Below are 57,671 nucleotides of genomic sequence, written 5' to 3' on the forward strand. Positions count from 1 at the left end.
ATTGTTCAGTTCTGCAAAAGCCATGCGGTGCTGTCCCATATATTTGACCGCATCGAACTCCTTTTCCCCGCTCATCAGCTTCTCCAGTGCATCTCCCACAATCGTGGCGGCATCCACCACCGTGGGGATCCCGATGGCAATTACCGGTACGCCCAGGGTCTCTTCGGTCAGGGCATTGCGGTGATTGCCCACGCCGGAGCCGGGCTGAATGCCGGTATTGGTGATCTGGATCGTACGGTTCAATCTTCTGGTGCTGCGGGCCGCCAGCGCATCCACCACGATCAGCACATCCGGTTGCGTCTCCTTCACCACACCGCTTATGATTTCTGCCGTCTCCATACCGGTCTTCGCCATTACCCCCGGCTCAATACTGCTGACCAGATTCATACGGGTACAGTTGTAGGCTGCTTTGCCGTAGGCTCTGACCACGTGTCTGGTGATCAGCAGATTGTCCACCACCTGCGGTCCCAGAGCGTCTGCCGTCACTTCCCGGTTCCCCAGCCCCACGATCAATACCGACAATTCCTCCGCTTCCCCGGGCATCATTTTCAAAAGTTCCTCTGCTAACGCCTCCGAGATCTCCCTGTGGTAATCGTCATCCGGTTCCACCATGGCCGGCGCCTCCATGGTCACATAGACACCCATGGGCTTTCCCAGTGTTTTTTCCGCATTTTTCGTATCGATGGTCACCTTGGTAATGCGGATATCCGTCTCTTCCTCATAGTGCTCGTCCACCGACACACCCCGCAGTTTGCTTTCCTCTTCATTGACACTTTCTCTTGCCTCCAGAGCCAGGTCTGTTCTGATCTGAAAAGTTTCCATTTTTTCACCCTCTGTCTGCCTTTCTTATCAATACATTTTTTACAAAAATCCGCAAAATATGTATTGACAAAAGCTCCCAGATTGTCTAAACTACAATAGTATGTTTACGTTAGTCTTCCGTGTCTGGCTAAAGTGAAACATTTCTTGTAAATTATAATTTTATTGTATACATTATGGAGGTGTACGACTTGGCTAACATTAAATCTGCAAAAAAGAGAATTTTAGTATCCCGCACAAGAGCTGACAGAAACAAAGCTATCAGATCCGGCGTTAAGACCGCTATCAAGAAGGTATACGCTGCAATCGAAACCGGTGACAAGGAAGCAGCTAAGGCTGAATTAACCGCTGCTACCAAGACCATCGAGATGGCTACTTCTAAGGGCGTTTACCACAAGAACAACGCTGCAAGAAAGGTTTCCCGTCTGAGCAAAGCTGTCAACGGAATGGCTTAATTTTTCTTGCACTGGTACAGAATTTAAGACATACAAAAGCGCCTATACCGTCATGTAGGTGCTTTTTTTGTGCCCTTTTTCAAATGTCACTTCTTGCTGCCTCATTCCAGGCAGATCCGGCTGACTGTCTTCCGCCCGTTTCATATACTTTATACACCATCTCGCTTAAAAGCTCGATGGTGTACATTTGCCAAATACCGATTCTTGTGCAAGCACAAATCTGTACCTGGCTCATCGTATACACAAAAAAGGACCTCTGCACAGTACACTATGCAGTGATCCTTTCTTATTTTATATCTTATATTCTTATGCCTTGCGTTCTTACAGCTTACTGCTGTGCTACATCCTTCATGGAGAAGCTGATTCTGCCCATCTTATCCTTACCCAGGCATACTACAGTCACTACATCGCCCAGAGTCAGAACATCTTCTACACGGTTGATTCTCTCCTTGGCGATCTTGGAGATGTGTACCATGCCTTCCTTGCCGGGTGCGAACTCGATGAATGCACCGAACTCCTTGATGCTGACTACCTTACCCTTGAAGATCTGGCCCTCTTCGAAATCGGTGGTGATGATCTTCACCATCTCCAGAGCCTTATCCATCATTTCCTTGTCAGTACCGCAGATAGATACCTTACCATCATCGGTGATATCGATCTTCACACCGGTACGGGCAATGATCTCATTGATGGTCTTACCACGCTGTCCTACTACATCACCGATTCTGTCGGGATCGATCTGAATGGAGATGATCTTGGGAGCGTACTTGCCAACCTCTGTTCTGGGAGCAGAGATAGCGGGCTTCATGCAGGTATCCATGATGAACAGTCTTGCATCACGGCATCTTGCAATAGCGCCTTCTACGATAGGTCTGGTCAGACCGTGGATCTTAATATCCATCTGGATCGCGGTAATACCTTCGGTAGTACCGGTTACCTTAAAGTCCATATCTCCGAAGAAGTCTTCCAGTCCCTGGATATCGGTCAGCAGAACGAAATCGTCATCGGTCTCGCCGGTTACCAGACCACAGGAAATACCTGCTACCATCTTCTTGATGGGTACGCCTGCTGCCATCAGGGACATGCAGGAAGCACAGGTGGATGCCATGGAGGTAGATCCGTTGGATTCAAAAGTCTCAGATACGGTACGAATTGCATAAGGGAACTCGTCCTCACTGGGCAGTACGGGGATCAGGGCTCTCTCAGCCAGAGCGCCGTGACCGATCTCACGTCTTCCGGGTCCGCGGGAAGGCTTGGTCTCACCTACGGAATAGGAAGGGAAGTTATAGTGATGCATATATCTCTTGCTTACTTCGTTCTCATCCAGGCCATCGATCTTCTGCTGCTCGGACAGAGGTGCCAGAGTACATACGTTACAGATCTGGGTCTGTCCACGGGTGAACATAGCGGAACCATGTACACGGGGGATGATGTCTACTTCTGCTGCCAGAGGACGGATCTGGGTGATTGCACGTCCATCGGGACGCTTGTGATCTTTCAGGATCATCTTACGAACGGTCTTCTTCTCATACTGGTATACTGCCTCACCTAAGATAGCCAGCCACTCTTCGTTCTCAGCGAAAGCCTCGGTCAGCTTGTCGGTGATCACACGGATATTCTCCTCACGGGTCTGCTTATCATCGGTGAATACAGCTTCTTCCATCTCAGCGGGAGATACGATCTTCTTCATCTCCTCGAACATTTCAGCGGGCACTGCACAGCTGGTGTACTCATGCTTCTTCTTGCCTACTTCTGCTACAATCTTGTCGATGAAAGCAATGATGGTCTGGTTCACTTCGTGAGCCTTATAAATTGCTTCGATCATGGTTGCTTCAGGAATCTCGTTCGCTCCTGCCTCGATCATGATCACCTTTTCTCTGGTGGAAGCAACGGTCAGGTTCAGATCACCTTTCTTCCACTGCTCCTGGCTGGGATTGATGATGAACTCGCCATCGATCATGCCTACCTGGGTCATAGCGCAGGGGCCATCGAAAGGAATATCGGAAATGCAGGTAGCGATAGCTGCACCGATCATAGCCACCAACTCCGGACGACACTCGGGATCCACGCTCATTACCATGTTGTTCAGGGTTACATCATTACGGTAATCCTTGGGGAACAGGGGACGCATGGGTCTGTCGATGACACGGCTGGTCAGAATAGCATTCTCACTTGCCTTGCCTTCTCTCTTGTTGAAACCGCCGGGGATCTTACCCACAGCGTACATCTTCTCTTCATACTCTACACTCAGAGGGAAGAAATCGATACCGTCTCTGGGCTTCTCGGAAGCGGTTGCGGTACAGAGAACAGTGGTATCACCATAGTGCATGAATGCACATCCGTTTGCCTGCTTACCTACACGGTTGATATCAACCACCAGAGGTCTGCCTGCAAGATCCATCTTGTAACTTTGATACATAAATTCCTCCTATCCATCGTACTGTGACTGTTATCTTTGGTGCCACGCTACGATATGAATTATTATTCTACGGGCTGGAGGATTACCGAAACTACTGAAAATTCCATGTTGCTCCCATGATCCGCAACATAATCTTTTCAGCGGTCTCGGGGCTCACTTCCATCCCGTGTGTTACCTTTTCAGGCGCGGTGAATTAGATTTTCACCGTGCATATGCATGTAATGAGAAACAAGAGAAGCGGAGCGCCGATGTAATCGGCAGACCCCGCTCACCAGTCAGCATTATTTTCTTAAGCCAAGCTTCTCGATTAATGCACGATATCTCTCGATATCCTTCTTCTTCAGGTACTCCAGAAGACCACGTCTCTGACCTACCATCTTCAGCATACCACGACGAGAATGATGATCCTTGGGGTTCTCCTTCAGATGCTCGGTAAGCTCCTGGATTCTTGCAGTCAGGACCGCTACCTGTACCTCAGGTGAACCGGTGTCACCGGGGGTTCTTGCATACTCGTTCATGATGGCTGTTTTCTTTTCCTTAGAAATCATTTCTTTTTCCTCCTGTTTTTTAAACGCCAGATACCAAGACTAAGGTCGGAGTGTCCGTAATCTGGGCATCGGCTAATCATACTGTTTCAATATATCATAGTTTCTATCGGTTGTAAATATATTTTTCTATTTTCTTGTGACCCGTTTCTGCACCTTTTCCTCGTACATCCGGCTGTCTGCAATTTTTACATAATCTGCAAAGGTCTGCTCGGATTCCGGATCCGTCACCACGGTACCGATACTCATGGACAGCGGGAACGGAAGCTTCTGGGCTTTCCCCTCCGCCTCCAGTGTTCTGCGGATGCGCAGCACCAGCTCTCTGGAAACCTCATCGGACTGGTAAGTCTGGATCAGCACGAATTCATCCCCGCCGGTTCTGGCCGGTACGGCATCCCGGCTGCTGCACTGCATCAGGGCTCTCGCCGCGGCACAGATGGCCATATCTCCGTACTCATGTCCAAAAGTGTCATTGATGTATTTCAGACGATCCAGATCCACGAACAGAATCAGCAGTTTGCGGTTATTCAGTCTGGAAACGCGGAAGGACTCCTCTCCCAGCTGCTGGTACCCCATGCGGTTATACATACCGGTCAGCGTATCCATGATATACAGGGAAGACAGCTTACGGTTCATATAAGCCAGCATTTCTTTTTTATGAAGGTTCTCCATGGAACGGGTCAACGCATTCATGATCTGGAACAAGTACTGTTTTTCCATCATGTATACCGCATTACGGATAGCTACATAGCCAACGGTACGCTCTCCGAAATGTAACGGCAGGAACAAAAAGTTCTGTCCCGGCTTCGGATAATCGAAGGTCGGGAAGATGCCATCCACTTCCTGTCTGTCCAGATCCAGTCTCTGGTCCCTCTCGTAGGCAAAGGTCATCTGCATCTGTCTCGGATAACCATGCAGGGAAAATCCCTCGTCCGAAGGGGTGGCATCCAGATGAATACTCTTCTCCGTTTCTTTTTTATAGGCATTGAGGTGATCATCCAGCACCAGATACATGGCATCGCATTTCAGGGACGGAATGCACTGGGGAATGCAGTACATCATTTCTTCTACGGTATTGCACTGCATCATCTCTGCCTCCATAGACAGGACTTCCTCGTCGAATTCCTCACTTTCCACGCTGTACATGATCTGATCCTTCAGATGGGTCCTGGCATCCCTGCTGCTCCCCTTGCCGCAGCCGCAGCTCTCCTGCCACAGCATCTCGGTATTGGTGAAGTTATACCGGGGGACGCTTTCTCCTGCCCAGATTTTCAGAAGGATATCCATTCCCTTGTAAGCAGCTTCCTCTCTGATATGTCCCACAGTGGTAATACTCGGCGTGTAAAATCCGGCCTTGTCGAAGTTGTCAAAACCTGTGATCCGGAAATCCTTCGGTGCCGTAAATCCCATCTGGGCCGCTGCTTCGCATACCGCTACCGCCACATTATCATTGATACAGATAATGGCATCCGGCAGCTCTTTGTGGGTGTCCCACAGATGCCTGTAGCCTTCCAGTCCGCTCTTGTAGTCAAAGGAACCGTACCAGATGTCATTCTTATCTATTTTGATCTTGTGTTCTTTGGCATAGTCAAGCATTCCCTGCAGTCGGCAGCTGCTCTCATAATTGCTGTTAGCCCCCACCAGCAGCCAGAATTTTTTGCAGTCATGCACCTCATGCATATGTGTGATCACCTGCTTCATAGCAGAATAATTGTCAATGCCCACATAATGAAAGTCTTCCAGCTCGTTGGCAATGGAGACTACCGGAAGGCGCGACTGCTTCGCCTTGTGTATTACTTCCGCCAGCACTGCCGGGGAACTGATATTATTCAGTTCCAGAAGAATACCGTCGAACTCCGACAGATCCGGAAGGTTAAAAATATTATATTCTGCCCTGTTATATCCGGCATCTCTGTTCCAGTTGCCGGTACTATTGAAAATATATAGATTTACCTCTTCGTTCGTTTCTTTTATTCTCTGTAAAATACCTGCCGGCCAGGCATAGGTAAACAACCTTCTCCAGCCGTCGGTGATCAAAGCTACTTTCCGCATATTCCTCACCCATTTTCGTCTCTGTACGAAGCCCCTTTTTTTCGTTCAGGGACCGCCGATATATACAAAAATAGTATCATAGTTCCCCGTGAAACGCAATTGTAAAAGAAAAGGCACTCGCATGTCTCCGAATGCAAAAAAGCATTGCCCCGCCCTTTTGCGAAAGCAATGCTTTTTATCAGTCGTGAATGACACGGACACATTTCACAGGTGTACGATACTTATAGCTGCTGATCTTGATACCGGTCTTCGGGCTGCTGGCGTGAATTACCTGTCCTCCACCGATATAAATAGCTACGTGATTAATATTACCCTTGCCGTTACCATAGAATACCAGATCACCGGGCTTTAGCTCGGATGCACTGATCTTGGTGCCCTCATTGGCCTGTGCTCTGGAGGAATGGCTCAGGGTAATGCCGTATTTCTTGAATACGCTGAGAACGAAACCGGAGCAGTCCGCACCCTTGGTAAGGCTGGTGCCTCCCCAGACATAAGGGTTACCTACGAACTGTTTTGCATATTCTACCAGATCTACGCGGACATCGGATACCCCCTGTCCGTAGAGAAGCTCTGTCATGGTGATGGCGGTATCCAGCTTTTCTTCCACTGTGACATAATCTTGGGATACATAAGCATCCTCGCCATCAATAGAAATCTTCACCCAGCCGTCGGAACCGGTCTCCACATACTCCATCTCTTCTCCCTGTCCCACCTGAGTCACGATCTCACTGGTGGTATTGGGCTCCTGACGTACATTCAGGCCATCGGTATTGGCAATGGCTACCGTATGAACCAGTTCCATGGCTCGGATTCTGGCTTCCGGTCCAGTCAGCAGGAATTCCTTGCTGACATAACCTTCCACTTCACCGGACTTGATATGTGCCCAGTCATCTACGGTCTCGACCACTTCACAGGCCGCATCCTTGGGAAGCTTACCTACCAGCTTACCGTCTGTGGAAGATACCGCTCTCACATTCAGATTACCGGATTCCACATTGGCCACACCGATATTGGTATAGCCCCAGGAAGCTCCCTGGGCATCCTGTGCGATCTGGATGTATTCCTCCAGTGTACGCTCCGTCTCCAGGACAGAAGCCACACCGCCGGATGCCATGAGGACACTGCTTTCTGCAGCGGAAGCGGAAAGCGGTGCCGCCAGCATACACAATGCCAGGCCGGTGGCTACGATCTTTACTTGTTTTTCTCTTGTATGTTTTATCATAAATTCTTCTTTAAAATCCTTTTACAAATATATTACAGAATTGTTACATCACAAGTCTGATTATACCTGTCTGCAGGCTTCCTGTCAACCCATGGAAAATTTTTCCACTACTGTTTCCCGCCGTCGCTCCTTCCTCCGTAAAACGAAAAAACCGGCGTATGAGTGTCTGTCTGCACCCGATACGCCGGATCTCTTGTTCCAGGAATGGAACTTGTTATTTTATCTTCTATGGCCACCGCCGCCATGGCTGACACCGCTGCTGCTCCGATGACTTCCTCCGTGACCGCCGCTGTGTCCGCCGCTGTGTCCGCTACTGCTACTGCTGGTCTCGATCCTGCGGGTCACCACGTTCTTACGCAGATACTGGTCTCTGGTATTGTTGATCTTGGGCTTTTTGCCATCAAGATACTGATTGACCGTAGTAGTATCCTTTGCTTTGCTCTGATGCAGGTTCACTGCGGCATAGATCAGTGCAACGACAAGACCTGTCAGGATCCAGGGAGAAAAGGTCATCGGCATACTTTCCTTACTTTCCTCCATGGTCCTGGTCACATAACTGATACAATTCTTATACGCTTTGTAGGGGCTTTCGTCTATGTAATCATCCACTGCGTACAGGGCCTGGTCGATCTCGTAATCGCCAAAATAATCATAGACATTTCCACAGGTAGACAGCCAGCTTCCCTTTTGTCCTTCATAGGCATTGTCCAGCAGCAGAACTCCGTTGCCGTGTACCTTGTCATAACCGAAATTGTTGTAATCATAGAAGTTATCCGCCAGATCTCTCATGGCTGTACTCCAGTCGGTACTGCCGACTTCCTTCGCATGAAATGCCTCCGCAAGACCCGGATTTTGCAAATCATACTCTACGGATTCGGAGATCGTTACGATCACGATGTCCGCCTGGATCTTTTCCTCACACTCTGCTATATATTCCCGCAGGCTCTGCTCCTCTTCGTCTGTCAGCATATCCGCATAGTCAAACACACGCTCTGTGGGATCCTGGCTGTTGCCCCGGACAGTCTTCGGTGTAAGCAGATGAACGACTGCCGCTCCGATGGTAATAACCGCCAGCACTCCGGCAATGATGAACCATACCTTAAAATATTTCAGGTACTGTCTCAGTGCTTCTTTCTTAATATCTTTTTCCATTGTCCCGTTATCCTTCCCTCATAATCTCTACACCAGACTGGCGATTGCATTCACCATGCATAGAATTGCCGCCAGTGTCACACCAAGTGTTCCCGCATAAGCCCACACCTTTGCTTTGGAAATCGGTGCAGTACCTACCAGTTTACCGGTCTGTCCGTTTACATAGAAAGGATATTCTTTGCCTTTGTAGCTATAGTCATACTTCCATACTGGCAGGAGACCATAACTTACAGAACTGTCCGTCACGTTGATGTTTTCTCCCATTTTGCGGACACTGGAATATCCAGAATAGCTGTCATGCAGCATCTTCTGTGCATCCTCCTGCATCTTGGCTTTGGCACGGCTCTCCACCAGATCGGAAGTCATATTGTAGCGTTCACTATGAAATCCAGACAGATATTCTGGCTTAAACTCCTGCAGTTCCTTGTAATCAAAGGGCTCCATCAGATCCATGACATCATCCGGCATTCCCACGGAAGCATCCACAGGAATCTTGACAAAATCAATGTCCATATCACGGACAATATCATAATATGAGGTCTCGGTATACTGTGTATTGCCGGTCGTCCAGCTGCGCACCTTGGTACCTTCACCGTGGAACGTGCAGTTGGTATTGTAATCGTAGAACCAGAACGGTACATAATCACCGTAAATACCGTTCATTCTTACTTCCGACAGAAAATCCGTCGGTGCAAAAATACATTTCTCAAATTTATCACGGATCAGCTTCTTGCAGACTTCCTTGCCCATATGGAATGGAATCAGCATATGCGGTGTGTAGGCCCCGGAAATCTGATCATCCACGATCACATAATTGTCACAATAAGGACACTGTGTAGCGGAGGTGTTTACCGTCATGGGAATCTCGCCACCACAGTTGGGACATACCTTTGTCACCTTTTTCTGCGCAGCACCCTCGGCTGCTGCCATTCTGCTGACCGGCTGTCCGGCTCCCGCTGCCTGGACCGTTCCTTCCGCAGTGCCGTTTTCCTCACCGCTTGTCTCGATCACGCCGTCCTCGCGTTCTTCGCTGTCCTCACTCTCACAGAAAGGACAGAACATCTTCTTTCTCTCCGGGCTGTAAACTACATTACCGCCGCAGTTTTTACATCTAAAGATCATTTTACCCCTCGCCTTCTGCCTTTTACGACATTTTTCTTCGTAGAACCTTTTTTATCCTACCATAGATTCCATCGTATTTCCATATCGTAAAATACACATAATCTTTTCTTATCGTTCGTTTACCATGATTGTCTCATGCTTTCATCAGGTCTGCGTAATCCTCCAGCAGGAATCGGTGATAGATCACATGGCACCCTTCATCCCGAAAACAATAACAGTAGGGATCTCCCATTTCCTCCGGGAAACGGATCATGACATCAAAGTCCTCGCCCCGCATCTCTTCCACATAAATATTCTCACTGTACCGCAAAAATAACTGTCGGATATCCTCCATCTTACAGTCATGCTGCCCGATCAGGCGGATCAGTTCATAGATGAATCCCTTCTCTGCAAAATGCTCATGGACATAAGTACTGCCTTCCTCCGGAATACAGAGGCAGAAACGGTCTCCCTTACGGCTCACAGCCAGTTTTCCAAGCTTTATTGTCATGCTCTCCGGCTGTCCTGCCAGTGTAACTTCCATCTGTTCCGCCGTATCCTGTGTACCCAGCAAGTGATTCAGTGTAGATAACGGATAATACAGGCGGATCTTCTCTCTGCGGAAGCCTAATTTTGCCTGTTCCTCCAGAACCACATCCATGAGGTTTTTTTCTAATTTTTCAAATGTCATTTTCTTTTTCCTATAATTTCCCATAATCTGTCAAAAATAAAAACTATGCAGCGGAGATTTCCTGTCCTGCATAGTTTTTATTATACAATATTCACGCATCAGAATACAATTCTATTCTACGGAAACAGACATTGCCGTTCCATTCTAATTCAGAAATTTGTCCAGCTCCGTCTCTACGATCTGCTTTTTCTTCACCTTGGGAGCACGGATCACTTTTCCCTGTACGATGACCATATCCACATTTCGAAGCACCAGTAGATCTTCTAACGGATTCTTCTCCACCACGATCATATCCGCGCATTTGCCGGGTTCCAGTGTACCGGTGATATCTCCGATACCCGCCATCTCGGCGCCGCGGCAGGTTGCGGTATAATAAAAGACCCGTAATGGAATCCACCATCACGGGTCCTGTGACTCTTTTGAAAGAATCTGTTATTTATTGTAGCAGACGATCTGTCCGAAGTCAGCCTTCAGGGAAGCGCCGCCTACCAGACCACCGTCGATGTCTGCCTGTGCAAACAGCTCGGGAGCGCTGGAAGCAGATACGGATCCGCCGTACTGGATACGGATAGCTGCTGCGGTTGCATCATCATAGATCTCAGCGATGCACTCACGGATTGCCTTACATACTTCCTGTGCCTGCTCGGTAGTAGCTACCTTGCCAGTACCGATAGCCCAGATAGGCTCGTATGCGATGACAGCCGTTGCTGCCTGTGCAGCAGTTACGTTCAGGAATGCGATCTTGATCTGCTGACGGATGAAGTCGATGGTAACACCCTGCTCTCTCTGCGTCAGAGTCTCACCACAGCAGATGATGGGAGTAATGCCATGCTCGAAAGCCTTGAGAACCTTCTTATTCACGGTCTCGTCGGTCTCTGCAAAGTACTCTCTTCTCTCGGAGTGTCCGATGATCACATACTTCACGCCTGCATCATCCAGCATTGCGGGAGAAATCTCGCCGGTGAAAGCACCCTTCTCCTCGAAATACATATTCTCCGCACCAATCATGATATTGGAACCCTTTGCTGCCTCCATAGCGGGAATGATGTCGATTGCGGGAACGCACAGAAGTACGTCTACTTCATCATTTGCTACGAGGGGCTTTAATGTATTGATCAGCTCTACTGCCTGGCTGGGAGTCATATTCATCTTCCAGTTGCCGGCAATGATCTTCTTTCTTGCCATAATCATACACCTCTTCTTTTCTTATATTGTGTTTCCCACAGGATGCATCTGTGCCTGCAGGCAGGTTCGAATACATTCCGTGGGAAAGCTTTATTATTTCTATTTATTTGTCGTCTGCTGCTGCCACGCCGGGAAGCTCTTTGCCTTCCAGGAACTCCAGGGAAGCTCCGCCACCGGTAGAGATGTGGCTCATCTTGTCAGCGAAACCAAGCTGGTTAACAGCTGCTGCAGAGTCACCACCACCGATAATGGTAGTTGCATCGGTCTCAGCCAGAGCCTTAGCTACAGCGATGGTACCTGCTGCCAGGGTAGGATTCTCGAATACGCCCATAGGTCCGTTCCATACAACGGTCTTAGCAGTCTTAACAGCCTCAGCATACAGAGCTGCGGTCTTGGGTCCGATATCGCATCCCTCTCTGTCTGCGGGCATGTTGGTAACATCATATACCTGAACCTCAACAGGAGCATCGATCGGGTTAGGGAAATCAGCGATGGTTACGGAATCAACAGGCAGTAACAGCTTCTTGCCCAGCTTCTCAGCCTTTTCCATCATTTCCTTACAGTAGTCGATCTTGGTATCATCTACCAGAGACTTACCGATTTCATATCCCTTTGCCTTTAAGAAGGTGTAAGCCATACCACCACCGATGATCAGGGTATCACACTTCTCTAACAGGTTGGAGATAACGTTCAGCTTGTCTGCAACCTTTGCACCGCCCAGAATAGCTACGAAAGGTCTTACGGGATCTTCTACAGCCTTACCTAAGAAGTTGATCTCCTTCTCCATCAGGTAACCTACTACGTTCTGACCACCCTTAGCGGTGATGAACTTGGTAACACCTGCTACGGAAGCATGTGCTCTGTGAGAAGAGCCGAATGCATCACATACATACAGATCAGCCAGGTCAGCCAGTTCTTTGCTGAATTTCTCACCGTTCTTGGTCTCTTCTGCGCCACGGAAACGGGTATTCTGAAGCAGAACAACGTCGCCTTCCTTCATGTTCTCAACAGCCTTGGTAGCTGCTTCGCCGGTTACATTGTAGTCAGCTACGAAAGTAACCTCTTTGCCCAGCTTCTCGGACAGTCTCTTGGCAACAGGTGCCAGAGATTCGCCTTCGTTGGGGCCATTCTTTACCTTACCCAGATGAGAGCAAAGAATTACCTTGCCGCCATCGCCTATCAGCTTCTTGATGGTAGGCAGAGCTGCAACGATACGGGTATCGTCAGTGATCTCACCGTTCTTTAAGGGAACGTTAAAGTCGCATCTTACCAGGACTCTCTTTCCCTTTGCGTTAATGTCATCTACAGATTTCTTATTTAATCCCATGGTATTAACCTCCAATTATTTTAGTATCTAAAAAGGGCCCGGTCCTTGTAAGACCGGACCCTGATAGGTCTTTACGCGTTAACGCCTGTCGGCTTATGCTAACTCGCTGAAGTACTTGATGGTACGAACCATCTGAGAGGTGTAGCTGTTCTCGTTATCATACCAGGATACAACCTGTACCTGAGTATTGCCATCTTCCATAGGAGCAACCATGGTCTGAGTTGCATCAAAGATGGAACCGTAGGTGCTGCCTACGATATCGGAAGATACGATCTCATCGGTGTTGTAACCGAAGGACTCGGTAGAAGCAGCCTTCATTGCTGCGTTGATCTCTTCCTTGGTTACAGCGCCCTTAACTACTGCTACCAGAATGGTGGTAGAACCGGTAGGGGTCGGAACACGCTGAGCGGAGCCGATCAGCTTGCCGTTCAGTTCGGGAATTACCAGACCGATTGCCTTAGCTGCACCGGTAGAGTTGGGAACGATGTTGCAAGCGCCTGCACGGCTTCTTCTCAGATCGCCCTTTCTCTGAGGTCCGTCAAGGATCATCTGGTCACCGGTATAAGCGTGAACAGTGGTCATGATACCGCTCATGATAGGTCTGCAATCGTTCAGAGCCTTAGCCATAGGTGCTAAGCAGTTGGTGGTGCAGGAAGCTGCGGAGATAACGGTATCTTCGGGCTTCAGGGTCTTGTGGTTAACATTGTATACGATGGTAGGAAGGTCGTTACCTGCGGGAGCAGAAATAACAACTTTACGGGCACCGGCAGTGATATGTGCGGAAGCCTTCTCCTTAGAGGTGTAGAATCCGGTACACTCCAGAACTACATCAACCTTTAATTCACCCCAGGGAAGCTTGCTTGCGTCAGCCTCTTTGTAGATGGTGATGGTCTTGCCGTTAACGGTGATGCTGTCCTCGCCAGCCTCAACGGTGCTTGCATACTTGTAAACACCCTGAGAAGAATCATACTTCAACAGATGTGCCAGCATCTTAGGGCTGGTTAAATCGTTGATTGCTACTACTTCATATCCTTCTGCATCGAACATCTGTCTGAATGCAAGACGACCAATACGGCCGAAACCATTAATTGCTACTCTTACTGCCATTTTAGTTTCCTCCTAAAATATTAATTTTATATCTTTTGACTTACTGTGATTCACAGATTGTCAAAATTTTATCAGCAAATTCATTTTACCTAATTCCTCTTTATAATTCAAGATGTAAATGCAAAATATTTGTGATTTTGTGGTAAATTTTACAGTTTGTTTAGAAATGGTATGATTTTTGCTCCGTTTTTTGCTATACTGTACCCTGTAAATGACTTACAACAGAATGATAACCAGAAAGGATAAAAAATATGTCTATCAAAGCAGATTGTCATCTTCACTCTTCTTTTTCCGGAGATGCCCAGGCTCCCATGCCGGAGATGATCGATAAAGGGATCTCTCTTGGACTGGAAACCATGTGTTTCACCGAGCATAACGATTTTGATTATCCACGCACTGAGGAAGGTCCCGGCAGTATCTTTTTGCTGAATACAGATTCTTATTTGTATGACATCCTCCGCTGCCGCGCCAAATACGAAGGGAAAATGAGGGTTCTCTTCGGTGTGGAATTAGGCTTGCAGCCGCATCTGGCCGACCAAGACGAAGATTTTACTTCCGCCTATGATTTTGATTTCGTCATTGGCTCTACCCACCTGTGCCGGGGAATGGATCCCTATTACCCCGAATATTTTGAGAAGTTTTCCTCCGAGGCGGAAGCCATCCGTGCTTATTTTGCAGAGACGCTAGAAAATCTGAAATGCCATGACGATTATGACGTCTTGGGACACTTGGATTATATCGTCCGTGTGGCGCCTTCCAAGGACAAAAATTACTCCTACGATAAATATAAGGATGCCATTGATCCGATCCTGGAACTGTTGGTTCACAGTGGCAAGGGCCTGGAATTGAATACCGGAAGCTTCCGCTATGGTCTCAGACAGCCTCATCCCTGTACCGATGTTCTCCGCCGCTATCACGAACTGGGCGGCGAGATCATTACCGTTGGCAGTGATGCCCACAAAGCACATGATGTAGGATCCTATCTGGATCTGGCCTCCGAGATTCTGCAGCTGTGCGGATTCAAATATTATACGATCTATGAAAAACGCAGCCCGGAATACCACAAGCTGTAATTTTCTTTATTCCCTATCCTCCAAGCTGAATGTGTTCCTTCATCAGCTCGCGAAGCAACGCATCCGCTGTCCATGAGACATTATACGGTGTCACAATCGCCTTCAGGGCAACCGGTGGTAAGCCGGTTGCCTTATATTCTGCCAGGAATGCATCCACCTGTTGCGAATCCATTCCGGAAAACACCAGCATTTCCATTGCAAAATCAGGACCGTTATATATTTTTCCATTCTTATGAAAACCGCTGATTTCCGCCAGTGTTCCGATCTTCTGTCCATAGTCCCTGCGGTTCACCGCCGTCACATCCACACCTATTTTCTCCGCTGCCACACGCACAGCCCGGTCTTTTTGTGTACTCACGCCAAACAATAATATTTTTGCCATTATATTTCCTCACAGTCCATCACCCGGAAGCCGTTCTTTTCCAGCAATTGTGCAAATACTCCCTGTCCGGGGATGAGTTTACCGGTAAAGCTTCCATCATAAATCTGCTTTACGCCGCAGCTGGGACTTCGTGACTGTAAGATTGCCAGATCGATGCCATTCTCTTTTGCAATCCGCAGAGCCACCTCTGCGCCTTCCCGAAACTGCCTGTCCACATTTACGCCTTTACAGTTTATGACCTCGCCGCTCACGATCTCCGACGGATCCCTCGGGGTCGGAAGTCCTCCCAGCACCTCAGGACATACCGGGATCACCTCATGCCCCTCCAGATATTTTGCCACACGCTCGCTGTAATTATTTTTCCCGTTATATTTACAGTTTTCGCCCAGCAGACAGGCACTGACCAGTATTTTCATCGTAATCTCCAGCTTTCCGTTATGATGTCTGTTACAGCAACGGCGCGATCAGCCGCATGATACACTGCCAGCCTCTCACTGCCATATTTTTCCTTCCATCCCGGTATTTATCGGTGACTTCCTCACTATCCTGTATCAGCTTATCAAAATCCGCCTCAATATCCCGGATGGCATCACAGCCGTGCATCCACACACCGTTTTCAAAATGGTGATACAGGCTTCGGTAATCCATATTGATGGTACCGACGGTCGCCGTATCCTCATCACACAGCATCTGCTTCGCATGCAAAAAGCCCGGGGTATATTCATAGACCCGCACGCCCTGGCGCACCAGTCCGGAATAATAGGATCTGGTCACACCGTATATGATTTTTTTATCCGGAATGCCGGGGGTAAATACGCGCACATCCACGCCACGTTTGGCTGCCAGCCCAAGCTCTCTCGTCATCTCATCACTGATGATCAGATAAGGAGTTGCCACATAGAGGCGTTTCTTTGCCGTCTTGATCAGGTTCAGGTAGACATTCTCACCCACCGGCTCTCCGTCCAGTGGAGAATCCGCATAGGGCTGTACATAGCCGGACGCCTTCTGCACATTTCCGTCTTCCACACCTTCCTGCGACGCCTTCAGATACTTTTCATAATCCGTGTCCGCCTGTCCCATAACATTCCACATTTCCAAGAACATCATGGTAAAATTCTGTACCGCTCTGCCGGTCAGCTTCACTCCGGTATCCTTCCAGTAACCGTAAGGATGCGTGATATTGAAATACTCGTCCGCCAGGTTATATCCACCGGTAAATCCTACTTTTCCATCGATAACCATGATCTTACGATGATCGCGGTTATTCATGAAAATATTTAAAAAAGGCACTACGTAGTTAAATACCCGGCACTGTACACCGATGGCATTCATACGGTCTATAAAGCTTTTATCCAGAAAGCCGATACAGCCCACATCGTCGTACAGAATACGGACTTCCACGCCCTCGGCAGCCTTTCTTGCCAATACATCCTTCAGCCGTGCAAAAGCCTCCGCCTCCTCTATGGCATGATATTCCAGGAATATAAAATGTTTTGCCTTCTCCAGCTCCTTAAGCTGTTCCTCGTATCCCAGATAAGCTTCCGGATAGAATTTCACAGTTGTCGTATCATACACCGGATAATTACCATACTTCCAGATATAATGGCATTGATTTGCCAGCAGAGGATCTTCCTGCTCCAGCTGCTGCAATATTGTCTCATCCTGAACATTCAGAGGAATCAGTTGTGCATCCACATCCTCAAATTTCCGGATGATTTTATGCATAGCCTCTTTATGTCCGAACAATCCGTAAATACACAGACCGAACACAGGAAATGCCAATATTACAATGATCCAGGGCATCTTAAATGCGGCATTGGTATGTTTCCCATAAATCCTGAGCGCCACTACCAGCGCAAACAGGCTGGTCAGCAGAGAGATCACTGAAGAATACTGATACAGTTTGATCATCAATATCAGTATCCAGCCGATCTGTAAGAGCACAGCCAATGCTGCAAACGCAATTCTTCCTATACTGTTTTTCACATTCCCTTTTACTTCAGAACGCATCTGCTTTTTCTTACCCATAATGTCCTCTTTTCTCTTTCGTCCTGCCAGATCATAAGTAATCTCCCCCTTACAGACTGCCTGCACTGCGCACAGACAGCCATGGGTATATTCTATGATGCCAGGGTCAAAAGGTCTAAGCCCACATGAGCTTGCTCATATGTGGGCGAAAGACCTTGGGACCCGCCCCGATATGAGCATAAAAGTGGGATGATAATCCCACGATATGCGAATATTGGGGCGGATTGTGGGAGTGCGCAGCACGGAACAATCCGTAGGCATCAAAGTCGGGGGCTTTTGCCCCCGACATCATTCTATGGGGGATTGTTTTATGGTATAACATTTTTGCAAAAATCTCAATAGGTCTATGGACTACAACTGTCCTCTTTTGTCTGCCTAACCACAGCTTCTGTCACACAGTACCACCACTGTAGACGGCGTGGTCTGGGCAGGAATGCTTCTCGTGGAAGAGGAATAGATGACCACCAGATTATGGTTCGCGGGACTCGCCTGGAAATACTGGTTGTTCACGGTACGCACATCCACTGTGCCATCCAGATTCAGCTGCAATGTCTGCTCCTCATTGACCAGGGAATTGTTATAATAGCTCACATCCACATACCGCTCGCTTCTCTCTTCAGCCACTACCACTGCCGTATACTGAGGCGGATAGATCAGGGGCATGGGCGCATCGTTGCGATACCAGAAGGTTGCCATCATTCCCACTGACAACGTAGTAAAATCCACCACATAGGTATCGGGATTGATAAAAAAGTTCACCGTATTGCCATCCGTATCCTCGATAGCGGCAAATAACAGGCATCCATCAGCTCTGCGGCCGCCCTGCCCTGCCGGCACCAGATCCACGATCGTTCCCTTCATGGAACAGAAGCTGTTTCTTCTCATAGGTCTCTGAAACGAAAATCGATAATCCATAGTCTCTCCTGTGAATTATAAAAGCTTTCTTCTATTATATGCACGCCCCCGCTGTTGATGTTACGTGTCGTGATAAAAATGCAGGACCACTATTGTAACAATAGTGATCCCGATCTTTTCCGCTATACAAATCTTTGTATCCGTAGGACGCAGAGACCTCCTCTTTGAGCGCTTTCCTACAGAATAATGGTTCCGCCGCCCAGTACATGCTCATCCTGATAAAATACCATGGCCTGTCCCGGTGTTGCGGCACGCACCGGTGCATCAAAAGTACAAAGCACTCTGCCGTCCGGCTGTCTGGTAAGGGTTCCGTACTCTCCCTTATGGTTGTAACGGATCTTCGCCAGTACTCTGACAGGCTCTGTGATATCCTCCACTGCCATATAATTCACATTTTCACATAATACTTTGTCCGTGAAAAGTTCCTGGTTGGAACCGATCACCACCTCATTGGTCTCGGGGCGGATGGCTGTAACAAACACCCTCTCTCCCATGGGAAGATCCAGTCCTCTGCGCTGCCCTAAGGTATAATGGGTAATCCCCTTATGCTGCCCCAGTATCCTGCCGTCCTCCGTGACAAAATTACCCGGTCCCGGCACTTTTTCTCCGGCTTCTCTGTCAATAAAGGAAGCATAATCATTGTCCGGCACAAAACAGATCTCCTGACTGTCCGGCTTATGTGCCACCGGAAGTCCCGCCTCCTCTGCCAGGACACGGATCTCGTCCTTGGTGTATTCTCCCACCGGCATCAGCGTATGTGAAAGCTGATCCTGGGTCAGATTATACAGCGCATAGGTCTGGTCCTTCGCCGCCGTAACGGAATTGCGGATGGCGAAACGGCCGTTTGGCAGTCTGTCGATCCTCGCATAATGTCCCGTGGCAATATAATCCGCACCGATCTCTAAGCTCCTCTGTAACAGGGATTCCCACTTCACGTAACGGTTGCAGGCGATGCAGGGATTCGGTGTACGCCCTCTTAAATACTCGTCCACAAAATAATCCATGACATGACACTTGAACTCTTTTTTAAAGTTCATGACATAATAAGGAATCTCCAGTCTCTCTGCCACTCTTCTGGCATCATCCACCGCAGACAATCCGCAGCATCCGCCATTGGCTTCCTTCACCGCTTCCTCCTCGTCCTGCCAGATCTGCATGGTGACACCGATCACATCATAGCCCTGTTCTTTTAATAACATGGCTGCCACGGAGGAATCCACGCCTCCGGACATGCCTACCACTACTTTTTTCTTCATAGATCTTAATAGTCTTCCTCTTCTTCGCCCTCACTGATGTCATTCTTGGGCTTCTGCAGTCCTTCGATGGTGATATGGTTCTTCTCTGCATAATCCCACAGTGCTGCATGAATCGCTTCCTCCGCAAGCAGTGAGCAGTGTACCTTTACGGGCGGCAGTCCGTCCAGAGCCTCCATTACAGCCTTGTTCGTTACCTGTAATGCTTCCTGAATGGTCTTACCCTTTACCAGTTCGGTAGCCATGGAGCTGGTAGCTACGGCAGCGCCGCAGCCGAAGGTCTTGAACTTTGCTTCCCGGATGATCCCGTTCTCGTCAATGTCCAGGAACATTCTCATAATATCTCCGCACTTTGCATTGCCCACGGTACCTACGCCGCTGGCATCCTCGATCTCCCCTACATTTCTGGGGTTCTGAAAGTGGTCCATTACTTTTTCACTGTACATGTATCTGTTATCCTCTTCTTTCTCACTTAGTTGTTCTTCTGGCTTTTCAGGAAATCTTCATATAAAGGAGACATATCCCGCAGTCTCTGTACGATTTTCTTCACTTCTTCCGCCACGATGTCCATCTCTTCCTTCGTGCTTTCCTCAGATAAGGTCAGACGCAAGGAGCCGTGTGCTTCCTCATGCTTTAAGCCGATAGCCAGCAGTACATGGGAAGGATCCAGAGATCCGGAAGTACATGCGGAACCGCTGGAAGCGCAGATGCCCTTCATATCCAGCATGATCAACATGGATTCTCCTTCGATGAACAGGAAGGAGAAGTTGATATTGTTCGGAAGTCTTTTCGTGCGGTGACCGTTCAGCCAGCAGTGAGGGATCTCGTTCTCCAGACGTTCGATCAGATAATCCCGCAGTTCGATCTCCTTGCGGGTCTTGGTATCCATAATACGCATAGCGCGCTCTACAGCAGCACCCAGTCCCACGATACCAGGAATGTTCTCTGTACCGGCTCTGCGGCTTCTCTCCTGTGCTCCGCCGTGTACAAAGGAACGGATCTTCACACCCTTGCGGATATATAAGAAGCCGATACCCTTGGGGCCGTTTAATTTGTGGCCGCTGGCACTGAGCATGTCGATGTGCATTTCATCCACATTGATGGGAACCTGTGCATACGCCTGTACCGCATCGGTATGGAACAATACACCGTGCTCCTTCGCAATCTCACCGATCTCGGCAATGGGTTCGATGGTTCCGATCTCGTTATTTGCAAACATTACACTGATCAGAATCGTGTCAGGGCGAATGGCTGCCTTCAGCTCGTCCAGACTGATCAGTCCGTCTCTGTCCACATTCAGATAAGTGATCTCAAAGCCTCGCTTCTCCAGATACTCACAGGTATGAAGAATGGCATGATGCTCGATCTTCGTGGTAATGATATGTTTTCCCTTGGAAGCATAGGCTTCTGCGGTAGCTTTCAGCGCCCAGTTATCGGACTCGGAACCGCCGGCAGTAAAATAGATCTCTTCCGGCTTTGCACCCAGACTGTCTGCGATGGTCTGGCGGGCATGATCCATGGCCTTCTTGCTCTCGGCACCCAGACTGTAGATGGTGCTGGCATTGCCGTAGTATTCACTGAAGTACGGAAGCATCGCATCCACGACCTCCGGTGCCGTTTTGGTAGTTGCTGCATTATCTAAATATATCATATTGCCTCATTTCCGCATATTTTCATGCTTATTTCACTGTTATTCATGATAGCATTCACCGCGCAGTTCTGTCAACAAGGTGGATGGAATATACTTTTGCAAGATCTTTTATCTGCAAAGGATCCAACGAAAAGCTATGAAGCATGCCAAACGTCATCCTCTGATCTTCGGTACTCTGATTCTGACGATCACCGGTCTTATCACCCGCATCATCGGTTTTTTCTACCGGATCTACCTGTCCAGGCTCTTCGGAGAAGAAGGAATGGGGATCTATCAGCTGCTCAGTCCCGCACTGTCTCTCTCCTTTTCCCTGACAGCTGCCGGCTACCAGACCGCCATCTCCAAATTCGTTGCCGCCAATACTGCGGGGCGGCGTTCCGATGACCTGAAAACGCTGCTGACCGGGGCAAGCATCACGCTCCCTCTGTCCCTTGGAGTCAATGCTGTCCTGTTTCTCGCCGCAGAACCCATAGGAACCTTCCTGTTAAAAGAAGCCCGTACCATATCCATGCTGCGGATTCTGTCCTTCTCTATTCCTTTTGCCGCGCTGCATGCCTGCATCAACGGCTATTTCTATGGAAAAAAGAAAGCTTCCGTTCCTGCCCTCACGCAGCTTCTGGAGCAGCTGGCCAGAGTCGGCTGTGTCTTTCTCGTCACCGGAGCCGATCTGTCTGAGGGGCGCACCCCCTCCATCAATGCGGCCGTCTTAGGTCTGACCGTCGGCGAGCTTCTGTCCATGCTGATCGCTCTGATCTGCCTGTACATACACCTGTATCCGGATGCCTCTGTTCTTTCCCTGCAAAATATCTGTCCTTCTTCCGCGGTCTACCGGGATCTGTTGGGCATGGCACTGCCCCTGACCGCCAATCGTATCGTTCTGAATATTTTGCAGAGCATCGAAGCTGTCTCCATTCCCCAGAAGCTTCTGCTCTACGGTTATGATACCACCACAGCCTTAAGTGTATACGGCGTACTCACCGGTATGGCCATGCCCATGATCTTTTTTCCCAATGCTCTCACCAGTTCCGTGGCGGTCCTTCTCCTCCCCACCATCTCCGAAAATCATGCCAAAGGAGACCGTGGAGCCGTCATAAACGCCACCCTGCGCACCGTAAAGTATTGCAGTCTCATGGGTGCCTGTTGTCTATGCGGCTTTCTGTTTCTGGGTGACTGGATGGGAACGGAACTGTTCCACAGTGAACTGGCCGGTCATTTTATCGTGACTCTGGGCTTCATCTGTCCTTTTCTGTATCTGGATACCACTCTCTCCAGCATTTTGCAGGGGCTTGGCATGGCGGGACGGATCTTTTTCTCCAACGTGGTCTGCCTTTTAATCCGGCTGTTGTTCGTATTTTTTGCCATTCCCGTGATCGGTATGCAGGGATATCTGTGGGGGATTCTGGTCAGCCAGCTGGTACTTGCCGGAATCTATTTTTTCTGTCTGTATCACTTCTTCCGAAAAAATTAAAAAATACCTCCGGTGTCATGCTTACGCCTGACAGACGGAGGTAACTATTCTGTAAATACCGTTTTGCTTCCCACAAAGTACTGGTACTGCTGTAAGATCTGGTCCTTACGCATATCGGAGATCGCCTTCTCCACATCCAAGGAATGGATATCGCTGTTCCTGCCAATGTAGCCGAAATCGTCCTGTTTGTGGAACGTAATGGAGATGTCCTCTAACGTTGCGTTGGATTTCTTCTCCTGAACCGGAGTTTTCTCCTTCGCCGCACCGGGATTCCCGGAATTTATCTGTTCCGAAGATGCTACATGGGATTCTGCCCCGGTCTCTTCCACGATCACTGTCTTCGCCGGCTGCGGCATCTGTATGCTGTAATCCTGCATTCTACCGATTCCGCTGATCCTGTTCACTCCGCCTATTCCGCCGATTCCCATGTATTCACCTCCTTGTCCTTCTTTTTTCTATATCGCACATGCCATGCGAAATTCCAGCTTTATCTGGCTGTATTTTCAGTTATAATATCGACTGTTTTTACGAAAACTTAAGTCTTCCGGAACTTAATTGTGATTCTTGTCATTCAGGACACTCTTTAATTCATCCATAAAGGTGTTCACGTCCTTGAACTCCCGATATACAGAAGCAAATCTTACATAAGCTACCGCATCCAGATCTTTCAGCTTATTCATCACAAGCTCACCGATGGTGCCGCTGGGGATCTCCCGTTCTTCCCTGTTGAAAATCTCGTTCTCCACCTCATCCACCAAAGTCGTGATCTGTTGTGCGCTGACCGGACGTTTATGGCAGGCTCTGAGCACCCCTGCCTCGATCTTGGCACGGTCATAGGCCTCTCTGTTATTATCCTTTTTAATAATGATCAGCGGAATCGTCTCGATCTTCTCGTAAGTGGTGAATCGCTTGCCGCATTCATCACACACACGGCGACGGCGAATGGAATTGTTATCTTCCGCCGGTCTCGAATCGATGACTCTGGTATTTTCATGGCTACAGAACGGACATTTCATAGGCATCCTCCTTATAAAAACCACGTGTTATTTATGTTAAGATTATAGAAGATTCAGCAGTTAATGTCAACTAAAATTATGTCCGGTCCAATCTGTCTGATGTCCTTATACGGGATGACGATATTCGGCTCACAGCGCAGAAATGAAAGCCACTGGTTGCATCCCGGCACCATGATCTTACAGATGCATCCGCTGCACTCATCGAACTCCAGATCACATACATGCCCCAGCTTTTTACAGTCTCTGACATTGATTACATCTTTGCATTTTAACTCGGAAAAAAGCATACTCTGCTCCTCCCGTTTTCTTTCTATTTATTATATGATACCGCTCCGTTTCCCGTTCGGGAAAAACTGGAAAATCTTTCTTGCCGGTATAGTCACTGACTCTCCTGTGAATACTGTAGTTATCAAAAATCAGCAACGATTCAGAAAACTTGGGAGGTCTCTATGGTACAGGGAAAAGTAGAAATCTGCGGTGTCAATACAGCAAAACTGCCTTTGCTAAAGGCAACGGACAAGGAAGCTCTCTTCGCAAAGATCCGGGAGGGAGATACCGCCGCCAGAGAGACCTACATCGAAGGCAACCTGCGTCTGGTCCTGAGCGTGATCAAACGCTTTTCCGGCAGTGCGGAAAATGTGGACGATCTGTTCCAGATCGGTTGTATCGGTCTGATCAAGGCCATCGACAATTTTGATTCCACGCTGGGTGTAAAATTTTCCACCTACGCGGTTCCAATGATTATCGGTGAGATACGCAGATTTTTACGGGATAACAATAGTATCCGTGTTTCACGGTCTCTGAAGGACACCGCCTACAAGGCAATCTACGCCCGCGATACCCTGACCAGGAAAAATCTGAAGGAGCCCACCATGGAAGAGATTGCCGCAGAAGTAGGTATCTCCAAGGAGGACATCGTCTATGCCCTGGATGCCATGCAGAATCCCATGAGCCTCTACGAACCGGTCTACACCGACGGTGGTGACACCCTCTACGTCATGGACCAGATCAGTGACAAAAAAAATAAGGAAGAGACGTGGGTGGAACATCTCTCCCTCAGTGAAGCCATGAAACGTCTGAACGACAGAGAGCGTCATATCATCTCTCTGCGCTTTTTCGAAGGAAAGACCCAGACCGAGGTCGCCGACATGATCGGCATCTCCCAGGCCCAGGTCTCCCGTCTCGAAAAAAATGCATTGAAAGCTATGCGAGGCTATCTTACCGCATAGACCTTGATCCTCGTATTCTCTGTAACGTATGATACACCAGCCAAAACATCCAGTATCCGATGATTCCTCCCAGCACGTTGGTCAGGATATCATCGATCTGAAAATAACCTCTGCCGGTAATGAGCTGGAAAGTCTCCACTCCCAGGCTGGTCACAAAAGCCACAAAGATGTTCCTGAAAAATCCCCTAAGCCAGGGAAATGCCCAGGGGCATGCAAAGCCATACGGGATGAAAAGCAGCACGTTTTCCACCACGAAGGCGTTATTTCTCGTATTGATCCCCCAGGTGGAGAAAAGCTCCAGATCCATGGCACGGTTCCGGCTGCCATCCTCTCTGGAGAAAAAAGTGATCACCAGTATGATCATGAGGTACAAAGAAAACACCATGAGACCTGCCATCGGAAAGGCTTCTTTTCCCTTCCGCTCCCTCCTGGCATTCATTGCATTCAGGATCAGTCCCATGACGGCACCGGCCATCACACCATAGGGCAGATATTGTATGGCACCGTTCAGATCCCTTATTATATATTTCCAAATCATTCTTTCTTCATCCTATATCTGTCTCTTAAAATTCCCGTTTCACATCTGATAAGTGTCCCAGTGAGAAGGGGCCTCATCCCATAGCTTCTTATTCTCAAATAATCTGTCGTTCATCCAGCCAACCGCGTCCACCACACCGTCCTCGTCAAAGGAGAACATGGCCCTCTGCTTCTTCTCCTCCGGTGTCTTTAAAAAGTTAAAGGGCTCCGGCCAGACCGTCACGAGAAGCTTTTTGCCACCTTCCGGATCCTCAGTCTGCTCCAGACGGTAACGCATCCCCTGGTGGCATCCGGTGAATTCCGTCTTTTTTAAATATTCCATTGATAATATATCATCACGCTGTATCATGTATTTGTCCTTTTTGGTTACTTCCGATTCCGTTACCTGAAAACTATCCTGTCTGTATTATATGGTTCACGAACTGCTCTGTTGCCACGCAGCTCCCACAATTCTGCACATGTTATATAGTATCATGTATCCGTCCCGAATGCAAAGTCAAATATGCAGGCTGATCTCCTTTTTCAGCTGCCGCATGATCTTTTTCTCCAGTCGGGAAATATAGGATTGTGAGATTCCCAACAGATTGGCCACTTCCTTCTGGGTCATCTCCTGTCCGTCCACTGTCCCCAGTCCGAATCGAAGTCTGACGATGGTCTTCTCCCGCTTGGACAATTTGCTCACGGCATTCATGAGAAGCTTCCGCTCCACCTCATTCTCTATACCGCGATAGATCACATCCTCATCCGTCCCCAGAATATCCGACAACAGCAGCTCGTTGCCGTCCCAGTCTACATTCAACGGCTCGTCAATCGAGACTTCCATTTTCGTCTTGTTATTCCGGCGCAGATACATCAGTATCTCATTTTCAATGCACCGGGAAGCATAGGTTGCCAGTTTGATATTCTTCTCCGGATTGAAGGTGTTGATAGACTTGATCAGTCCGATGGTGCCAATGGAGATCAGATCCTCCACCCCTACACCGGTGTTATCGAATTTTTTGGCTATGTAGACCACCAGACGCAGGTTATGTTCGATCAGGATGGCTTTCGCCTCATCCTCGTATTCCGTCCCCAGATCACCGATCACCTGATTCTCCTGCTCACTGGGCAGGGGCGGCGGCAGTACCTCCGCGCCACCGATATAGTGGACATCTCCTTTCCGGTGCAGCAGATAAGGCTCCCTGCGCATCATTTTAAACTGCATTTTTCCCGGTATTGCTATCTTTAAGACCATATTTACTCCTATCTGCCACATTGTGCCTTGCCGGATCGTCCGGCTCTTTTATTTTTTCCTTCTTCCTCCGTGCTTTGTTCGTCTCCTGCAACAGCGCAGGAGGTAACAGCATCGGGATCTCTTCTCCCGCGATCTCCTCACTCACTGCCAGGTATACATTTCTGTATTCTCGTTCCACACCCTGCTGTATGAGCGTCATCTGCGGCACCGGATATCCCTTAAGGATCCCGCTCTTTTTCCCTACACTGTGATAAGGAATCACCCGGAATCCAGGCAGTCCCTCCGGCCACAGCCGATAAAATATCCGTGCGTCCAGCACCGATACCGGTGCTCCGCTGATAGGTTCGGTCAGGGTATTGCCGGAGTCTACCAATGCATGAATGCGCAACGGTCCCTCCGCTCCCTGTAACATTACCTCACAATAGCAGGCTTGTTCCGCTTCCTTTTTGCGCCCCCGCACAAGTATCCAGCCGGAGAATGCTCCGACTCCCAGGGTCATACCGATCCCAGGCAGATAATTTCTTCCCATCGGGAATCCCCGAAGCAGTGCCGCCAGAATGCCTCCGATCAGGAAGGTGGACAGCATCAGTTTTCGGAAATAGTTCCACAACGTCCCAAGGCTGCGAATGTGAAATGTCACATACAGCATAAGTATTGTCCCCGGCAGAAAACAAAGCAACAGCTTCCCGGCGGCTGTTCCTTTCCATAAAAAAGGAAACAGATACCAGACCGCTCCGACCACGGCTCCCGCAAGCAGCCGGTACCACGTGGCAGTGTGGCCCATGCTGTGATCCACCAGGCAAAGCAGCAGCAGATTCATCCCGAAATTCAGGAGGAACAGACTGTCTAAGTAGAGTTCATAATGCATCACACCCCTCCTTCAGAAACATTATAAAGGGTGGCATCAGCGGATTTTGTCAAATTTTCATCCGCCGGAACCTTTTTCTTTCCATCGTTTTCGACATCGTCCCTGGGGAAGTCTGCGACCGCCATCACTCCCCGGGCTCCGCTGTCTCCTCCGGCTCTTCGGTCTTCTCCAGTCCCAGATAGGGCAGAATATTTTCGTACAGCTGCCTTATGATCGGTGCTGCCACCTGCCCCCCGTAGTAGATGCCCTGGGGATTATTGATAATAGCAATGGCGATGACCTGGGGATCATCCGCCGGAGCGAAGCCGATAAAGGAAGATATGTAACGTCCGCTTCCTCTGGGCAGGGTCTGGCTGGTTGCAGTCTTGCCGCCGACGCGGAAGCCCTGTACCTGACCGTTTCTGCCGGAGCCTTCCGCCACTACCATTTCCAGAATGTAGCGCATAGTAGACGAAGTCTCCTCCGAGACGATCCCCGTCTGCACCGGATAGGAAAAGGTCTCTTCCACCTCCCCGTCACGGTTCAGCGCCTCGATGCCGAAATGCGGGGTGATCCGGTTGCCGCCGTTGATAATGGAGGACGCCGTGGTCAGCAGCTGGATTGCTGTGATCTGGAAAGACTGCCCGAAAGCCACGGTAGCCAGCTCCACATTTCCCATATCCTCTTTTTTATGCATGATAGTCCCAGCTTCTCCCGGCAGGTCGATGCCAGTGCGCTGTTTTAGGCCGAACTGTTCAAAATAATGGTAGTAATTGTCCACACCGAGCCGCAGGCCGACGGAAATCAATGCCGGGTTACAACTGTTCTCCATGCACTGTACAAAAGTCTGGCTGCCATGCCCGGCAATCTTGTGGCAGCGGATCTTACGGTCATCCACGATGATAAATCCGGGGCAGGAAAAGGTGCTTTCCGGGGTCACCACTCCCGCCTCCAGTCCCGCAGCGGCCGTGATGATCTTGAAGGTGGATCCCGGTTCGTAGGTGTCGTTGATACAGCCGTTTCGCCACATGGCATTCAGCTTTTCCTGTTTCTGTTCCGCCGTCAGTGTGGCCGGGTCCACCGCCACAATGCTGCCGTCCTCCTTCACTTCCGTCAGCTCCGGTAAGGTATAAGGGTCATTCAAATCAAACTCCGGATAATTCACCATAGCCAGGATCTCGCCGTTCTGCGGATTCATAGCCACTATATAAACACTGTCCGCCTCCTTGGTGGCACAGGCCTGCGCCGCCAGCTGTGTGGCATACTCCTGGATGTTCCGGTCGATGCTGATACGAAGATCCATGCCCGGCACCGGTTCCACCCGACGCTCCCCTGCCGTATCCACCTCGATCCCCTTGGCGTCCGTGATCGTCAGGATCATTCCCGGATCCCCCTGCAGGATCTCTTCATATACTACTTCCAGTCCGATGATTCCCTGATTGTCTCCTCCGGTAAAGCCCAGCACCTTGCTGGCCAGATCTCCGTAAGGATAATATCTCTTGTAATCTTCGTCCACTTTTACCCCGGCCAGATCATATTCCCGGATCCGGTCTCCCACGGTCTTATCCACGTTGCTTTTCACCCGCTCAATGGAAGAATATTTTTCTACCCTCTTTCTGGCCTCTTCCTCGGAGATTCCCAGTTCCTTCACCAGTATGGCGATCACCTGCTCCGGTTCCTCAATCTGGTTGTGGATCACCGATACGGTACAGACAGTCTTGTTATCCGCCAACACGACCCCGTTACGGTCCAGGATCCGTCCTCTCGCCGCCTTGATGCTGCGCTCTCTTTCGTGCAGCCTTGTGGCCGCTTCCTCATAATATTCCGCCCGCCATACCATCAGATACAATAGTCTTCCCAACAGTCCGCAGAGCACTGCCGCACATACGAAAAATATGGTCATGATCTTCTTTCGGTGAAAAAAACGATTCTGATGATCTGCCATAAAAAAACCTCACAACAAGAGCTTTTTACATTTTATTGCTCTTGCTGTGAGGCTATTCGTCAGATTACCTTACTATTCATTCTGCTGGTTCAGCAGATTATTGTTGACCGGGCTGTCTCCCAGGGAATCCTCACCGCCGACATCAGCTCCCGTGACAGGATCGATCAGCCCACCGTCAATAGGGCTTACCAGATAACCGGTGGCCGGATCCACAGGATAATTTCTCCAATCCTCGGAAGGTGTTGAATCATCACCGCCCTGACCGTCGCCAGTTCCATCACCACTGCCCGTCTGATCGTCTCCGGTCTGTCCGTCGCCGGTTCCGTCACCATTATTCTGATCTTCACCGTCCTCGGGCTTCTGGGTATACTGATTGGTGATCTCGATCTGTTTTTCTGCCAGCTCCTGGATCTCCTTCTCAGACAGCTCCTCCGTCATGAAAATATTCAGGTACGGCAATACTTCCGTCAGAACATTTCGTACAATACCGGTTGCGAACTTCGCATCATCCTGCGGAGATGCATTGGCACGATCCACGACCACATAGATAGCGATCTGGGGATCATCCGCCGGTGCATATCCCATAAAGGATACTACGTACTCACCGTTTTTACGGGGAATGGTCTCTGCGGTACCGGTCTTGCCACCGATGGCATAACCTGCAGGTCTTGCGGTTCTACCGGTTCTGCGGTCACCACCCTCTTCCATTACGGTAGCTCGGCAGTACTGTCTGATCTTCGCCGAGGTACTCTCAGAAATGGTCTGCCGTAACACTCTGGGCTCAATGTTTTGTACCGTAGCTCCACTGGAATTGGTGATCTTATCCACCATATGAGGCTCATAATAGTAACCGCCGTTGATCAGGGAACAGAATCCCGTGATCATCTGGATCATTGTTACATTAAAGTTCTGTCCGAAACTGTTAGTAGCCAGATCGGCACTGCCCATCTGATCCACCGGGAACAGGAGGCTTGCCGTTCTCGCTTCTCCTGCCAGATCCACGTTAGTCTTTAATCCAAAGTTAAAGGTTTGCTGAAATTTGGCAAACTCTTCTTTTCCCAAAGTAGCTGCAATCTTCATCAGCGCCACGTTGCAGGACCAGGCAATGGAATCCTGTACGGATACATCTCCTTCACCGCCGGAACGATAGCTGTGACACTTGATCGTATGTCCGCCGACTTCCAGAGATCCGTTACACTGATAGTGCTCGTTGCCGGTGATAGCACCGCTCTCCAGTGCTGCCGCCACAGTAAACGGTTTTGCTGTGGAACCCGGCTCGTAAGTAGTGGAGATACAATAATTCTTCCACAGGTAATTCAGGTTGTCCAGCAATTCGTCATCCGTTAAGGCATCAATGTCTTCCTGCGTAAAATAGGTATCTGTCTTGGTCAGAACATCATAACCGTTGGCATTGGTCACCATCTCGATCTTACGGGATCCCAAAAGGGCGTCCGTATTCCTGGTATCGTTCAGGTCATAGGTCGGATAACTTGCCATGGCCAGAATATTACCGGTATTAACCTCCATAATGATGCAGCCCACATTCTCCGCACCGTTGCCGGGATGTACCGCATCCTTATGTTCCTCGTTAAACTGCTTCAGATATTTCTCCACAATACCCTGGATATTGGCATCAATGGTACTGTGTATCGTATTGCCGTCCACGGCCGGTTTGATGGTCCGCTCCAGGTTGGCATCATCATTCAGATATCCATACTCTCTTCCGGTGGTTCCGTTCAGCACATCATTGTAATACTCTTCCAGTCCGTACTGTCCTTCGTTGTCCGATCTGGAGAATCCGATCACGTCCGCCGCCAGGGAACCATTGGGATAGACTCTCTTGTATTCTTCCTGGAACCAGACGCCCTTGATCTTGCTGTCCTCCAGTGCTGCCGACTGAAAACCGCTGATCTGATCATAGGTCAGCCTTCTGAGAGGGACATACCAGGAAGAATCCGGATGACTGATCACATACTGTCTCACTGCCGTCATATCCAGATCCGGGAAATTTGCGGACAGCGCCTCCATCGTCGGTTCCAGATAAGTCTCACGGCTTAACATTACATAGGAATCAATGACCAGATTATATACTTTCTCGCTGACTGCCAGTTTCGTTCCTTTGGCATCCACGATATCCCCGCGGCGAAATGGCAATGTCACGGAATCATATTTCTGCTGCGACAAAACCTGTTTTTCGTAAGTCGCTCCATCCGCTTTCACGATCCAGGACAGTCGGACAGACAGCAGAATAAATGCCAGTATGATCAGGGCATACAGGCATAAAAGTTTTTTCTGCATCTTTATGGAAAATTTCTTAGGCTTCTGTTCCTTCACGCTTTCTGCCTCCCAGACTTAGTTCTGGCTGGTATCCGCCTGACGCATATAGTCGTTGCTGCTGCTTGCGTAGGTGATTACCTGTCCTTCGGCAGCATAGGTCATTCCAAGTTCGCCGATGGCAATTCTCTTGACTTCTTCCAGATTGATATTGCTGGTAATCCGGCTGTACTCTTCATCGTTTGACAGCTTCAGAGAGTTCAGTTCACTCTCCATTCTGGACACCTCAGTGATCTTGGTGGTCAGCTCCGACTGCATCTGGATATAATTTACCAGACAGAAGGCACAGGCAATCAATGCTCCCATCAGAAAGGTGACGTAGCCGATGCTCATATGTCTTGCTTTTTCTCTGTTTTTTCTCGTCTCATGAGACATCTGTCTCCGAGGCTCCTCCATCTGCCTGCGGATCTGTAAGTCTCTTGCTGTATTATCATATATGTAAGGAGTATTGCTTACTCTTCTTCTCTGTGCCATACTCTTTCTCCCCGCTTTCACTACTAAAGTCTTTTATTTTTTCTCAAATACCCTGAGCTTTGCACTCTTGGATCTGCTGTTTACTTCCAGTTCTTCCACACTGGGAAGAATGGGTTTTCTGGTGATCACCTTTCCCTTGGAGACCTTACCGCATACGCACACCGGAAATTCCGGCGGACAGGTGCAGGGATTCTCATTCCTGCGGAATGCGTTCTTCACGATCCGGTCCTCCAGGGAATGGAAGGTAATAATGCAGAACCTTCCGCCGGGATTCAGCAGATCGATCAGCTCGTCCAGCGCCTTTTTCAGTACTTCCAGTTCCTGATTACATTCGATACGGATTGCCTGGAAAGTCTGTTTCGAAGGATGTCCGTTCTGTCGCATCTTTGCCGGGACTGCGGCTTTGATGATCTCATTTAATTCAAAGGTGGTCTCAATGGGTTTGTCTACCCTGTTTTTCACAATGTGTTTCGCTATATTCTTGGCAAAAGGATCTTCACCGTAATCCCGGATGATGTGATACAGTTCCATCTCGGAATAATTGTTGACGATATCTCTCGCTGTCAGGGTCTGCCTGCGATCCATCCGCATGTCAAGAGGGGCATCAAACCGATAGGAAAATCCTCGGTCTTCGGTATCCAGCTGATAGGAAGATACTCCCAGATCCAGCACGATTCCGTCCACGCCGGTGACACCATATTCTCTGAGGGCCTCCACTGCATTCACATAATTGTTGCGGATTACGGTCACTTTATCTCCAAACGGCTGCAATCTTGCGGATGCTGCTGCGATTGCTGCATCATCCTGATCAATGCCGTAGAAATGTCCGTTTTTCAGGCGGCTGCATACTTCGTAGGCATGTCCTCCTCCACCTAAAGTTCCGTCCACATAGATGCCGTCCGGGTTAATATTCAGTTGTTCAATGGTCTCATGCAGCATCACAGAATAATGATTGAATTCCACGACGGTCATCCTTTCTCGGTCACGTTTTTCACCCGTTAAATGGTCAGTCCCAGTCCTTCCATGGCGCTGGTGATCTCATCCATATCGGTATCGGAGTTCATATTCTCCCATTTATCCTTGCTCCAGATCTCCACACGGCTGCCGACGCCGACCAGTACCACGTCCTTTTCCAGTCCAGCGAACTCTCTGAGTGCTGCCGGCAACAGGATTCTTCCCTGCTTGTCCACTTCTACCATAGCTGCACCGGCCAGGAAGAAACGGGCAAATTGTCTTGCTTCTTTATTGATCAGAGGTAATGAGGTCAGCTTCTGTTCAAAAGCATTCCAGTCATCGTTGGCATACACAAATAAGCAGCCATCCATTCCCTTGGAAATCACAAATTCCTCTCCTAAGACTTCTCGGAATTTCGCCGGAATGATCAACCTGCCTTTCGTATCTAACGTATGGTTGTACTCGCTCATAAACATCGCACTCACCACCATTCATCCAAAATGGGACTGCCACGAAAAGGAGGTCATTTTTCTAAAAATCTACCACTTTGTGGCACTTACCTCCACTTTCTCCCACTTTTATTATGATTTTATACTAAAATAGGGTATTTTACAAGAGAAATCAAGTAGCTTTTTTCGACAGCACCACGTAAAAAAGCGCCTTGTCATACGGCAAAGGCGCTTTTTGCTACAATATCTGGTATAAAAATAAGAGCAAACACAATATCTATGTATTTGCTCCTGTTTCGATATTCTTAATAAATTTTTAAATATTTTTAATATTTTTCCACCTTCGGCTGTTTTTTCAGGCGGAGACGCACAATAACATCCGTTACCACTGCAAAAATCACCATACACAGGGATAATACCTGTGATACGGCGAGGGTCGTTCCGGGGATAAACAGGGTATCTGTCCGGATACCCTCGATCCAGAATCTACCCAGTCCGTAGCCGCCGAAGTACAGCAGACAGATCTCACCCTCGAACTTTTTGTGCTTGCGGTACACCAGCATAAGGATCAGGATCATCAGATTCCACAGGCTCTCGTAGAGGAAAGTGGGATGTACCTGAATGTAATTAGTCCCATCGATAATGTGAGCTGCTACATTCTCAGAAATATCCCGGCTGCGCACAGCTTCGATAGGAAGCCGCATGGCCAGAAAACTGTCCGTATATTCCCCGAATACTTCACGGTTCATAAAGTTACCCCAGCGGCCGATGATCTGTCCAAGAATCAACCCCGGCACACACAGATCTCCCAGCCGGAACGGGTTGATCTTCTTGATCCTGCAATAAATGAGCAGTGTCAGGAATGCTCCAATCACACCGCCGTAGATCGCCATACCGCCGTTACGGGTATTGAAAATGCTTAACAGATTGTCCTTGTAATAGTCCCAGGCAAAGACCACGTAATAGATTCTGGCTCCGATCACGGAAAAGATCACGGCATAAATGGCGAAATCCCAGATCGTATCCGGATTTTCTCCTGTCACCTTTGCCTGATGCACCGCCATCAGAATGCCTGCCAGTACCCCGATTCCGATGATCAGGCCGTAAAAGGCGATTTCGAAACCGAATACGGAAAAGCTTCTGGGAACATTCTCCAGGTAAATGCCTAAATGGGGAAATGCAATATCTCCTGCATTCATCATAATATTTATTTCCTTTCTTGGTACTATCCGGCTTCTGCGCGCTTCGCGCTCCCGAATCCGGCACATACATTCGCATTCCGGGCTATCGCCCTACTTGCTCATATGCATATACTATCCGGCTTCTGCGCGCTTCGCGCTCCCGAATCCGACACATACATTCGCATTCCGGGCTATCGCCCTACTTGCTCATGTATGTTTGATCCGCTAATAGACAGATTACTCTGCCTGCAAGCAGTCTCGTAATCTGTCTATTGCGGATCTTAGTATTACACGTTGAATCTAAATAGGATCACATCGCCGTCCTGCACCACATAATCCTTGCCTTCCATACCGACCAGACCCTTTTCACGGGCAGCGGCCAGAGAGCCCTGCTCCAGCAGATCCTTGTAGTTTACTACTTCTGCCTTGATGAAGCCTCTCTCGAAATCGGAGTGGATCTTGCCGGCTGCCTGAGGTGCCTTGGTGCCAATCTTGATGGTCCATGCTCTGGTCTCATCCTCTCCTGCAGTCAGGAAGCTCATCAGACCTAAGATATGATAGCTTGCCTTAATCAGTTTCTCCAGACCGGATTCCTTTAATCCCAGGTCGTCTAAGAACATTGCCTTCTCATCATCATCCAGCTCGGAGATCTCTTCCTCGATCTGTGCACAGATCACGAATACCTCACTGTGTTCACCGGCTGCGAACTCTCTTACTTTTGCCACCATCTCATTGGATGCGCCGTCATCTGCCAGATCATCCTCGGCTACATTGGCTGCATAGATCACAGGCTTATAAGTCAACAGATTGTATTCCTTTAACAGAGCCAGTTCATCCTCATCGGTAACATCCAGGCTCTTTGCCATCTTACCGCTCTCCAGATGCTCCTTGATACGTTCAAGCAGTGCCAGCTCCTTGGCATAGGTCTTGTCCATTCTGGCTGCCTTGACTACCTTGGACAGTCTTCTCTCCAGTACTTCCAGATCTGCGAAGATCAGCTCCAGATTGATGGTCTCGATATCACGCAGAGGGTTCACGCTGCCGTCCACATGGATGACATTAGGATCCTCGAAACATCTTACCACATGTACGATAGCATCCACTTCACGGATATTGCTTAAGAACTGGTTGCCCAGTCCCTCACCCTTGGAGGCACCCTTTACCAGACCTGCGATATCCACGAATTCGATCACTGCGGGAGTTACCTTCTTGGAATGATACATCTCGCCCAGTGCTTTCAGTCTGTCATCCGGAACTGTTACCACACCCACGTTAGGGTCGATGGTACAGAAGGGATAGTTGGCGGATTCTGCTCCCGCCTTGGTCAGGGAATTGAAAAGTGTGCTCTTTCCCACGTTGGGAAGACCTACGATACCCAGCTTCATTTTATCTTTACCCGTTCAAAAATCCCTCTATAAACGGAATTTTTGCCTTTCTGTTTATTAATTGAACAATATAATCTAAAATTATAGCATAATATGTGTTTTTTTCAAACACCTAAATACTTTTCTTTCGAAATAAAAATATGCTATAATATGCAATATCATAAACCAAAGAGGAAAAATTAATGAAAAGAATACGTTATTTTGATTTGCTTAGATGTACCTGCTTTTGCTTCATTATTTTTTATCATCTGCTCTTTCAGCTCTATCTCTCCGGAATCTGTCCTGTAGAGAGACTCAATCCTCTGTTTTCCAACAGCAATATGCATCTGGCAACCCTGGGTGTTGCTGTATTTTTCATGTTATCCGGTGCCAGTCTCTCCTATACCGCGAAGGAGAACTTCAGCCTCGCAACATATTATAAGAAAAGATTTCTGCGCATCCTGATTCCCTTTTATATACTTTACATTGTTTATTTCCTGTTTCTCCTTTTCCAGAGCCATTCCGTCCACAATATTTTTCCTGAAGGAATTCCTGCGTGGAGAATTGTTTTTACTTTTCTTGGAATGGATTCCTGGGTCAGCATGCACGGGATCAGCACCTTTTCCCTTACCATCGGAGAATGGTTTCTGGGATGTCTTATTCTGTTGTATCTGATCTTTCCATTGCTTCGATTTTTTATGATAAAAAGTGAAAAGTTCTTTTTTATCATCGCTACCGGGATTTATTTGATTGTTTTATTTCATTACGATTTCTCCGTCCCCATCCATATGAACTTCTTCCTGAAGGGCTACGAGTTCGTAATCGGTATGATGATTGGTTATTATCATGAAAAATTCAATCCTAAATGGATTTTCTTATCCCTGCCGGTGGTGATTTTCTTTGTTCTGTGCCCTTTTACACTTCCCATCAGCACCGGTTTGAAAATAACGATACTGGCCGTTGCCTTCTGGATTTCCGCTGCATGCCTGGAACCGGTTCTCGAAAAAGGAAACGGCCGATTTCTCCGTACGATAAGTAACTACTCTTATGAAGTATTTCTGGTCCACCATATCATTATCTATTTTATCACTCCGAGGGCTATTCCCTATATGCGCGGTATGGTGGGTGTTTTAGGTTTGTTTCTCGTTGAATTGCTGCTGATGGCAGTGCTGGGATTTCTTTTGAAGTTCATCTCCGATCAATGCATTGCCGCTTTGTCCAATCTTACTGCTGTTGAAAATAAACGTTAATCCCCTGCAGCAATCCTTCCGCCAGTTGATCCAGTATAGCATCGCTGTGATCGGAATATGCATTTCCCAGTTCCATATCCACGGAAGGGATCGTACTATAAGAAGTCTGGGTCAGGTCAATGCTCATGTTTCCTTTTCCATAGATCGTTGCTCCCTGTCCCCGCAGCCCTTCCACCAGATCCGCTCCCAGAGCATCGTGCTGCTGCCAGTGGGATGCCACCGGTTCCATACTCTTCAGTACTTCCGGCACAGAGATGTAAAAGCATCCCTTGTCGTAATTCTTGCCGTCACCGCTGTCCCAGTGCAGTGCGATATGGCAGTCTGCCACGTTATTGCAGATCACGGTCCTGGCCACATTGTCCAACTGCACATCCTCTCCGTCCCTGAGCATCAGTACATCATAGCCGGAGGCCAACAGTTTGTCCCGCAGGATCTGTGCCATCTGCAAAGTAACCGTTCGCTCCGGTGTCCCGTCCTGAAATGTCATGCCTCCGGACACTGCCGCAGCTTCCGTAGCTCCCGCTGCCGTACTGCCTCCCGTAGTCTTGTCCGAACCGTCCGGATGGCACAGCGTCTTTACTTTGGCCCCACCGGCGGTGCCATGTCCCGCATTCACTCCGATAATGATTCCCTTTCGTCCACACTCCTCCGGTGTCCGGTACAATACCGCCGCCCCGGTATTGATCTTCGAATGATCCGCATATTCCCAGTCCGGATCCAGAGTGATCTGTTGTAAGTCGGTATATTCCACCGGCTGGTTCTGTATAGCCTCCGGCTGACCGGCTACCGTTTCTGTCTGACTGCCTGCGGCCTCTGTCGGCATACCGCTTTGTGACACCGCAACCTCTCCCCCAGGAACTTTGTCGGTCCCCGAAGTCACCATTTCATGTCCTGCACTATTCGCCGCCCCTTGCGGCACAGACGTTTCCGCCAGCGTTTCTCTACCGAATTCCTCTGCGTTTTTCTCATTTTCTGTTGTTTCCACGGATGCTGCTACGCTCTCGGGAACCACAGGATCCACGTTTTCCATAGTTTCCACGCTTTCCGTCCCCTCAGTCCCTTTCTGTGCACCACAGGCTGTCATACTTACTGCAAGCGCCAGACCGGCCACTACCGCCGCTATCCTATATTGTTTTCTATGAAGCATTTCCTTATTACTCATTACTCCTCCGATATGAAAAGAACCACAGCTGTGGTTTCAGCTATGGTTCTTCTGTTCTCTCTATTACGATCTTGGGAAAACATCCTCCGATTAACCGCGCAGTTTGAAGTGCTCTAACAACTCGTTCAAAGTAGTAGCGGAAGCGGAAAGCTCCTCGCTGGTAGCGGAAGTCTCCTCTGCTGCTGCGGAGTTGGACTGGATAACATCGTTGATGTCCTCCACACCCTTCTTGATGTTGTTGACAGATACTGCCTGTCTGTCGGATGCAGTACGGATATTAGCAACCTCCTGGATGATCTGATCCAGTTCGGTCATAACCTTCTGCATTGCTTCGTTGGTCTCCCTGGTAACCCTGTTACCCACTCCTACTTCGTTCATGGATTCTTCGATCAGCTTCTTAGACTCTACTGCGGAATTTGCACTCTCTTCTGCCAGCTGTCTGATCTGGTCAGCCACGACTGCGAAACCTCTTCCGGCTTCCCCTGCTCTTGCTGCCTCAATGGAAGCATTCAAAGACAGCAGATTGGTCTGGGATGCAATATTCTCGATATCTGCGATGATCTTCTCGATATTCTGGGTCGTGGTATCGATTTTCTTCATGGCATCTACCAGCTCATCCATCTTCTGCTGGCTGTTGGCTGCCTCGATACCTACCTGTTTTGCCTTATCGTGAACGATATCGGTAGACTTGGTGTTCTCCATTACCTGATTCGTTACTTCTTCTACGGTAGCCACCAGTTCTTCAACAGCTGCAGCCTGACTGGTAGCACCTTCTGCAATATCCTGTGCACTGACAGCCAGCTGATTGCTTCCGGCAGACACCTGTTCGGAAGATCCCTGAATACCGTGCATAGTCTCACTGACCTTGTTCACCATATCATCCAGTTCATCCAGTACATTGCGGAGCTGTCCTACATACGCATCGGGGCAGTTGCTATGTACATCAAAATTACCCTCAGCAAAATGCTCTACAATATCCTGCAGATCTGATACAACCTTTTTCAAAATACCGGCTGCGGTCTCAAAACTGTCGGATAAGCGTCCCAGCTCATCCTCGGACTCATAAGGAGTGCCGATCTCAAAGTCACCGGAAGCAATCTTCTCAGATGCCACTACCAGACTCTCAATAGGCTCTACCAACATTTTGGCAAGCATCTTTGACATAGCTGCATTAAATGCAATAGCTAATACAACTATGATCACAACAATTACGCTTCCCACATAGTTTTTTGACTGTATCAATCCCACAACTGACACCAGTGCCAGCACCACATATAAAACGTCCATAATGCGGAACACAAAAGAAAGCTTATTTTTAATCGGTTTCTCCCTTAGCATTTCTTCCAGTTTTTTCATTTGTTTCCTGCTCCTTCCGTTAATTAACCTACATACATTTTATTTTAATTTCCTCTGGTTGTTTCGTCAAGATTTCTCTGCTTAAAATTATGTAAAAATCATGTATGGGATGACTGGCTCATCTCCAGAAGCTTATCCCGCATTTCATTTTCGATCCGCTGTAAGTCTTCCTCTGCGCTCTGTCTTCTGGCACGGCCTTCCTCCTGGATCTTCATGACTTCATCCAGTGTGGTCATCAGTGTCTGGTTCGTGGTCTTGAGGGTCTCGATATCCACAATACCTCTCTCAGATTCCTTCGCTGTCTCCACGGATGCCACTTTCAGTGCTTCTGCATTTTTCTTCAACAGTTCATTGGTCATATCCGATACTGCACGCTGTGCCTTGGCTGCATCGGTGGCATGATCCAGACCGATGGCAATGACCATCTGGCTCTTCCACAGAGGGATCGTATTCACCAGTGTGGACTGGATCTTCTCGGACATAGCGATATCATTGGACTGGATCAGTCGGATCTGGGGTGCCATCTGCAGAGAAATGGCTCTGGTAAGTTCCAGATCATAGATCTTCTTCTCGAATCTCTCACACATTGCTGCAAAATCCTTCGCAGCCTGCGTATCCTCCGGCAGTCCGCTCTTCTGTGCTTTTTCCAGAAGTTCCGGCAGTTCCACGTTTTTCGCCTGTGTCAGTTTCTTTTTACCTGCCAGAATGTACATGGACAGTTCTTTAAAATAATTCAGATTCAGCTGATACAGCTTGTCCAGTACCGCCACATCTTTTAGCAGCACCACCTGATGATTTCCCATGGCATCACAGATCTTGCTGATGTTCACTTCCGCTTTATCATACTTTGCTTTCAGATTATTCAGCTTATCCCCGCTCTTTTTAAACAAGCCGAAGAATCCCTTGTCTTCCTCTGTATCAAAATCCCTGAGCTGTGCCACTACATCCGTCAACAGCTGTCCAACCTCGCCCATATCCTTGGTCCGGACATTGCTAAGTGCTGTCTCAGAGAAATCTGCGATCTTTTTCTGACTCCCCGCACCGTACTGCAATACCGCCTGGGTATTGGTCAGATCGATCTGTCCCGCAAAATCATCTACCATTTTCTGTTCTTCCGGTGTCAGTTCCATCTCCGGAACAGCCTGCTCCTCTACCAGTTCCTCCGGCTTCTTCTCCACGATCTCTGCTTTTGCCTCCGCAAAGGGATCCAGTGTAAGGGTAGGTGCCTCTTTTGTTGCTGCATCCAGATCCATATTCATACTTATAACCCCGCCTTTCCATACTCTCTCATGATTTTTTATTTACCATCAGCATTGCTTTCCTGCTGTCATACACTTTTTTCTCTTACAAAATCCGATTCCGTCAGCCCTTCCCTGGCCAACATCGTCTGCAATACCTGTGCATCCGCTGACGCATCAAAGGCTGCATCCCGGAACAGATTGTTCAGCAATGTAACGAATGCCTGATTGATCATATCCAGTGTCTTTTCGATCTCTTTTTTAGCATCGAGAATATCTTCTCCCGGGCTGCTGATCTCGTCAAATTCCGCATACTGCTCCACCAGTTTCAACATAGTAGGCAGGTAATAATCCATCAGTTTATGCATCCGGTGCATCTGCTCCGGATGCTCCTGCACTCGGTCAAAGATCTCCTTCAACAGATTTTCCAGCTGGTACAGCTTCTCAGAGATAGCTTCTCCTTCGATCCTGTCATTCAGATCCCGCAGATGACGGATGTATTCCATTCCTTCTGCCACAATACTGTGCAGTTCCTGCTCTCTGCGGTTCTGATCCGTATCCTGTGTATCGGTGCCCGCTGTATTCTGTTCCTTCTCCTGCTCACTGATCTTCTTCTGCTCCAGATAGGCTTTCTCCGTCTCCAGATACTGACGGTAGATCACATTATTGAGCATAAAGCAGGTCTCTTTATCATCCAGATGTCCGTCCGGAAACATTCCGGCTTTTAACATCTTACGAAGATCCCTTCTGACATAGCGGACACTTTTTCCGGTATAGCGGGCCATTTCGTTGATCACACCATACATTTTGGTGCCGCACAGTTCCAGATATTTCTCCGCACGTTTTAATCTTCTGCGCTGTCCGTTGCCATAAGAGATCATCTCTAAAAATACCAGAGACAATACCCCCGGAAGGATCGCCGCACTCAGAGATGCTGCCTGAAAAGCTGCCAGTAACAGCTGTACCAGAAGTCCCAGTCCGCTGAACCCCAGTCCGATCCCGCCGAACACAGTGCACAATGTTCCGGACACGTTTCCCTTCTTTTCCATTTTGACCAGAGAAGTCATTTCTGCCGCAGTAGCTTTTCTGGGTGTCACCGGCTGTGCCTGATTCCGTGCACGGTTCTGCTCTGCCTGAGCCTTCCGTTGTTCTTCCCACTGCTTTTCCCGCTCTCTGCGCTGCCGGTGCCATTCTTCGTTCTGCCTGCGGCGCTCCTCCTGCTGTTTTTCCCGCTGCTGCCGTTCTGCCTGGATCTCTGCCTCAGTCTTGACTTCCTCCCGCCTTTTATCCTGCCAGCTGCGCTGGGAATTCCACACCTTTTTTTCCGTGGCTTCCCTGGACAGATTTGCCTGGAAATCCGCCTCCCGCAAGGCATCGTTGACCGTATCCGTCACCAGCGTGTTCAACGCATGAAAATCTCCGGTCTTCATTGCTTCCGCAATGGTCTCTTTGAATTTTTCCCCTAGATTATTCTGCACTTCACTCATAATTAATATTTTCTCTGATTTTTCAGTTCATCATAGAGCAGACAGTAGTTCTCATAACGTATCTGCGGGATCTCTCCCTCTGCCACAGCAGCCTTGATACCGCATACCGGCTCAGAGATATGGGAGCAGCCTCCGAATCTGCAATATTTTTCAAAAGGGGCAAACTCCGGATAAAATTCCGCCAGCTGCTCCTTCTCCAACCGAAACAACCCCAGAGAGCTAAATCCCGGGGTATCCAGAATATACGTATCCTGTGCAATGGAGATCAGTTCGGAGTGCCTGGTAGTATGCTTTCCCCGCTCGATCTTCTCACTGATGGAGCCGGTCTCCATCACTGTGCCGGACTGCAGGCAGTTTACCAGAGAGGATTTACCGACACCGCTGGGACCCGCCACCGTAGTGGTCTTGCCGCGAAGCAGCTCCTGAATGGTATCTATCCCTTCTTGTCTGGCTGCGCTGACCGTGATCGTACGGAATCCCGCCTGTTCGTAAATGGCACGATAGTCTTCCTTTTTGCCTTCCTCATCAATATCCTGCTTGTTAAAACAGATAATGCAGGGAATGTCCTGCTGCTGCATCATGACCAGGAAACGATCCAGCAGATTAAAATTCGGCTGTGGCTTCGTGATGGCAAAAATCACCAGCGCCTGATCCACATTAGCTACCGCCGGACGAATCAGTTCACTGTGTCTGGGAAGCAATTCCCTGATATTTCCTTTTTTCTGTGCCTCATCCAGGACATCCATCTCCACGTCATCCCCGACCAGGGGTTTTCTGTGATCCTTGCGAAAGACTCCTTTTGCCTTGCATTCGTACACCGTGCCCATTGTATGGCCATCGTCCGCTACATGGACGTAATAGAACCCGGCGATTCCTTTTATAATCTTGCCCTTCATAGCTTCCCGCCTTTGATCTTATTCCTTTACGAACTCAACTCTTCTGGTAAAGGAACGGTCTTCTGTCGTTCCGGGAACCGTCACCTGCTCCCCGGTATCCGGGTTCGTTGTGGTGGTCGGTTCGCTTGTCACCTGATACGTCATGGTGAGCGTACCACCGGAGGCAGTCATACCGTTGAAATTGGTAGCTACCGGGAAAGTGCTGGTCTTGGTATCCAGCAGTACGTTATTGTCATCCGTCACCAGTTTGATGCTGACTTCCATTCCCGATACATAGCCGGGTGCTTCCGAAGTCGTCGGTGCCGCAATGCTGACATTACACTTGTAAGTCACCTTCTGAGCTCCCTGACTGACCTTGATATCAATGGAAGTTCCCTGCTCCACATAGGAGCCATGGGAATAGCTCTGGTAACAGATCATGCCTTCTCCCACTTCGTCACTGTAGATATAGGTCACACTGCCTACGGTCAGTCCTGCCTCGATGGCTTCTACCGTGCCGTCCTGCTCGGACAGACCGATCAGATTCGGCACACGGATCTTGGTATCTTCCTTACCCAGACTTACTGTCACAGTGATCACACTGCCCTTTGGTGCTTTGTTGCCCTCGGAGGGGGTCTGGGAAATCACCCGACCGGACTCTACCGTATCGGAATAGTTCTCTGTCTTGTTGACCAGGAATCCCTTGCTTACCAGCTGTGTATTGGCTTCATCAAAAGTAAGATTCACCACATTGGGTACTTCCACACCCTGAGTTCCTGCACTGGCTTTCAGGGTTACCTTGCTGCCCTTATCGATCTGTGCTCCCACGCTGACATCTGTATTGATAACAATACCTTCCGCTACCGTGTCGGACTCCTCATAAGTCACCTCTGTGAGGATTCCCATACTGGTCAGGGTGCTCTTTGCATCTTCTACCTTCATGCCCTTTACATCCGGCATGGAGACCTTTTCCACTTCTGTGGCATCCGTCTCTTCGGTCGTAATGATCGGTCCTGCATCAGAGTCACTGCTTCCTCCATTTTTGCCGCCGAAGATCTTCACTGCCAGAACGATCAGGATAATACAGATCACCACACCGGCTACAATTGCCAGGATTGTGGTCACACGCTCCATCTTGGGGTCGTAGTCGTAATTATCTTCGTCTTCGCCATCTTCTTCGTTTTCATACATGGCTTCCGTATCGGAACGCAGACGCATGGTCTCGTCATGATCCGGTTCTTCGTATTCCCGGCTGCCCTGATAAGGAACCTTACGTTTGATCTGCGCCATATCCTCATCGGAGATCATCCGGGTACCACCCTCCATATCCGGATCGGTGTTCACCACGAAATCTTCCTCCGGATTGATCAGGGACTGCTTCAGATCTGCGATCAGTTCTGCCATATTCTGATATCTGCGGTCCGGAGACTTCTGACAGCATTTCAATACAATACTGGCTACGCTGGAAGGGATCTCCGGTACGAACTCCTTCGGAGACGGCATTTCTTCCTGAATATGCTTGATGGCGATGGCAACCGTAGTCTCCCCGTTGAAAGGAACTCTTCCCGTCAGCATCTCGAACATGGTGATACCCAGCGAATAGATATCACTCTTTTCATCGCTGTACCCCCCTCTGGCCTGCTCGGGAGAAGTATAGTGTACACTTCCCATGACATTAGAAGTGATGGTATTACTGGTAGCTGCCTTGGCAATACCGAAGTCCGTCACCTTGACTTTGCCGTCCTTGGAGATAATAATATTCTGCGGCTTGATATCCCGATGGATAATATGATTATTATGTGCAGCCTCAATACCCATGCTTACCTGGATGGCGATACTTACCGCTTCCTTGTAAGACAGTCTGGCCTTCTTCTCAATGTACTTTTTGAGGGTAATACCCTCTACCAGTTCCATGACGATATAATAGATTCCGTTCTCTTCCCCGACATCATAGACATTGACAATATTGGGGTGCATCAGTCCTGCTGCCGCCTGTGCCTCGATCCGGAATTTGGATACAAAATTAGCATTTTCGCTGAATTCCTGCTTCAATACCTTGATCGCCACATAGCGATTCAACTTGTGACATTTTGCTTTATAGACATCTGACATACCGCCGGTTCCGATTTTTTCCAGGATCTCATAGCGATCGCCGATCATCATTCCTATTTTGATCATACTTGCTCTCCATTTCCAAAAAAGCTGGGTAATTTACGCGCACGGCTCGATCAGTATCACACTGATATTGTCTCTGCCGCCGTTGGCATTGGCCGCCTCCACCAGGCTCTCTGCCTTCTCCACAAGGTCTCTGGCTCCGCTGATAATCATGCGGATTTCCTCGTCTTCCAGCATATTTGTCAGACCATCCGAGCACATAAGGACGATCTCACCCTCCTGTAATTCCACGGTAAAGAAATCCGGCTCCACTTTGTCTTCCGCCCCTACCGCTCTGGTAATAATATTTTTATCCGGATGGTTCCTTGCATCGGCACGATCCAGTTCTCCGATCCGTACCATTTCTTCTACATACGAATGATCTCTTGTGATCTGGCGGATCTTGCTGCCCACCACATAGAGTCTGCTGTCTCCTACATTGGCCACCTGTAAGAATCTGCCCATGCAGGATGCCACCACAACCGTAGTCCCCATTCCTTCCAGCTTTTCATCCTCGCTGGCTCTCTTGCGGATCACATCATTGGCTTCCTCAATGGCTTTGCGGAAGATCAGGGTGGGATTCTTCTCAAAAGAATTCTCCATCTCGGCAAGCATGGTCTCTACCGTTACCTTGGACGCATAGTCTCCTGCATTGTGACCACCCATACCATCTGCCACGATAAATACATTCGGCAGATTTCCCACCGGTTTTTCAGAGGTATAGATATAGTCCTGATTTACTTTTCTTTTCCTTCCGATATCGGTTATGGAAAACGTCTTAAGCACGTCAAACTTCCTCCTGTGAGAGTTCCCCCGGGTTCTTCGCCTCCTGCGTATGACGGCGTCTTAACTGTCCGCAGGCTCCGTCAATATCCCGGCCCATCTCCCTTCTAATTGTAACATGTATCATCTTACTTTCAAGTTTATTTTTAAATGCCTGAATGTGCTTCGTATCCGACTGCACATAATCCCGCTCTTTAATGGGGTTGACCGGGATGAGGTTGATATGGCAGCACAACGGCTTCGCCAGGGCGATCAGTTCCCTGGCATCCTCTTCCGTATCATTCACACCGCCCACCAGACTGTATTCGAAAGTGATCCTTCGTCCGGTCTGTTCGAAATAATACTGACAGACTTCCATCAACTCTTTGATAGAATACCGGTTGGCAATGGGCATCAGTTTTCTTCGTTTTTCATCGGTGGTGGCATGCAAGGACAATGCCAGTGTGATCTGCAGCTTTTCATCCGCCAGCTGCCGCATTCTGGGCACGATTCCACAGGTGGACACCGTGACATTTCTCTGGCTGATGTTCAGACCGTTCTCATCGGTCAGAAGATGCAGAAATTTCAAAATATTGTCATAATTATCCATCGGTTCCCCAGTGCCCATGACTACCACATTGGAGACCCGCTCCCCCGTCAGTCTTGTGATGGCGTAAATCTGATCCAGCATCTCGGAAGGAGTCAGATTCCGTTCCAGTCCGTCCAGCGTGGACGCACAGAATTTACAGCCCATACGGCATCCCACCTGTGAAGAAATGCATACACTGTTGCCGTGCTTATACTGCATCCAGACACTTTCCACCACATTGCCATCAGATAATTCAAACAGGAATTTTTTCGTTCCGTCGATCTTGGACTCCTGTATTCTGACAGGGTTTACACAAGTGTATTCATATTTTTCCTTACATTGCTCCCTGAATTTTGCGGAGAGGTTGGTCATTTCATCAAAGCTCCTGACCAGCTTCACATGCATCCATTCATACATCTGCTTTGCCCGGAAAGCCTTCTCTCCCATGCTCTCCATCTCTGTCTTCAATTCTTCCAGATTCAGGGATTTGATATCTTTTTTCGTATCCATTTTTCGTTCTCTTACTTCTTATCTCTCACGCTTTTCTGCGCAGTCTTGCATAATAGAATCCGTCGGTCTCATCCGTTCCCGGCAGAAGCTGTCTCTCTTCTTCCAGTACAAACGGGAAATTCTCTGTGATCCAGACTGCCATCTCCTGATTTTCCCCGCGGTGGATCGTGCAGGTACTGTAGAGCAGTACACCGTGCGGCTTCACATACTGCCATCCGGCTGCCACGATCTGCCTTTGCAGTTCTGTGATGGATTGCAGGCTTTCCGGTGTGGCATGATATTTGATATCTCTCTTTTTTCCCATAACACCAAGACCAGAGCAGGGGACATCCATCAGCACCACGTCCGCATATTTTTCCTTCTCCGGATCATGCACCGTGGCATCATACACCTGAACCTCCACATTCCTACGGTTCATGCGCTCCAGATTCTCCCGGATCAGGTCCGTCTTGTATTCAGATATATCACGGGACACGACGTGGCCTGCTTCCCCTGCAAATTCCGCCGCCAGGATCGTCTTGCCACCCGGAGCCGCACACAGATCCATGACCGTATTACCTGGGCATATACCTGCCGCTTCCACTGCAAGTGCGGAGCTGGCATCCTGCACGGTAAATTTGCCTTCCGCAAAGCCCGGAAGTTCACTTACATTTTCCAGATTCTGTGCCAGATACACATAAGGAAGTTCCCTGCTTTGCTGCAGACGTACACCGGTTTTCTCAATTTTCTCCGCCAGTGACTCTCTCTCCGCTTCGGTCAGTTCCGTGGAGAACCGCAGGGATACCGGATGAATGGAAAGGAGTCCTTTTAAAAGTGTTTCCGTTCCTTCTCTGCCATATGCAGGCAGCCACAGATTCACGATCCATTCCGGCATGGAATATTTTATGCTCAGATATTTCACCGTATCCTTGGGATCCGGCAACGGCATCTGTTCCTTGCTGCGGGAAATATTACGCAGCACCGCATTGACGAAGCCTTTCAGGGTACGGAAGCCTCTTTTGGCCGCCAGTTTGCAGGCCTCATTGCACACCGCACTGTCGGGAACTGCATCCATATACAGGATCTGATAAGTACTCATGCGAAGAAGACAGCGGATCAGAGGCTTCATCTTCCGGACCGGAACAGAAGAAAACCGATCCAGATAATAGTCCAGCTCCAGCTGTCTCTCTATCGTACCTTCCGTGACTCTTTTGATAAACGCTTTCTCTCTGGGATCCAGATAATCGTATTTATCCAGAACCGCTTTCATCAATTTATGGGAAAAATCCTGCCCCTTTTCCAGACTGAGCAGGATCTCCACTATAATTTCTCTTGTATCGGTCGTTGCATGATCACTCAAGATTAGTCTCTCCTTCTGCGATTGCCGCCGTACAGCAGGATCAGTCTGAGCAGCTGTAATGCGGAGGAGGCCGCTCCTGCCACATAGGTCAGAGCCGCTGCCGTCAGCACCTTTTTGCCGCCGCTTACTTCTTCACTGCCTAATAACCCGTATTCTTCCACCTTCACGATAGCTCTGTGGGAAGCATTGAATTCCACAGGCAGTGTCACCAGTTGGAAAATAACGGTCAGGGCAAATGCCCAGATACCAAGCTGGATCAATGTCTGATTCCAGCTGAGCAGTACTCCTAAAAAGATCAGAGGAATGCTTAAATTGCTTCCGATATTCACCACCGGCACCAGTGCAGCACGAATGCTCATGGGGGCATAGCCATGGGCATGCTGAATGGCATGTCCGCACTCATGGGCCGCAACACTGACCGCAGTCACCGAGGTTCCGTTAAAGTTGTTGTAAGACAGTCGCACCGTATCCGTCCGGGGATCGTAATGATCACCGTCATCGGAGTTCAGGCACTCGATCTGTACATTGTATAAACCTTCTCTGTTGAGAATGTTGCGGGCCGCTTCCGCTCCCGTCAATCCTCTCATATTCCGGACTTTGCTGTATTTGCGCATGGTGGAATTCACCAGTGCGCTGGCACCCAGACACAATACCAGTCCGACCAGTACCAGAAAATAAGTAGGATCCCAATAATAACCATATCCGTAATAGCCACCGTACATACGAAAGTCTCCTTTCTGTCAACACCGCTTACCCGATCGTTGCTTTTCGTTTCGTCGTATCCTAACGCTCGCCCAGAAGCTCTCCCGGCTGTACCTTTACCCCCAGCAGGAAATCGTGAGTTGTCATACGCTTTTTACCTTCCAGCTGCAGTTCCATCACCTTTAAGGAGCCTTCCGATGCAGCCACTTCAAAGGAATCCTTATTCACCGTAAGGATCGTGCCCGGTGCTTCCTTATGCGCAGTTGCCATAGGAATGGCTTTCCAGATTTTCAGCTGTTTTCCATGATAATGCGTATATGCACTGGGCCAGGGAGTCAGTCCACGGATCAAACGATCCAGTTCTGCCGCTGTTTTCGTAAAGTCCAGTTTTCCCATCTCTTTGGTGATCAGGGCCGCATAGCAGGTCTTGGTATCATCCTGCTTTTCCGGTACCAGTTTGCCTGCCTCCAGCAGAGGCAGTGCCTCGGTGATCGCTTCCCCGCCCAGCACCATCAGCTTGTCATGCAAAGTTTCGAAGGTGTCCTCCGAAGTAATGGGGATTTTCTTCCGGTACAACATATCGCCGGTGTCCAGTCCCGCATTCATCTGCATGATGGTCACACCAGTCTCGGCTTCTCCGTCGATGATCACTCTCTGGATAGGAGATGCCCCGCGGTATTTCGGAAGGAGGGATGCATGGATGTTCAGACATCCGTATTTTGGCAGATCCAGAATCTCCTGAGACAGGATCTGTCCGAACGCCGCCACGATATAAATATCTGCGGGATATTTTTTCAGTTCCTCAATGGCTTCCGGTGTCTTGATCCGACGGGGCTGGAATACAGGAATGCCATGTTTTACCGCACATTCCTTCACGGGAGGAAACTGTAATTCTTTGCTTCTGCCCTTTGGCTTGTCCGGCTGGGTCACCACTGCGGTGATCTCATGGCCCTGTGTGATCAGTGCCTCCAGCGCTCCCACGGCAAAATCGGGAGTTCCCATAAATACGATCTGCATAGTCTGTCTCCTTTCCGGAAAGCTTACTCTTCTTCCTCATCCTCGTAGGTCATATCCTGCAGCGGTCCTTCCGCCTTTTCCACATAGAGATGACCGTCCAGATGATCCAGTTCGTGGCAGATGGCTCTGGCCAGTAATTCTGTTCCCTCTACTTCGATGGGCTTCATATTCACATCCAGTGCTACCGCTTTCACATAATTGGGTCTGGTTACGATGCCGAACTTACCGGGTACGCTAAGACACCCTTCCTGTCCGGTCTGCTCTCCACTGCTCTCTACGATGCGGGGGTTGATCAGAATATACGGATCCTCTCCGGTGGTATCGATCACCACGATTCTCTTCAGGACACCTACCTGTGGTGCCGCCAGCCCTACGCCATTGGCATCGTACATAGTCTCCAACATATCCTCGATCAGTTCTTTGGTCCGGGGTGTCATCTCCTTGACCTCTTTGCAGGTCTTGGTCAGTACTTCATCCCCATATTCACGAATGTTTCTGATTGCCACAGTTCTTTACCTCCTATAACACGCTTACCGGGTCAAAATCAAATTGTATACTCATCTGTCTGGGCTGCCACTGTCTGAGAGTTTCCTCCAGTCTGTCCTTTACTTCCACCAGGACATCATACTCCGCATGCTTCACATAGAACACATACCGGTAGATATCATTGATCTTGCTGATGTTGGCAGGGGCAGGTCCCAGTACCTGTATCTTCTTATTGGACTGTTCTTTTTGCTTTCCTGACAAAAAGTCTATATTAGACTTTACCACATCTGTCAGTCTCAGGGCAAGCTGTTTTGCATTTTCTTCCTCTTTCCCGTAGATCTGTACTGCCAGCATATGAGCCACCGGCGGGTAGCCGGACAGCTCTCTATACAGAATCTCCTCCTGATAAAAGTTCTCGTAATCCTGAGCCGCAGCACAGGTAATGGCGTAATGATCCGGCTGATAGGTCTGGATCACCGCTTCCCCGGGGAGCGCTCCTCTGCCGGCCCGGCCCACCGCCTGGGTCAGAAGCTGGAAAGTCCGCTCTCCCGCCCGGTAATCCGACGCATTTAACGACAGATCCGCCGCCAGGATCCCCACCAGTGTCACCTTTGGGAAATCATGTCCCTTGACGATCATCTGGGTGCCGATCAGCACGTCCGCTTCCCCGTTTGCGAAGGAGGATAATATTTTCTCATAGCTGTCCTTCGTCCGGGTGGTATCCGCATCCATGCGCAACGTCCGCACACCGGGGTACAGCTCCTTTAATTTTTCTTCGATCTGCTGGGTGCCTGCCTTAAATCCCAGAATATATTTCGATCCACACTTGGGACAAAGCTTCGGCATCGGCTGTGTATAACCACAGTAATGACAGATCAGCCTTCCTCCCTTATGTTCCGAGAGAGAGACATCACAGTGCGGACACTTCATGACCTCACCGCAGGAACGGCAGGACACAAATCCCGCGTAGCCTCTCCTGTTTAAAAACAGGATGGTCTGCTGGCCCTTGTTCAATCGATCCGCCATTAATTCCTGCAATTTCCTGCTGAAAATAGAACGGTTGCCCTCCTGCAGTTCCTGTCTGAGATCCACCGTGTACACCGTAGGAAGTTCCCCGCCGGTGAGACGTCTGGTCAGTTGAAACATGCGATACTCCCCCTTACCGGCACGATAATAGGCCTCCAGGGAAGGTGTGGCTGAACCCAGCACTACACTGGCCCCGTACAGTTTTGCCACTTCCAGCGCAGTCTCTCTGGCATGATATTTCGGAGTACTTTCACTTTTATAGCTGTTCTCCTGCTCCTCATCCATAACGATCAGACCAAGACTTGGAAACGGCGTAAAAAGTGCGGATCTTGGGCCGATGATCACATCGATTTCTCCAGCTTTGGCCCGTTCGCACTGATCGTATTTTTCCCCGGGGGATAACGTGGAATTCATCACGCTGACCCGATCACCGAATCTCTGGTAAAATCGCAGCAGTGTCTGATAAGTCAGGGCGATCTCGGGAATCAGCACAATAGCCTGCCGTCCCCTCGCGATCATTTCTCCGATCAGCCGCATGTATACTTCCGTCTTGCCGCTGCCGGTGATGCCGTGGATCAGATAGGTCTGTCTCCTTCCGGCATCAAAATCCGCAAACACTTCCGTAACGATGGTCTGCTGTTCCTCACTCAGCGTATTACGCACTGCCTCTACGGACTGCATTTTGACCGGATTGCGATAGCTTTCGGAACTGACCAGTTTTGCCGCGCCGCTTTTTACAATACTGTTTACCGTGGCTGCACTAACCCCCAGTTTTCCGGTGATCCACTCATAGGGAATTGTCTCCTGTTCTGACAGGGCTTTTAACAGTCTTGCTTTGGCCACCTGTTTTTTCCGTTCACATTCTCCTAATAATGACAAAATCTCTTCTCTGTTCATCAGACGTACCAGCTGTCTGTGTTCCAGCTTTTTTACCGACTGTTTTGCCGGCAGTACCGTCTTCAGCGCCTGGATCATGGTACAGCCGTAATTCCGACGGATCCAGGCAGCCAGAGCAATCATTTTGTCCTCCACTCCGGTCTCTTTTTCCGGCATTCCTGCGATATCCTTGATCTTCTCCGGAGCGAACTGACACGTTTCCCCCAAAGCCACCACGTAACCCTTGATGAGACGATTGCCGTTGCCAAACGGGATCATGACACAGGCTCCCGGCTCCAGTCTGCCCCGCAGACTCTCCGGCACCCGGTATTGAAATGTTCTATCCAGTTTTTCGTGGGAGATATCTACAATGATATCCGCATATAACGTATTCAATCTGTTTTCCTCATTATTTTGCTGCAGATCCCGGAATATGTCCTTCCGCCAGAATATCCCGAATCAGATCTCTCTCATCCATGGGATGCTTCACCCCGCGGATCTCCTGGTAATCTTCATGTCCCTTGCCTGCCAGCACGATAATATCTCCGGGTTCTCCGTGTTCGATAGCATAAGTGATGGCTTCCTTACGATCGCAGATCTCTACATAATTTCCATCCGTTTTTGCCATACCTGTCTTGATATCGTCGATAATATCCTGCGGTTCCTCAAAACGGGGATTGTCGGAGGTAATGATGGTCAGATCCGCCAGCTTGCCGCTGACCTCTCCCATCTCAAAACGACGCTGTCTCGAACGGTTGCCTCCGCAGCCGAACAGGCTGATCAGTCTGTGAGGTTCATATTCCCGCAACGTGGTCAGCAGACTCTCCAGTGCCATGGCATTGTGGGCATAATCGATCAGCAGGGTGAACTGATCGGATACCTTGATCATCTCGATACGGCCTTTTACCTTTGCCTGCAACAGCGCCTTTTTAATGTTTTCCTCATCTACCTTGAAATGACGGCAGATGGCAATAGCCGCCAGCGCATTGTACACGCTGAATTTACCGGGCATGGGCACTTCCACATCAAAATCCATCAGTCCGGCTACGTGGAAAGACACGCCCAGTTCTCCGGGCTTATGCACCAGTTTCCGTTCTTCCGCCCGGAGCATACAGTGCTCTCCCATTCCGAAGCTCTCCAGTGTGCAGGTATGTCCTTCCGTCACTGCCTGCCAGTGCTCATCGTCACCATTCACAATACCTACCTTGCACTGTTTGAACAATAATCCCTTGCAGTGCAGATATTCCTCGAAGCTGGCATGCTCGTTGGGACCGATATGATCCGGTTCCAGATTCGTGAAAATACCGTAATCGAACACAAAGCCCTGCGTACGGTGCAGCATCAGCGCCTGAGAGGATACTTCCATCACAACCGTATCCAGTCCTGCCTCCACCATACGGGCAAAATACTCCTGCAGCAGATAGGATTCCGGGGTGGTATTGTTGGCATGGATATGTTCGTCTCCGATGATCACTTCGATGGTTCCCACCAGTCCCACTTTATAGCCGGCATTTTCCAGAATGGACTTTACCAGATAGGTGGTCGTTGTCTTACCTTTGGTACCCGTGATACCGATGACTTTCAGCTTTTCTGCCGGATGGCCGAACCAGGCCGCAGAAATAAATGCCATGGCATATCTGGTATCCGCTACTTTGACCACCGTCACATCCACATTCTCCGGCAGTTCCACGTCTTTTTGCACCACTAGTACTCCGGCTCCCTGCTCTGCCACCTGTGCAGCAAAATCATGACCGTCAAAATTTGCTCCGCCGATGCAGAGAAATAAGCATCCCGGAACGACCTTGCGGGAATCATAAACCACCGCAGGGATCTCTCTGTCCAGTGTTCCCTGTACCAGCTCATATTCCAAGTGCTCCAGAAGCTCTGTTAATTTCTTGTTTTCCATCTTATTCTTATCCTTTTCCATAGAGGTATCCGCCTTTCTCTCAGGAATCTTTTTCACATACTGTATTTTATTTTACTCTTTTTTCTCAGAATGTACCACCCTTAAATTTAGTTGCATCTTTTGCTTTTTCCGAAGCAATGGTATAATATTACTGATTTTTATTTAAGGGGGAATTCTCATGAACGGTTTCTATGGATCTGCATTCGGAAATATCCTTGGCACACTTTCTTTTCTTCTATTTCAATGTGTGGGGTTTCTGTACATAAAACGTATTTTTCCTAAAAAGGGACTTCTGTTCCATCTGCTGACCGGCAGTGTATCCGGCTCTGTTCTGTTGCAGTGGATTCCTGCTCTGTTTGCCTTCTTCTTCGGTTTTTCCATGACAGCTCATATTATGGCTCTGCTTTTCGTAGTCATTTCTCTGGTCCTGCTATATGTCTTTTACCATCCTGCCACGGCAGTATCTTCGACTGCTCCCACCAAAGACTACCGGCAGCTGTTGCGCAGAAATTATGCCTTTCTTCTGCTGGCAGGCGGTACCTTTGTTCTGTTTTGTATTTTGTTATCCACCCACACCATCCTGCCGAAGAACGACGGTCTTCATGTGGGGCAGTGTACTTATGGGGATCTGCAGATGCACCTGGGAATCATTACAAGTATTGCCAATCAACAGACCTTCCCTCCTTACTACTCCATCTCTCCCTGGGATAAGCTCTGCTATCCTTTCCTGTGCGACAGTATTTCTTCCAGTATTTACCTGTTTGGTGCATCCCTGCGCTATGCTTATATGCTCCCTATGTATTTTGCCTTTTTCCAGGTCATAACGGGATTTTATGCCATTGCCGATGTTCTGTTCCATGATCGCGCCAAATCTCTGGCTGCCTGGGTCTTATTTTTCTATAACGGCGGTCTTGGCTTCGTATATTTCATTGACTGGAGCAGAGAAGGCGGTTATAAATTCAGTGATATTTTTACCGGCTATTACACTACCCCCACCAATCTGGTCGACCGGAATATCCGCTGGGTCAATATCATCGCAGATATGCTCCTGCCACAGCGTGCAACACTCTTTGGCTATGCGGTCCTGTTCTGTGCCATCTGGCTGCTGCTTCGGGCCATCCGGAACGGGGAAAAAGAATGTTTTCTCCCTGCCGGTATCCTGGCAGGGACATTACCTATGATCCATACCCATTCTTTCGTTGCCATCCTGATCTTAAGTGCCTGTTGGATGTTGCTGTGCCTTTACCGGTCCGTGCCGCATAATACTTCCCCGGTAGCGCATCCGGGAGCCGTTCTGCTCGGATGTTTCGTGACCTGTATGATTCTTCTGGAAATTCTGAACGAAAGTTCTGCTGCCGTTGCACCTGTACTGCTCTTTCGTTTTGGCATCCTTGTTGCGGCATCCCTCGTGCTATACGGTCTGTCCTTACTGTACCGGTGCTTTTCCGGTAAAAGTACAAACAATGATACACTGCAGAAGTTTTTGACCACCTGGGGAGTTTTCTTTGGTGTGCTTCTGCTTCTTGCACTTCCGCAGTTATTGGAATGGACTTTTGGCCAGACAACGCAATCCGGCTTTTTGCTGGGGCATTTTAACTGGGGAAATCAGGGCGATACTTATTTGTGGTTTTATCTGAAAAACTGGGGTGCGATCCTGCTATTGTTCGTCCCTGCCATGATTCATTGTAAAAAAGAAGATTTTGATGTGATGTCCGGGGCATTTCTCCTGTGGTTTGTTGTGGAAATCATTTCCTTCACCCCTAACACATATGACAATAATAAACTATTATATATAACTTATATATTTGTCTGCTGCCTCAGTGCCGATTACGGAATTGATTTCCTGCGTTCTCTGAAAAAAGCCTCTTCACGATACCTCTGCATGATCGGCATGGTATTTCTTTGCACCTTTTCTGCCGTTCTGACCCTGTGCAGAGAGGTAATATCCGATTATACCGCTTATTCTTCCGCACAGGTGGAAGCTGCAGCATTCGTCGAGCAAAATACCTCTCCCACATCCCGTTTTCTTACCAACAACAGGCATGTAAATGAAATTGCCGCCCTTGCAGGGCGCAATGTATTAAACGGGGCGGGAACCTTTTTGGCAATGCACGGTCTCTATCACACAGAATATCACGAAGATTTCCGGACAATTTATGAGACTCCCGCTGTTTCTGCAGATCTGATCCGTACTTACGACATCGATTATATTGAAGTCTCTTCCTGGGAACGGGCAAGTTACGCTGTCGATGAAAACTACTTCCGTTCCGCCTGGCCCTGTATCTTTGACAACGGAGAAATTCAGATTTACCAGATCAATCCATAATTTCACACTTGGAAGTCGCAAGACCCTCCGCATCACTGTGGGATGCACTTCCGGATTTCTGGATCAGGCCGATCAGCTGTCCGGACATAAGCACGGTAAACAACGAATATCCGATACGTCTCACCGGAATGTAGCTTAAGGACATTACCAGTACGATCAGATCCGACATCAGATACACCCACTGGATCTTCCAGCCGGTAG

54 protein-coding genes (2 of these 54 only partly in view) are annotated in these 57,671 nt (G+C 48.9%); 6 read left to right on the forward strand and 48 right to left on the reverse strand.

Annotated features, from left to right (window positions below):
* Positions 1–822 carry the 5' portion of a GPR endopeptidase gene (gene gpr, locus DW835_RS03535; RefSeq protein ID WP_117464776.1) on the reverse strand. Its footprint begins 99 nt before the window's first position, so 822 of the gene's 921 nt are visible here — the first part of the coding sequence; it begins with the start codon at positions 820–822; the stop codon falls past the left edge of the window.
* Positions 823–1,010: 188 nt separating this feature from the next.
* Here gpr and rpsT point away from each other — a divergent pair, with 188 nt between their 5' ends.
* The gene (gene rpsT / locus DW835_RS03540) at positions 1,011–1,274 is read left to right on the forward strand and encodes a 30S ribosomal protein S20 (protein WP_022311808.1); all 264 of its coding nucleotides are present in this window, start codon (positions 1,011–1,013) and stop codon (positions 1,272–1,274) included.
* Between the two features lie 328 nt (positions 1,275–1,602).
* Here the strand turns inward: rpsT and DW835_RS03545 are convergent, their stop codons facing one another.
* From DW835_RS03545 to gap, 11 genes are all read right to left on the reverse strand, one after another.
* Positions 1,603–3,693 carry a polyribonucleotide nucleotidyltransferase gene (locus tag DW835_RS03545; RefSeq protein WP_117464775.1) on the reverse strand — a complete coding sequence of 697 codons (2,091 nt, stop codon included), beginning with the start codon at positions 3,691–3,693 and terminating at the stop codon, positions 1,603–1,605.
* 281 nt (positions 3,694–3,974) lie between these two features.
* Positions 3,975–4,241, reverse strand: coding sequence for a 30S ribosomal protein S15 (gene rpsO / locus DW835_RS03550; RefSeq protein WP_022311806.1), 267 nt, complete (start codon positions 4,239–4,241; stop codon positions 3,975–3,977).
* A 126-nt stretch (positions 4,242–4,367) separates the two neighbouring features.
* Positions 4,368–6,290, reverse strand: a complete 1,923-nt coding sequence (locus DW835_RS03555; protein ID WP_118730696.1) for a GGDEF domain-containing protein — start codon at positions 6,288–6,290, stop codon at positions 4,368–4,370.
* A gap of 178 nt (positions 6,291–6,468) precedes the next feature.
* A complete protein-coding gene (locus tag DW835_RS03560; protein WP_118502528.1) occupies positions 6,469–7,512 on the reverse strand; it encodes a C40 family peptidase in 1,044 nt (347 codons plus the stop codon).
* 219 nt (positions 7,513–7,731) lie between these two features.
* Positions 7,732–8,664 carry a TPM domain-containing protein gene (locus DW835_RS03565; protein WP_118730697.1) on the reverse strand — a complete coding sequence of 311 codons (933 nt, stop codon included), beginning with the start codon at positions 8,662–8,664 and terminating at the stop codon, positions 7,732–7,734.
* Between the two features lie 27 nt (positions 8,665–8,691).
* Positions 8,692–9,786: a hypothetical protein gene (locus tag DW835_RS03570; RefSeq protein ID WP_118537298.1), complete on the reverse strand. Its 1,095-nt coding sequence runs from the start codon at positions 9,784–9,786 to the stop codon at positions 8,692–8,694.
* 133 nt (positions 9,787–9,919) lie between these two features.
* A complete protein-coding gene (locus DW835_RS03575) occupies positions 9,920–10,456 on the reverse strand; it encodes a DUF3877 family protein (protein WP_118537299.1) in 537 nt (178 codons plus the stop codon).
* A gap of 144 nt (positions 10,457–10,600) precedes the next feature.
* A complete protein-coding gene (locus DW835_RS03580) occupies positions 10,601–10,849 on the reverse strand; it encodes an amidohydrolase family protein (protein WP_279220468.1) in 249 nt (82 codons plus the stop codon).
* 39 nt (positions 10,850–10,888) lie between these two features.
* Positions 10,889–11,641, reverse strand: a complete 753-nt coding sequence (tpiA, locus tag DW835_RS03585) for a triose-phosphate isomerase (protein ID WP_118537301.1) — start codon at positions 11,639–11,641, stop codon at positions 10,889–10,891.
* Between the two features lie 103 nt (positions 11,642–11,744).
* Entirely contained in the window at positions 11,745–12,968 is a 1,224-nt protein-coding gene (locus tag DW835_RS03590; RefSeq protein WP_118537302.1) for a phosphoglycerate kinase, read from the reverse strand.
* A 93-nt stretch (positions 12,969–13,061) separates the two neighbouring features.
* Entirely contained in the window at positions 13,062–14,075 is a 1,014-nt protein-coding gene (gap, locus tag DW835_RS03595) for a type I glyceraldehyde-3-phosphate dehydrogenase (RefSeq protein ID WP_022154143.1), read from the reverse strand.
* Positions 14,076–14,326: 251 nt separating this feature from the next.
* Here gap and DW835_RS03600 point away from each other — a divergent pair, with 251 nt between their 5' ends.
* Positions 14,327–15,148: a histidinol-phosphatase HisJ family protein gene (locus DW835_RS03600; protein WP_118730698.1), complete on the forward strand. Its 822-nt coding sequence runs from the start codon at positions 14,327–14,329 to the stop codon at positions 15,146–15,148.
* Between the two features lie 13 nt (positions 15,149–15,161).
* Here the strand turns inward: DW835_RS03600 and DW835_RS03605 are convergent, their stop codons facing one another.
* The 7 genes from DW835_RS03605 to nifS form a co-directional block, all read right to left on the reverse strand.
* Positions 15,162–15,530: a DUF3783 domain-containing protein gene (locus DW835_RS03605; RefSeq protein WP_022154145.1), complete on the reverse strand. Its 369-nt coding sequence runs from the start codon at positions 15,528–15,530 to the stop codon at positions 15,162–15,164.
* Entirely contained in the window at positions 15,530–15,946 is a 417-nt protein-coding gene (locus DW835_RS03610; RefSeq protein ID WP_118730699.1) for a DUF523 domain-containing protein, read from the reverse strand. The genes DW835_RS03605 and DW835_RS03610 overlap by 1 nt, the downstream gene beginning before the upstream one ends.
* 31 nt (positions 15,947–15,977) lie before the next feature.
* Positions 15,978–17,558: a cardiolipin synthase gene (gene cls / locus DW835_RS03615; protein ID WP_243037034.1), complete on the reverse strand. Its 1,581-nt coding sequence runs from the start codon at positions 17,556–17,558 to the stop codon at positions 15,978–15,980.
* 375 nt (positions 17,559–17,933) lie between these two features.
* Positions 17,934–18,473: a hypothetical protein gene (locus tag DW835_RS03625; RefSeq protein WP_147353699.1), complete on the reverse strand. Its 540-nt coding sequence runs from the start codon at positions 18,471–18,473 to the stop codon at positions 17,934–17,936.
* A gap of 176 nt (positions 18,474–18,649) precedes the next feature.
* Entirely contained in the window at positions 18,650–19,729 is a 1,080-nt protein-coding gene (gene mnmA, locus DW835_RS03630) for a tRNA 2-thiouridine(34) synthase MnmA (protein ID WP_118730702.1), read from the reverse strand.
* A gap of 5 nt (positions 19,730–19,734) precedes the next feature.
* Positions 19,735–20,172, reverse strand: coding sequence for a Fe-S cluster assembly scaffold protein NifU (nifU, locus tag DW835_RS03635; RefSeq protein WP_022154150.1), 438 nt, complete (start codon positions 20,170–20,172; stop codon positions 19,735–19,737).
* 26 nt (positions 20,173–20,198) lie between these two features.
* Entirely contained in the window at positions 20,199–21,377 is a 1,179-nt protein-coding gene (nifS, locus tag DW835_RS03640; RefSeq protein ID WP_117464761.1) for a cysteine desulfurase NifS, read from the reverse strand.
* Positions 21,378–21,513: 136 nt separating this feature from the next.
* On the opposite strand from nifS, the gene DW835_RS03645 reads away from it, so the two are divergent.
* The gene (locus tag DW835_RS03645) at positions 21,514–22,845 is read left to right on the forward strand and encodes a polysaccharide biosynthesis protein (protein WP_118730703.1); all 1,332 of its coding nucleotides are present in this window, start codon (positions 21,514–21,516) and stop codon (positions 22,843–22,845) included.
* Between the two features lie 44 nt (positions 22,846–22,889).
* On the opposite strand, the gene DW835_RS03650 is transcribed toward DW835_RS03645, so the two are convergent.
* The 3 genes from DW835_RS03650 to DW835_RS03660 all read right to left on the reverse strand — a co-directional run bounded on the left by DW835_RS03650 (position 22,890) and on the right by DW835_RS03660 (position 24,148).
* Positions 22,890–23,273 carry a hypothetical protein gene (locus DW835_RS03650; protein WP_117464759.1) on the reverse strand — a complete coding sequence of 128 codons (384 nt, stop codon included), beginning with the start codon at positions 23,271–23,273 and terminating at the stop codon, positions 22,890–22,892.
* A 123-nt stretch (positions 23,274–23,396) separates the two neighbouring features.
* Complete coding sequence (gene nrdR, locus DW835_RS03655; RefSeq protein WP_022313475.1) at positions 23,397–23,861, reverse strand: transcriptional regulator NrdR; 465 nt, start codon at positions 23,859–23,861, stop codon at positions 23,397–23,399.
* A 53-nt stretch (positions 23,862–23,914) separates the two neighbouring features.
* On the reverse strand, positions 23,915–24,148 hold the full coding sequence (locus DW835_RS03660) for a YlmC/YmxH family sporulation protein (protein ID WP_022313474.1): 234 nt from the start codon (positions 24,146–24,148) through the stop codon (positions 23,915–23,917).
* A 162-nt stretch (positions 24,149–24,310) separates the two neighbouring features.
* On the opposite strand from DW835_RS03660, the gene sigG reads away from it, so the two are divergent.
* A complete protein-coding gene (gene sigG, locus DW835_RS03665) occupies positions 24,311–25,090 on the forward strand; it encodes an RNA polymerase sporulation sigma factor SigG (protein ID WP_118730704.1) in 780 nt (259 codons plus the stop codon).
* Here the strand turns inward: sigG and DW835_RS03670 are convergent.
* The 11 genes from DW835_RS03670 to ychF form a co-directional block, all read right to left on the reverse strand.
* A complete protein-coding gene (locus DW835_RS03670; RefSeq protein WP_118730705.1) occupies positions 25,080–25,628 on the reverse strand; it encodes a VanZ family protein in 549 nt (182 codons plus the stop codon). The two genes, sigG and DW835_RS03670, sit on opposite strands and share 11 nt — an antisense overlap.
* 39 nt (positions 25,629–25,667) lie before the next feature.
* Positions 25,668–25,949, reverse strand: coding sequence for a hypothetical protein (locus tag DW835_RS03675; protein WP_182430226.1), 282 nt, complete (start codon positions 25,947–25,949; stop codon positions 25,668–25,670).
* A 174-nt stretch (positions 25,950–26,123) separates the two neighbouring features.
* Positions 26,124–26,861: an RNA polymerase sporulation sigma factor SigE gene (gene sigE / locus DW835_RS03680; protein WP_022313471.1), complete on the reverse strand. Its 738-nt coding sequence runs from the start codon at positions 26,859–26,861 to the stop codon at positions 26,124–26,126.
* A complete protein-coding gene (locus DW835_RS03685) occupies positions 26,821–27,729 on the reverse strand; it encodes a sigma-E processing peptidase SpoIIGA (RefSeq protein WP_118730707.1) in 909 nt (302 codons plus the stop codon). Before DW835_RS03685 ends, sigE begins: the two co-directional genes overlap by 41 nt.
* 124 nt (positions 27,730–27,853) lie before the next feature.
* On the reverse strand, positions 27,854–29,653 hold the full coding sequence (locus DW835_RS03690; protein WP_118730708.1) for a penicillin-binding transpeptidase domain-containing protein: 1,800 nt from the start codon (positions 29,651–29,653) through the stop codon (positions 27,854–27,856).
* Between the two features lie 72 nt (positions 29,654–29,725).
* A complete protein-coding gene (locus DW835_RS03695) occupies positions 29,726–31,987 on the reverse strand; it encodes a penicillin-binding protein 2 (RefSeq protein ID WP_243037036.1) in 2,262 nt (753 codons plus the stop codon).
* A gap of 18 nt (positions 31,988–32,005) precedes the next feature.
* Entirely contained in the window at positions 32,006–32,461 is a 456-nt protein-coding gene (locus DW835_RS03700) for a cell division protein FtsL (protein ID WP_118730709.1), read from the reverse strand.
* A gap of 33 nt (positions 32,462–32,494) precedes the next feature.
* Positions 32,495–33,424, reverse strand: coding sequence for a 16S rRNA (cytosine(1402)-N(4))-methyltransferase RsmH (gene rsmH / locus DW835_RS03705; RefSeq protein WP_118730742.1), 930 nt, complete (start codon positions 33,422–33,424; stop codon positions 32,495–32,497).
* A 35-nt stretch (positions 33,425–33,459) separates the two neighbouring features.
* The gene (gene mraZ / locus DW835_RS03710) at positions 33,460–33,891 is read right to left on the reverse strand and encodes a division/cell wall cluster transcriptional repressor MraZ (protein WP_118730743.1); all 432 of its coding nucleotides are present in this window, start codon (positions 33,889–33,891) and stop codon (positions 33,460–33,462) included.
* Positions 33,892–34,190: 299 nt separating this feature from the next.
* Positions 34,191–35,066, reverse strand: coding sequence for a prolipoprotein diacylglyceryl transferase (gene lgt / locus DW835_RS03715; RefSeq protein ID WP_243037038.1), 876 nt, complete (start codon positions 35,064–35,066; stop codon positions 34,191–34,193).
* Between the two features lie 266 nt (positions 35,067–35,332).
* Positions 35,333–36,430: a redox-regulated ATPase YchF gene (gene ychF / locus DW835_RS03720; protein ID WP_022312568.1), complete on the reverse strand. Its 1,098-nt coding sequence runs from the start codon at positions 36,428–36,430 to the stop codon at positions 35,333–35,335.
* A 182-nt stretch (positions 36,431–36,612) separates the two neighbouring features.
* Here ychF and DW835_RS03725 point away from each other — a divergent pair, with 182 nt between their 5' ends.
* On the forward strand, positions 36,613–37,659 hold the full coding sequence (locus tag DW835_RS03725) for an acyltransferase (RefSeq protein WP_118730710.1): 1,047 nt from the start codon (positions 36,613–36,615) through the stop codon (positions 37,657–37,659).
* On the opposite strand, the gene DW835_RS03730 is transcribed toward DW835_RS03725, so the two are convergent.
* From DW835_RS03730 to DW835_RS03795, 14 genes are all read right to left on the reverse strand, one after another.
* Entirely contained in the window at positions 37,634–38,821 is a 1,188-nt protein-coding gene (locus tag DW835_RS03730; protein ID WP_243037039.1) for an N-acetylmuramoyl-L-alanine amidase, read from the reverse strand. The genes DW835_RS03725 and DW835_RS03730 overlap by 26 nt on opposite strands.
* 90 nt (positions 38,822–38,911) lie before the next feature.
* On the reverse strand, positions 38,912–40,177 hold the full coding sequence (locus tag DW835_RS03735) for a HAMP domain-containing methyl-accepting chemotaxis protein (RefSeq protein WP_117464750.1): 1,266 nt from the start codon (positions 40,175–40,177) through the stop codon (positions 38,912–38,914).
* Positions 40,178–40,275: 98 nt separating this feature from the next.
* A complete protein-coding gene (locus DW835_RS03740; RefSeq protein WP_118502567.1) occupies positions 40,276–41,436 on the reverse strand; it encodes a toxic anion resistance protein in 1,161 nt (386 codons plus the stop codon).
* A 68-nt stretch (positions 41,437–41,504) separates the two neighbouring features.
* Complete coding sequence (locus tag DW835_RS03745) at positions 41,505–42,902, reverse strand: 5-bromo-4-chloroindolyl phosphate hydrolysis family protein (RefSeq protein WP_117464748.1); 1,398 nt, start codon at positions 42,900–42,902, stop codon at positions 41,505–41,507.
* Between the two features lie 2 nt (positions 42,903–42,904).
* Positions 42,905–43,798 carry a ribosome small subunit-dependent GTPase A gene (gene rsgA, locus DW835_RS03750; protein ID WP_117464747.1) on the reverse strand — a complete coding sequence of 298 codons (894 nt, stop codon included), beginning with the start codon at positions 43,796–43,798 and terminating at the stop codon, positions 42,905–42,907.
* Between the two features lie 18 nt (positions 43,799–43,816).
* Positions 43,817–45,955 (reverse strand): Stk1 family PASTA domain-containing Ser/Thr kinase, encoded by a 2,139-nt coding sequence (pknB, locus tag DW835_RS03755; RefSeq protein ID WP_118730711.1) that lies wholly within the window; start codon positions 45,953–45,955, stop codon positions 43,817–43,819.
* A 33-nt stretch (positions 45,956–45,988) separates the two neighbouring features.
* Positions 45,989–46,717, reverse strand: coding sequence for a Stp1/IreP family PP2C-type Ser/Thr phosphatase (locus DW835_RS03760; protein ID WP_118502571.1), 729 nt, complete (start codon positions 46,715–46,717; stop codon positions 45,989–45,991).
* Between the two features lies 1 nt (position 46,718).
* On the reverse strand, positions 46,719–47,792 hold the full coding sequence (gene rlmN, locus DW835_RS03765) for a 23S rRNA (adenine(2503)-C(2))-methyltransferase RlmN (protein ID WP_118730712.1): 1,074 nt from the start codon (positions 47,790–47,792) through the stop codon (positions 46,719–46,721).
* Between the two features lie 25 nt (positions 47,793–47,817).
* Complete coding sequence (gene rsmB, locus DW835_RS03770) at positions 47,818–49,131, reverse strand: 16S rRNA (cytosine(967)-C(5))-methyltransferase RsmB (protein ID WP_118730713.1); 1,314 nt, start codon at positions 49,129–49,131, stop codon at positions 47,818–47,820.
* Between the two features lie 2 nt (positions 49,132–49,133).
* Positions 49,134–49,853 (reverse strand): zinc metallopeptidase, encoded by a 720-nt coding sequence (locus DW835_RS03775; protein WP_117464742.1) that lies wholly within the window; start codon positions 49,851–49,853, stop codon positions 49,134–49,136.
* Positions 49,854–49,914: 61 nt separating this feature from the next.
* Positions 49,915–50,850: a methionyl-tRNA formyltransferase gene (fmt, locus tag DW835_RS03780; RefSeq protein WP_117464741.1), complete on the reverse strand. Its 936-nt coding sequence runs from the start codon at positions 50,848–50,850 to the stop codon at positions 49,915–49,917.
* 23 nt (positions 50,851–50,873) lie between these two features.
* Positions 50,874–51,356 (reverse strand): peptide deformylase, encoded by a 483-nt coding sequence (gene def / locus DW835_RS03785; protein ID WP_022312555.1) that lies wholly within the window; start codon positions 51,354–51,356, stop codon positions 50,874–50,876.
* A 13-nt stretch (positions 51,357–51,369) separates the two neighbouring features.
* Positions 51,370–53,634 carry a primosomal protein N' gene (gene priA / locus DW835_RS03790; RefSeq protein WP_118668731.1) on the reverse strand — a complete coding sequence of 755 codons (2,265 nt, stop codon included), beginning with the start codon at positions 53,632–53,634 and terminating at the stop codon, positions 51,370–51,372.
* A 13-nt stretch (positions 53,635–53,647) separates the two neighbouring features.
* Complete coding sequence (locus DW835_RS03795; RefSeq protein WP_118668732.1) at positions 53,648–55,165, reverse strand: UDP-N-acetylmuramoyl-L-alanyl-D-glutamate--2,6-diaminopimelate ligase; 1,518 nt, start codon at positions 55,163–55,165, stop codon at positions 53,648–53,650.
* Between the two features lie 157 nt (positions 55,166–55,322).
* Between DW835_RS03795 and DW835_RS03800 the strand changes: the two genes are divergently transcribed.
* Positions 55,323–57,470 carry a hypothetical protein gene (locus tag DW835_RS03800; protein WP_118668733.1) on the forward strand — a complete coding sequence of 716 codons (2,148 nt, stop codon included), beginning with the start codon at positions 55,323–55,325 and terminating at the stop codon, positions 57,468–57,470.
* Here DW835_RS03800 and DW835_RS03805 read toward each other — a convergent pair.
* A protein-coding gene (locus tag DW835_RS03805; protein ID WP_118668734.1) for a YitT family protein crosses the window boundary here: on the reverse strand, positions 57,460–57,671 show its 3' end. 466 nt of this gene lie beyond the right edge of the window; 212 of the gene's 678 nt are visible here — the last part of the coding sequence; the start codon falls outside the window, past its right edge; its stop codon occupies positions 57,460–57,462. The genes DW835_RS03800 and DW835_RS03805 overlap by 11 nt on opposite strands.

This window comes from Clostridium sp. AM34-9AC, from assembly GCF_003480225.1.
GTDB lineage: Bacteria > Bacillota > Clostridia > Lachnospirales > Lachnospiraceae > Acetatifactor > Acetatifactor acetigignens.

Coding starts and splice junctions, on each gene's coding strand:
- DW835_RS03600 (WP_118730698.1), top strand. CDS start 14,327: ATGTCTATCAAAGCAGATTGTCATCTTCACTCTTCTTTTTCCGGAGAT.
- rlmN (WP_118730712.1), bottom strand. CDS start 47,792: ATGGATACGAAAAAAGATATCAAATCCCTGAATCTGGAAGAATTGAAG.
- cls (WP_243037034.1), bottom strand. CDS start 17,558: ATGGGTAAGAAAAAGCAGATGCGTTCTGAAGTAAAAGGGAATGTGAAA.
- lgt (WP_243037038.1), bottom strand. CDS start 35,066: ATGATGAATGCAGGAGATATTGCATTTCCCCATTTAGGCATTTACCTG.
- DW835_RS03565 (WP_118730697.1), bottom strand. CDS start 8,664: ATGGAAAAAGATATTAAGAAAGAAGCACTGAGACAGTACCTGAAATAT.
- ychF (WP_022312568.1), bottom strand. CDS start 36,430: ATGAAGCTGGGTATCGTAGGTCTTCCCAACGTGGGAAAGAGCACACTT.
- gap (WP_022154143.1), bottom strand. CDS start 14,075: ATGGCAGTAAGAGTAGCAATTAATGGTTTCGGCCGTATTGGTCGTCTT.
- DW835_RS03660 (WP_022313474.1), bottom strand. CDS start 24,148: ATGCTTTTTTCCGAGTTAAAATGCAAAGATGTAATCAATGTCAGAGAC.
- nifU (WP_022154150.1), bottom strand. CDS start 20,172: ATGTACAGTGAAAAAGTAATGGACCACTTTCAGAACCCCAGAAATGTA.
- DW835_RS03700 (WP_118730709.1), bottom strand. CDS start 32,461: ATGGCACAGAGAAGAAGAGTAAGCAATACTCCTTACATATATGATAAT.
- DW835_RS03675 (WP_182430226.1), bottom strand. CDS start 25,949: ATGGAATATTTAAAAAAGACGGAATTCACCGGATGCCACCAGGGGATG.
- DW835_RS03610 (WP_118730699.1), bottom strand. CDS start 15,946: ATGAAAATACTGGTCAGTGCCTGTCTGCTGGGCGAAAACTGTAAATAT.
- sigG (WP_118730704.1), top strand. CDS start 24,311: ATGGTACAGGGAAAAGTAGAAATCTGCGGTGTCAATACAGCAAAACTG.
- DW835_RS03740 (WP_118502567.1), bottom strand. CDS start 41,436: ATGAATATGGATCTGGATGCAGCAACAAAAGAGGCACCTACCCTTACA.
- tpiA (WP_118537301.1), bottom strand. CDS start 11,641: ATGGCAAGAAAGAAGATCATTGCCGGCAACTGGAAGATGAATATGACT.
- DW835_RS03775 (WP_117464742.1), bottom strand. CDS start 49,853: ATGTACGGTGGCTATTACGGATATGGTTATTATTGGGATCCTACTTAT.
- DW835_RS03575 (WP_118537299.1), bottom strand. CDS start 10,456: ATGACATTTGAAAAATTAGAAAAAAACCTCATGGATGTGGTTCTGGAG.
- DW835_RS03590 (WP_118537302.1), bottom strand. CDS start 12,968: ATGGGATTAAATAAGAAATCTGTAGATGACATTAACGCAAAGGGAAAG.
- DW835_RS03625 (WP_147353699.1), bottom strand. CDS start 18,473: ATGGATTATCGATTTTCGTTTCAGAGACCTATGAGAAGAAACAGCTTC.
- DW835_RS03545 (WP_117464775.1), bottom strand. CDS start 3,693: ATGTATCAAAGTTACAAGATGGATCTTGCAGGCAGACCTCTGGTGGTT.
- mraZ (WP_118730743.1), bottom strand. CDS start 33,891: ATGTTTATGAGCGAGTACAACCATACGTTAGATACGAAAGGCAGGTTG.
- DW835_RS03670 (WP_118730705.1), bottom strand. CDS start 25,628: ATGATTTGGAAATATATAATAAGGGATCTGAACGGTGCCATACAATAT.
- DW835_RS03555 (WP_118730696.1), bottom strand. CDS start 6,290: ATGCGGAAAGTAGCTTTGATCACCGACGGCTGGAGAAGGTTGTTTACC.
- DW835_RS03745 (WP_117464748.1), bottom strand. CDS start 42,902: ATGAGTGAAGTGCAGAATAATCTAGGGGAAAAATTCAAAGAGACCATT.
- DW835_RS03795 (WP_118668732.1), bottom strand. CDS start 55,165: ATGGAAAAGGATAAGAATAAGATGGAAAACAAGAAATTAACAGAGCTT.
- DW835_RS03730 (WP_243037039.1), bottom strand. CDS start 38,821: ATGAGTAATAAGGAAATGCTTCATAGAAAACAATATAGGATAGCGGCG.
- DW835_RS03685 (WP_118730707.1), bottom strand. CDS start 27,729: ATGCATTATGAACTCTACTTAGACAGTCTGTTCCTCCTGAATTTCGGG.
- nifS (WP_117464761.1), bottom strand. CDS start 21,377: ATGATATATTTAGATAATGCAGCAACTACCAAAACGGCACCGGAGGTC.
- DW835_RS03800 (WP_118668733.1), top strand. CDS start 55,323: ATGAACGGTTTCTATGGATCTGCATTCGGAAATATCCTTGGCACACTT.
- DW835_RS03645 (WP_118730703.1), top strand. CDS start 21,514: ATGAAGCATGCCAAACGTCATCCTCTGATCTTCGGTACTCTGATTCTG.
- DW835_RS03560 (WP_118502528.1), bottom strand. CDS start 7,512: ATGATAAAACATACAAGAGAAAAACAAGTAAAGATCGTAGCCACCGGC.
- pknB (WP_118730711.1), bottom strand. CDS start 45,955: ATGATCAAAATAGGAATGATGATCGGCGATCGCTATGAGATCCTGGAA.
- nrdR (WP_022313475.1), bottom strand. CDS start 23,861: ATGAAATGTCCGTTCTGTAGCCATGAAAATACCAGAGTCATCGATTCG.
- DW835_RS03690 (WP_118730708.1), bottom strand. CDS start 29,653: ATGGCAGATCATCAGAATCGTTTTTTTCACCGAAAGAAGATCATGACC.
- DW835_RS03570 (WP_118537298.1), bottom strand. CDS start 9,786: ATGATCTTTAGATGTAAAAACTGCGGCGGTAATGTAGTTTACAGCCCG.
- rpsO (WP_022311806.1), bottom strand. CDS start 4,241: ATGATTTCTAAGGAAAAGAAAACAGCCATCATGAACGAGTATGCAAGA.
- DW835_RS03650 (WP_117464759.1), bottom strand. CDS start 23,273: ATGGGAATCGGCGGAATAGGCGGAGTGAACAGGATCAGCGGAATCGGT.
- DW835_RS03605 (WP_022154145.1), bottom strand. CDS start 15,530: ATGGCAAAAATATTATTGTTTGGCGTGAGTACACAAAAAGACCGGGCT.
- fmt (WP_117464741.1), bottom strand. CDS start 50,850: ATGCAGATCGTATTTATGGGAACTCCCGATTTTGCCGTGGGAGCGCTG.
- mnmA (WP_118730702.1), bottom strand. CDS start 19,729: ATGAAGAAAAAAGTAGTGGTAGGCATGTCCGGAGGCGTGGATTCCTCC.
- sigE (WP_022313471.1), bottom strand. CDS start 26,861: ATGGTCTTAAAGATAGCAATACCGGGAAAAATGCAGTTTAAAATGATG.
- rsgA (WP_117464747.1), bottom strand. CDS start 43,798: ATGAAGGGCAAGATTATAAAAGGAATCGCCGGGTTCTATTACGTCCAT.
- DW835_RS03735 (WP_117464750.1), bottom strand. CDS start 40,177: ATGAAAAAACTGGAAGAAATGCTAAGGGAGAAACCGATTAAAAATAAG.
- DW835_RS03725 (WP_118730710.1), top strand. CDS start 36,613: ATGAAAAGAATACGTTATTTTGATTTGCTTAGATGTACCTGCTTTTGC.